Annotated in this window: 56 protein-coding genes, 1 tRNA gene and 7 pseudogenes (1 of these 64 cut by a window edge); 25 read left to right on the forward strand and 39 right to left on the reverse strand. The window is 67.7% G+C overall.

Annotated elements, in window-relative coordinates; all coding sequences use genetic code 11:
• The first annotated feature begins 903 nt into the window (after positions 1-903).
• Positions 904-1,146 (forward strand): hypothetical protein, encoded by a 243-nt coding sequence (locus ACFY10_RS52075; protein WP_390672459.1) that lies wholly within the window; start codon positions 904-906, stop codon positions 1,144-1,146.
• A gap of 253 nt (positions 1,147-1,399) precedes the next feature.
• Here ACFY10_RS52075 and ACFY10_RS52080 read toward each other — a convergent pair whose 3' ends face one another.
• The 4 genes and pseudogenes from ACFY10_RS52080 to ACFY10_RS52095 form a co-directional block, all read right to left on the reverse strand.
• Entirely contained in the window at positions 1,400-1,783 is a 384-nt protein-coding gene (locus tag ACFY10_RS52080; RefSeq protein WP_390672460.1) for a ribosomal protein L7/L12, read from the reverse strand.
• A 410-nt stretch (positions 1,784-2,193) separates the two neighbouring features.
• Positions 2,194-2,766, reverse strand: a complete 573-nt coding sequence (locus tag ACFY10_RS52085) for a transposase (protein WP_390672528.1) — start codon at positions 2,764-2,766, stop codon at positions 2,194-2,196.
• A pseudogene (locus tag ACFY10_RS52090) lies at positions 2,648-2,926 on the reverse strand (hypothetical protein); the annotation flags it as partial. The gene ACFY10_RS52085 and the pseudogene ACFY10_RS52090, both read right to left, overlap by 119 nt.
• Positions 2,927-2,959: 33 nt before the next feature.
• Positions 2,960-3,565, reverse strand: coding sequence for a DUF2637 domain-containing protein (locus tag ACFY10_RS52095; RefSeq protein WP_390672461.1), 606 nt, complete (start codon positions 3,563-3,565; stop codon positions 2,960-2,962).
• Positions 3,566-3,900: 335 nt separating this feature from the next.
• Here ACFY10_RS52095 and ACFY10_RS52100 point away from each other — a divergent pair, with 335 nt between their 5' ends.
• The 8 genes from ACFY10_RS52100 (at position 3,901) to ACFY10_RS52135 (ending at position 14,167) form a co-directional block, all read left to right on the forward strand.
• Positions 3,901-4,758, forward strand: a complete 858-nt coding sequence (locus ACFY10_RS52100) for a hypothetical protein (RefSeq protein WP_390672462.1) — start codon at positions 3,901-3,903, stop codon at positions 4,756-4,758.
• Positions 4,759-4,921: 163 nt separating this feature from the next.
• On the forward strand, positions 4,922-5,242 hold the full coding sequence (locus ACFY10_RS52105) for a pilin (protein WP_390672463.1): 321 nt from the start codon (positions 4,922-4,924) through the stop codon (positions 5,240-5,242).
• The gene (locus tag ACFY10_RS52110) at positions 5,242-6,729 is read left to right on the forward strand and encodes a hypothetical protein (protein ID WP_390672464.1); all 1,488 of its coding nucleotides are present in this window, start codon (positions 5,242-5,244) and stop codon (positions 6,727-6,729) included. The genes ACFY10_RS52105 and ACFY10_RS52110 overlap by 1 nt, the downstream gene beginning before the upstream one ends.
• The gene (locus tag ACFY10_RS52115; protein ID WP_390672465.1) at positions 6,726-7,787 is read left to right on the forward strand and encodes a PrgI family protein; all 1,062 of its coding nucleotides are present in this window, start codon (positions 6,726-6,728) and stop codon (positions 7,785-7,787) included. Before ACFY10_RS52110 ends, ACFY10_RS52115 begins: the two co-directional genes overlap by 4 nt.
• Positions 7,784-9,673, forward strand: coding sequence for a VirB4 family type IV secretion system protein (locus ACFY10_RS52120; RefSeq protein WP_390672466.1), 1,890 nt, complete (start codon positions 7,784-7,786; stop codon positions 9,671-9,673). Before ACFY10_RS52115 ends, ACFY10_RS52120 begins: the two co-directional genes overlap by 4 nt.
• A gap of 258 nt (positions 9,674-9,931) precedes the next feature.
• Positions 9,932-12,211, forward strand: coding sequence for a TraM recognition domain-containing protein (locus ACFY10_RS52125; protein ID WP_390672467.1), 2,280 nt, complete (start codon positions 9,932-9,934; stop codon positions 12,209-12,211).
• On the forward strand, positions 12,208-13,233 hold the full coding sequence (locus ACFY10_RS52130) for a replication-relaxation family protein (RefSeq protein ID WP_390672468.1): 1,026 nt from the start codon (positions 12,208-12,210) through the stop codon (positions 13,231-13,233). Before ACFY10_RS52125 ends, ACFY10_RS52130 begins: the two co-directional genes overlap by 4 nt.
• A gap of 4 nt (positions 13,234-13,237) precedes the next feature.
• Positions 13,238-14,167 (forward strand): NlpC/P60 family protein, encoded by a 930-nt coding sequence (locus ACFY10_RS52135; RefSeq protein WP_390672469.1) that lies wholly within the window; start codon positions 13,238-13,240, stop codon positions 14,165-14,167.
• Positions 14,168-14,170: 3 nt separating this feature from the next.
• Here ACFY10_RS52135 and ACFY10_RS52140 read toward each other — a convergent pair whose 3' ends face one another.
• The 11 genes from ACFY10_RS52140 to ACFY10_RS52190 form a co-directional block, all read right to left on the reverse strand.
• Positions 14,171-14,665: a hypothetical protein gene (locus ACFY10_RS52140; protein WP_390672470.1), complete on the reverse strand. Its 495-nt coding sequence runs from the start codon at positions 14,663-14,665 to the stop codon at positions 14,171-14,173.
• On the reverse strand, positions 14,662-14,901 hold the full coding sequence (locus ACFY10_RS52145; RefSeq protein WP_390672471.1) for a hypothetical protein: 240 nt from the start codon (positions 14,899-14,901) through the stop codon (positions 14,662-14,664). Before ACFY10_RS52145 ends, ACFY10_RS52140 begins: the two co-directional genes overlap by 4 nt.
• A gap of 119 nt (positions 14,902-15,020) precedes the next feature.
• Entirely contained in the window at positions 15,021-15,470 is a 450-nt protein-coding gene (locus tag ACFY10_RS52150; protein ID WP_390672472.1) for a DUF4262 domain-containing protein, read from the reverse strand.
• A gap of 128 nt (positions 15,471-15,598) precedes the next feature.
• A tRNA-Ile gene (locus ACFY10_RS52155) sits at positions 15,599-15,671 on the reverse strand.
• A gap of 91 nt (positions 15,672-15,762) precedes the next feature.
• On the reverse strand, positions 15,763-16,356 hold the full coding sequence (locus tag ACFY10_RS52160; RefSeq protein ID WP_390672473.1) for a hypothetical protein: 594 nt from the start codon (positions 16,354-16,356) through the stop codon (positions 15,763-15,765).
• A gap of 144 nt (positions 16,357-16,500) precedes the next feature.
• Complete coding sequence (locus tag ACFY10_RS52165; protein WP_390672474.1) at positions 16,501-16,908, reverse strand: hypothetical protein; 408 nt, start codon at positions 16,906-16,908, stop codon at positions 16,501-16,503.
• 145 nt (positions 16,909-17,053) lie between these two features.
• A complete protein-coding gene (locus ACFY10_RS52170) occupies positions 17,054-18,019 on the reverse strand; it encodes a hypothetical protein (protein ID WP_390672475.1) in 966 nt (321 codons plus the stop codon).
• Positions 18,020-18,336: 317 nt separating this feature from the next.
• Entirely contained in the window at positions 18,337-19,464 is a 1,128-nt protein-coding gene (locus ACFY10_RS52175) for a methyltransferase domain-containing protein (protein ID WP_390672476.1), read from the reverse strand.
• Positions 19,461-20,348, reverse strand: a complete 888-nt coding sequence (locus tag ACFY10_RS52180; protein WP_390672477.1) for a radical SAM protein — start codon at positions 20,346-20,348, stop codon at positions 19,461-19,463. The genes ACFY10_RS52175 and ACFY10_RS52180 overlap by 4 nt, the downstream gene beginning before the upstream one ends.
• Positions 20,349-20,521: 173 nt before the next feature.
• Positions 20,522-21,214, reverse strand: a complete 693-nt coding sequence (locus ACFY10_RS52185; RefSeq protein WP_390672478.1) for a DUF6415 family natural product biosynthesis protein — start codon at positions 21,212-21,214, stop codon at positions 20,522-20,524.
• Between the two features lie 90 nt (positions 21,215-21,304).
• On the reverse strand, positions 21,305-22,519 hold the full coding sequence (locus ACFY10_RS52190; protein ID WP_390672479.1) for a helix-turn-helix domain-containing protein: 1,215 nt from the start codon (positions 22,517-22,519) through the stop codon (positions 21,305-21,307).
• 129 nt (positions 22,520-22,648) lie between these two features.
• Between ACFY10_RS52190 and ACFY10_RS52195 the strand changes: the two genes are divergently transcribed.
• A complete protein-coding gene (locus ACFY10_RS52195; protein ID WP_390672480.1) occupies positions 22,649-23,335 on the forward strand; it encodes an HAD family hydrolase in 687 nt (228 codons plus the stop codon).
• 257 nt (positions 23,336-23,592) lie between these two features.
• Here ACFY10_RS52195 and ACFY10_RS52200 read toward each other — a convergent pair whose 3' ends face one another.
• From ACFY10_RS52200 to ACFY10_RS52275, 16 genes are all read right to left on the reverse strand, one after another.
• Positions 23,593-25,071, reverse strand: coding sequence for a DUF4429 domain-containing protein (locus ACFY10_RS52200; RefSeq protein ID WP_390672481.1), 1,479 nt, complete (start codon positions 25,069-25,071; stop codon positions 23,593-23,595).
• 471 nt (positions 25,072-25,542) lie between these two features.
• The gene (locus tag ACFY10_RS52205) at positions 25,543-26,952 is read right to left on the reverse strand and encodes a hypothetical protein (RefSeq protein ID WP_390672482.1); all 1,410 of its coding nucleotides are present in this window, start codon (positions 26,950-26,952) and stop codon (positions 25,543-25,545) included.
• A 1,195-nt stretch (positions 26,953-28,147) separates the two neighbouring features.
• The gene (locus ACFY10_RS52210; RefSeq protein WP_390672483.1) at positions 28,148-28,582 is read right to left on the reverse strand and encodes a pilus assembly protein TadG-related protein; all 435 of its coding nucleotides are present in this window, start codon (positions 28,580-28,582) and stop codon (positions 28,148-28,150) included.
• Complete coding sequence (locus tag ACFY10_RS52215; protein ID WP_390672484.1) at positions 28,579-28,989, reverse strand: pilus assembly protein TadE; 411 nt, start codon at positions 28,987-28,989, stop codon at positions 28,579-28,581. Before ACFY10_RS52215 ends, ACFY10_RS52210 begins: the two co-directional genes overlap by 4 nt.
• 80 nt (positions 28,990-29,069) lie before the next feature.
• Positions 29,070-29,426, reverse strand: a complete 357-nt coding sequence (locus tag ACFY10_RS52220) for a TadE/TadG family type IV pilus assembly protein (RefSeq protein ID WP_390672485.1) — start codon at positions 29,424-29,426, stop codon at positions 29,070-29,072.
• A 29-nt stretch (positions 29,427-29,455) separates the two neighbouring features.
• Positions 29,456-29,665, reverse strand: a complete 210-nt coding sequence (locus ACFY10_RS52225; RefSeq protein ID WP_390672486.1) for a hypothetical protein — start codon at positions 29,663-29,665, stop codon at positions 29,456-29,458.
• Between the two features lie 30 nt (positions 29,666-29,695).
• Entirely contained in the window at positions 29,696-30,589 is an 894-nt protein-coding gene (locus ACFY10_RS52230; RefSeq protein WP_390672487.1) for a type II secretion system F family protein, read from the reverse strand.
• The gene (locus tag ACFY10_RS52235) at positions 30,586-31,260 is read right to left on the reverse strand and encodes a type II secretion system F family protein (protein ID WP_390672488.1); all 675 of its coding nucleotides are present in this window, start codon (positions 31,258-31,260) and stop codon (positions 30,586-30,588) included. The genes ACFY10_RS52230 and ACFY10_RS52235 overlap by 4 nt, the downstream gene beginning before the upstream one ends.
• Before the next feature lie 233 nt (positions 31,261-31,493).
• On the reverse strand, positions 31,494-32,939 hold the full coding sequence (locus tag ACFY10_RS52240; RefSeq protein ID WP_390672489.1) for a CpaF family protein: 1,446 nt from the start codon (positions 32,937-32,939) through the stop codon (positions 31,494-31,496).
• Positions 32,936-33,709: a MinD/ParA family protein gene (locus ACFY10_RS52245; protein ID WP_390672490.1), complete on the reverse strand. Its 774-nt coding sequence runs from the start codon at positions 33,707-33,709 to the stop codon at positions 32,936-32,938. The genes ACFY10_RS52240 and ACFY10_RS52245 overlap by 4 nt, the downstream gene beginning before the upstream one ends.
• Positions 33,706-33,846, reverse strand: coding sequence for a hypothetical protein (locus ACFY10_RS52250; RefSeq protein ID WP_390672491.1), 141 nt, complete (start codon positions 33,844-33,846; stop codon positions 33,706-33,708). Before ACFY10_RS52250 ends, ACFY10_RS52245 begins: the two co-directional genes overlap by 4 nt.
• A 1,615-nt stretch (positions 33,847-35,461) precedes the next feature.
• On the reverse strand, positions 35,462-35,824 hold the full coding sequence (locus ACFY10_RS52255) for a hypothetical protein (protein WP_390672492.1): 363 nt from the start codon (positions 35,822-35,824) through the stop codon (positions 35,462-35,464).
• 376 nt (positions 35,825-36,200) lie between these two features.
• The gene (locus ACFY10_RS52260; RefSeq protein ID WP_390672493.1) at positions 36,201-37,382 is read right to left on the reverse strand and encodes an FAD-dependent oxidoreductase; all 1,182 of its coding nucleotides are present in this window, start codon (positions 37,380-37,382) and stop codon (positions 36,201-36,203) included.
• The gene (locus ACFY10_RS52265) at positions 37,382-38,539 is read right to left on the reverse strand and encodes an MAB_1171c family putative transporter (RefSeq protein ID WP_390672494.1); all 1,158 of its coding nucleotides are present in this window, start codon (positions 38,537-38,539) and stop codon (positions 37,382-37,384) included. Before ACFY10_RS52265 ends, ACFY10_RS52260 begins: the two co-directional genes overlap by 1 nt.
• On the reverse strand, positions 38,536-39,048 hold the full coding sequence (locus ACFY10_RS52270) for a hypothetical protein (RefSeq protein WP_390672495.1): 513 nt from the start codon (positions 39,046-39,048) through the stop codon (positions 38,536-38,538). The genes ACFY10_RS52265 and ACFY10_RS52270 overlap by 4 nt, the downstream gene beginning before the upstream one ends.
• 104 nt (positions 39,049-39,152) lie before the next feature.
• Positions 39,153-39,596, reverse strand: a complete 444-nt coding sequence (locus ACFY10_RS52275) for a helix-turn-helix domain-containing protein (RefSeq protein WP_390672496.1) — start codon at positions 39,594-39,596, stop codon at positions 39,153-39,155.
• 298 nt (positions 39,597-39,894) lie between these two features.
• On the opposite strand from ACFY10_RS52275, the gene ACFY10_RS52280 reads away from it, so the two are divergent.
• From ACFY10_RS52280 to ACFY10_RS52290, 3 genes are all read left to right on the forward strand, one after another.
• Positions 39,895-40,752 (forward strand): GGDEF domain-containing protein, encoded by an 858-nt coding sequence (locus tag ACFY10_RS52280; protein WP_390672497.1) that lies wholly within the window; start codon positions 39,895-39,897, stop codon positions 40,750-40,752.
• Entirely contained in the window at positions 40,749-41,156 is a 408-nt protein-coding gene (locus ACFY10_RS52285; RefSeq protein WP_390672498.1) for a hypothetical protein, read from the forward strand. The genes ACFY10_RS52280 and ACFY10_RS52285 overlap by 4 nt, the downstream gene beginning before the upstream one ends.
• 210 nt (positions 41,157-41,366) lie before the next feature.
• On the forward strand, positions 41,367-41,657 hold the full coding sequence (locus ACFY10_RS52290; protein ID WP_390672499.1) for a winged helix-turn-helix transcriptional regulator: 291 nt from the start codon (positions 41,367-41,369) through the stop codon (positions 41,655-41,657).
• Positions 41,658-41,830: 173 nt separating this feature from the next.
• Here the strand turns inward: ACFY10_RS52290 and ACFY10_RS52295 are convergent.
• Positions 41,831-42,108, reverse strand: a pseudogene (locus ACFY10_RS52295) (integrase core domain-containing protein); the annotation flags it as partial.
• 198 nt (positions 42,109-42,306) lie between these two features.
• Between ACFY10_RS52295 and ACFY10_RS52300 the strand changes: the two are divergent.
• Entirely contained in the window at positions 42,307-43,059 is a 753-nt protein-coding gene (locus ACFY10_RS52300; RefSeq protein WP_390672500.1) for a hypothetical protein, read from the forward strand.
• Positions 43,060-43,198: 139 nt separating this feature from the next.
• Here the strand turns inward: ACFY10_RS52300 and ACFY10_RS52305 are convergent.
• A pseudogene (locus ACFY10_RS52305) lies at positions 43,199-43,397 on the reverse strand (transposase); the annotation flags it as partial.
• Between the two features lie 614 nt (positions 43,398-44,011).
• Between ACFY10_RS52305 and ACFY10_RS52310 the strand changes: the two are divergent.
• Entirely contained in the window at positions 44,012-44,455 is a 444-nt protein-coding gene (locus tag ACFY10_RS52310) for a hypothetical protein (RefSeq protein WP_390672501.1), read from the forward strand.
• Positions 44,456-44,568: 113 nt separating this feature from the next.
• On the opposite strand, the gene ACFY10_RS52315 is transcribed toward ACFY10_RS52310, so the two are convergent.
• Complete coding sequence (locus tag ACFY10_RS52315) at positions 44,569-44,937, reverse strand: IclR family transcriptional regulator C-terminal domain-containing protein (RefSeq protein WP_390672502.1); 369 nt, start codon at positions 44,935-44,937, stop codon at positions 44,569-44,571.
• Positions 44,938-45,125: 188 nt separating this feature from the next.
• Here ACFY10_RS52315 and ACFY10_RS52320 point away from each other — a divergent pair, with 188 nt between their 5' ends.
• Both ACFY10_RS52320 and ACFY10_RS52325 read left to right on the forward strand, forming a co-directional pair.
• Positions 45,126-46,346, forward strand: coding sequence for a metallophosphoesterase (locus ACFY10_RS52320; protein WP_390672503.1), 1,221 nt, complete (start codon positions 45,126-45,128; stop codon positions 46,344-46,346).
• Positions 46,347-46,376: 30 nt separating this feature from the next.
• On the forward strand, positions 46,377-46,565 hold the full coding sequence (locus ACFY10_RS52325; RefSeq protein WP_390672504.1) for a hypothetical protein: 189 nt from the start codon (positions 46,377-46,379) through the stop codon (positions 46,563-46,565).
• Positions 46,566-47,107: 542 nt separating this feature from the next.
• On the opposite strand, the gene ACFY10_RS52330 is transcribed toward ACFY10_RS52325, so the two are convergent.
• Positions 47,108-47,596 carry a GNAT family N-acetyltransferase gene (locus ACFY10_RS52330; protein ID WP_390672505.1) on the reverse strand — a complete coding sequence of 163 codons (489 nt, stop codon included), beginning with the start codon at positions 47,594-47,596 and terminating at the stop codon, positions 47,108-47,110.
• On the opposite strand from ACFY10_RS52330, the gene ACFY10_RS52335 reads away from it, so the two are divergent.
• Positions 47,559-47,831: a hypothetical protein gene (locus ACFY10_RS52335; protein ID WP_390672530.1), complete on the forward strand. Its 273-nt coding sequence runs from the start codon at positions 47,559-47,561 to the stop codon at positions 47,829-47,831. The two genes, ACFY10_RS52330 and ACFY10_RS52335, sit on opposite strands and share 38 nt — an antisense overlap.
• Here ACFY10_RS52335 and ACFY10_RS52340 read toward each other — a convergent pair.
• Positions 47,811-47,909 (reverse strand): annotated as a pseudogene (locus ACFY10_RS52340) (3-oxoadipate enol-lactone hydrolase); the annotation flags it as partial. The gene ACFY10_RS52335 and the pseudogene ACFY10_RS52340 overlap by 21 nt on opposite strands.
• Before the next feature lie 24 nt (positions 47,910-47,933).
• Between ACFY10_RS52340 and ACFY10_RS52345 the strand changes: the two are divergent.
• The 4 genes and pseudogenes from ACFY10_RS52345 to ACFY10_RS52360 all read left to right on the forward strand — a co-directional run.
• Positions 47,934-48,365 (forward strand): annotated as a pseudogene (locus tag ACFY10_RS52345) (TraM recognition domain-containing protein); the annotation flags it as partial.
• 21 nt (positions 48,366-48,386) lie between these two features.
• Positions 48,387-49,211: a hypothetical protein gene (locus ACFY10_RS52350; protein ID WP_390672506.1), complete on the forward strand. Its 825-nt coding sequence runs from the start codon at positions 48,387-48,389 to the stop codon at positions 49,209-49,211.
• A 70-nt stretch (positions 49,212-49,281) separates the two neighbouring features.
• Positions 49,282-49,626, forward strand: a complete 345-nt coding sequence (locus ACFY10_RS52355; RefSeq protein ID WP_390672507.1) for a hypothetical protein — start codon at positions 49,282-49,284, stop codon at positions 49,624-49,626.
• Positions 49,627-49,631: 5 nt separating this feature from the next.
• Positions 49,632-50,180: pseudogene (locus ACFY10_RS52360) on the forward strand (DNA cytosine methyltransferase); the annotation flags it as partial.
• 57 nt (positions 50,181-50,237) lie between these two features.
• On the opposite strand, the gene ACFY10_RS52365 reads toward ACFY10_RS52360, so the two are convergent.
• The 3 genes from ACFY10_RS52365 to ACFY10_RS52375 all read right to left on the reverse strand — a co-directional run bounded on the left by ACFY10_RS52365 (position 50,238) and on the right by ACFY10_RS52375 (position 53,930).
• The gene (locus ACFY10_RS52365) at positions 50,238-50,855 is read right to left on the reverse strand and encodes a DUF6000 family protein (RefSeq protein ID WP_390672508.1); all 618 of its coding nucleotides are present in this window, start codon (positions 50,853-50,855) and stop codon (positions 50,238-50,240) included.
• Positions 50,856-50,921: 66 nt separating this feature from the next.
• Positions 50,922-52,703, reverse strand: coding sequence for a tyrosine-type recombinase/integrase (locus ACFY10_RS52370; RefSeq protein ID WP_390672509.1), 1,782 nt, complete (start codon positions 52,701-52,703; stop codon positions 50,922-50,924).
• A 90-nt stretch (positions 52,704-52,793) separates the two neighbouring features.
• Positions 52,794-53,930 carry a tyrosine-type recombinase/integrase gene (locus tag ACFY10_RS52375; protein ID WP_390672510.1) on the reverse strand — a complete coding sequence of 379 codons (1,137 nt, stop codon included), beginning with the start codon at positions 53,928-53,930 and terminating at the stop codon, positions 52,794-52,796.
• A gap of 69 nt (positions 53,931-53,999) precedes the next feature.
• On the opposite strand from ACFY10_RS52375, the pseudogene ACFY10_RS52380 reads away from it, so the two are divergent.
• From ACFY10_RS52380 to ACFY10_RS52390, 3 genes and pseudogenes are all read left to right on the forward strand, one after another.
• Positions 54,000-54,719: pseudogene (locus ACFY10_RS52380) on the forward strand (DNA cytosine methyltransferase); the annotation flags it as partial.
• Positions 54,719-55,849 carry a DnaB-like helicase N-terminal domain-containing protein gene (locus ACFY10_RS52385; RefSeq protein ID WP_390672511.1) on the forward strand — a complete coding sequence of 377 codons (1,131 nt, stop codon included), beginning with the start codon at positions 54,719-54,721 and terminating at the stop codon, positions 55,847-55,849. The pseudogene ACFY10_RS52380 and the gene ACFY10_RS52385, both read left to right, overlap by 1 nt.
• A 60-nt stretch (positions 55,850-55,909) precedes the next feature.
• Positions 55,910-56,221, forward strand: partial view of a hypothetical protein gene (locus ACFY10_RS52390; RefSeq protein ID WP_390672512.1) — the 5' portion only. Its footprint extends 153 nt past the window's final position; the window shows 312 of its 465 coding nt (coding positions 1-312); the start codon lies at positions 55,910-55,912; its stop codon lies off the right edge, out of view.

Here is a 56,221-nt window from a genome sequence, read left to right on the forward strand (position 1 = left end):
ACCCCCCAGGTCATCGGTTCGACAGGGGGGACCAGCCATGCCGAGCCCGGAGGCCAGCGGCCCTCTTGCAGGACCGCGAAGAACATAACGGGGGGCGGCCCGCAGTGGGTCAGGCCGAGCCGTCGACCAGCAGGCTGTCGCGTGAAGATCGAGAAGGCTACGTCCGCCTCAGCCCTGGTCGGCTGAGGCCCTCGTCCGATCTGCACCCCGGCGCCCGGGACGGCTTGGGCCGCCCGGGGCTTCGGCTTGCTGAGGCCCGGTCGTCGCGGCTGGCCAACTGGGAGCTGGCGAGAGCCATGTGCCCCCACAACACATCCGGCGCGCTGACGTCGTCGCCGCGTTCGATGGCGTCGACGATCGGTTCATGCCGAGCGGCGGACATGGGCAGGCGGCGTTGCTCGTTCGGTCGCCAGATGGCGTGGCAGCCGTCCTGCGTCAGCGCGCTGGCGCCCTGTACAGCCCGGCTCCGCGCGGATCTCTGCGGGCTCTGGGCTGGGCCGCCGGAGTGAGCCTCGCGAACTGACCCACGCCGTCTTCTTCCTGACGCCGATCGCAAACGTCCCTCGGTCCGTTCTTCCTGCTCGGGAAGGTGATGGGTGCCGTCGCCACCCGCTTGACGCTCCGTATCCGCCGGATGTGCCCGGCGACGCTGGAAGACCGGGCCAGCGTGCCGGACGCATCGATCGCGGCGGCGGTGGATGTCGGGACGTAGGTCGACAGGATCTGGACGCTGTCATGGCTCCTAGGAGTGAGATGGAGCGGAGCGCGTTGCCGAGACGGGTCGCCGCGCTGGCGCCAGGCCAGCGGGCCCGCCTGGTGTCCATCGGGTGATACGTCCGTCACGGCGCCGTGGCACCGGTCGAGCCGCAGACGGAGCCGCCTCTGCGAGTACGAAACTGTTTCTTGGCCGCCCGGCACCGGGCGGTCCTGCCACGTCACCTCATGGCCTTCCTCACCGACGCGCACCAGGTGCGCGGCGTCCTGAGGCAGGTCGGCCCCATCCACCAGTTCCGCCACATCGACCTGCAACGCCGTCTCGCCCGGCACACCGAAGCCGCCGCCACCGGCCCCGGCGACACGTCCCGACGACGCGGAGGGACGACCGTTGACGTAGCTGGCACCCGCCAGCGGTGCTCACGGTCGTGAACGCCGCAGCGGCATGAGCTGGGCGCTGCCGTCCCTCAGTGCATAAGCGGTGTCAGATCCAACCGAGCAAGCTACGGAAGCCAGGCAAACCTGCCTCGCTGGCACCAGCCACGTCGCGGGGTGGGGAACAAGAGCAGGTCTGGAGAACGAGCCGAGCGCGGGTGGGGAACTTCAAGGCTCTGACCGGAATTCCGTGAAACCCCAGGTCGAAGACCCGCACACAGGATCATTCAGCCCAGGTATGAGCCTGTAGTCACAGGGTCAGGCCGGTCGGCCCGTAGGTGCTGCAGAACGTGCAATCACAGCTGGCGAGAGAGTTCGCCTGGCAATGGGCGGTCGGCCAGAAGCGGGATGCGCAGGGGCCTGGTTCGAGCAGCCTCCCGTCGCGAGGCACTGTCCTGTCGCACCAGGTACAGCGGATTGCTGCAGGGATGCCAGCGTCCTGTAGCCGCCGCGCCGCCGCGGTCGCGCTGTCGAGCGGGGCCTCCTCCAGAACCGTCACAGGGACGCGGTCGAGCAGAAGCTTGCCACGCCACAGGCTCAGTCCGGTCACTGCTCTGACTGCCTGCAAAGCCTCCTGCCCGCCCTTCCCGGGCTCGGTCACAAGCACGGCGAACCCTGGCACCTCCACGAACACATCTCCTTCGGCGACGGGGTACGTAGCCCCAGTATGTCGACGGCCAGAGCCCTCGGACCGTCAATTTTCGGTGACCCTTGAGCCGCCACGCATCGGGCCTTCACGGAACTGCGGCCAGAGCCCAATTTTCTGACCGCTGACAAGCGCCACGACGTAGGGCAGGCCGGCCTCGCGCAGCGCGAGGCCGGCCTCGCCTGCCAGGCCGTGGTCGCCGACTGCGCCTACTCCGTCAGCGACGACTGGTAGGGCCGCGCTGCCTCGACGGGGTGCGGGCCTGACGCTTGAATCGAACACATGAGCAATCTGCCCCAGGATCCTGCGCGACTGCGCGTGTTCCTAGGGCACCTTGAGAGGCAGGTCGCCGACAACGAGACCGTCGGCATCTTCCTGCGGCTGCAGCTCGATACCGTTCACGCAGCCCTCGGTCGGGCCGAGGGCAACCGCCCACCGCGCGGCGAGGCGCGCTCTGCAGCTGCCGGTCGTGTCCGTTTGGCGTGGTCTAGGGGATCAATGGTCGGTGGTGTTGGGAGTGCGGGGGCGCTATCGGGTAGTTCGAGGTAGAGCTTGTCCATGCTGCCTTCGGGTAGGTAGCGCCAAGGGAAGGCGATCCACTCGTCGTGCATTTCGAAGGGCACGGCGGTGACTAGACGCAGCAGGGCGTCGTCGTTGGGGAAGGCCTGGACGACGTCGGTGCGGCGTTTGATCTCGCGGTTGACGCATTCCGGGGGTGGTCGACTGGATCTTCTTCCAGTGCCGTTCGGGGAAGGCCGCGAAGGCGGTGAGGTCCTCCTTGGCGTCGGTGAGCATGACCTTGCGGATCGCCTTGGCCGGGCCGGTGTGGTGGTCGCCGATCGCCAGGCGCACCCCCGACAGACCCTGTCCGAACAGGAATCGCAGGAAGTGGGTCCAGAACAGCTCAGTCTTGCCGGGGCCAGCTGGAACGCGTACCCCGAGGGCGCCTCCGTGCGGTCCGGTGTGTCCAAGCCCGCCGCGGTGATCCGCGAGTTCGACGCGATCCGGTCCAAGATGTTCAACCTGCAGCGGGTGAACAACGACAAGCCCGACGCCTACAACCTGGCCGACCCGCTCCGGCTGGGGCGATTGCCCGAGCCGTGCATCACCGGCCGCTCCCCAACGCGGCAATGCCTCCCCGTGCAGCGCGAGGGCAACAACCAGTTACTGCATGATGTTGCCGTTCTGGCTCGCGCGTACCAGCCTCACCAGCCGCCGCGACCGTTCGGTTCCGATGTGCAACTCCCTGCGCAGCGACTCGGCCGAGACCGGGCGCTGGTGCAACTCACGGTGCCGGGCGTCCACTTGGCACGCCTGATTCAGCAGGGCATCGACGGCGGCCGCCTCGTCGACGCCGGGGTGGTTGCTGGCCGTCGCGTCCCCACGCGTGCCCGGGCCGTGGGCCAGGAGTTCCACCGCCAGCAGCAGCGCCACCGGTGGCCAGCCTGCGACCAGCATCGGTTTCCATGCCAAGGCGGGTGCGGCGGCGATGTTCGCGGTCAGTGAGACCGCGATCCCCAGGAGGAACGCCGGCCACACGGTCCGGCGGAAGCGGCGATGGATCCGGTCCGGCCGTTGGAGCAGGCCTGCGGTCGCGAGGAGGAGCAAGCCGTCCACCGACAGTGGCCAGAGGGTGGCACTCGCCGTGTCTGCACCGCCCTGAAGCGCGAACTCGTACTGATGGATGTAGGAGGCGTAGGCGGCCACTCCCGCCACCGCCAAGGCACCCACGCGTCGCATCCATGCATCCCAGTCGGCGTGACGCGGCATGAGGTCCCCTTCGCTGCCGGAGCCGTGCCGAGGGCGATCCGGCTGCTGCCCGGATCCCCAGCCCTCGTCTATAAAGGCCGGAATACCGGGCCGTTTTGGACACAACGCGGGGCAGTACCTCACGATGCGACCAGCGCCGCGCCACCAAAGGCCTACATCACCGCTAAACACCTATGAGGCGTCTACTAAGCCGGCACTAAAGGTCTCCGCATCAGCGGCATCTCATCGGTTGGGATCGTGGCGGCGCGTCAAAGATCCCGTCTTTAGTCCTTTCTTGTCGGTGTTCTGGCTGTCTGAAGGCATCACTTCTTCGGCTGGTGAAGGAGGCGCCTGACATGAATGCCGCAGGACCAGCTGGCGTCGCACGATCTGCTCAACGCCCAGACGGCCTGCTGCCGTTGCAGGTCGCCACGGAGTGCTTCTCGCGGTTGGTGAACGGTCCGAGGCCGCTGTATCTGGACGGGCGGCCGTTTGCCGGCCTGCCCGACAGGCCGCTGGCGCTGGATGAGGTGCGCCGGCGGATGCTGCAGCGTCGCTGCCCGCCACGGACCCGGGATGCGGTCTGGGGGCACCTGGTGCGGTGCGCGCGCGAGGAGGGGGCGGCCTGGACGATGGCGTGCGTGGGGATGGCCCTGCCGGCGCTGGCGGGGATCTGCCGCTGGCTGGCAGCGCGCTATCCGGGCGATCCGTACGACGTGCACGCCGAGGTGCTGGCCGGCTTCCTTGAGGGGCTGACCACCGTCGATTTGGACCGTCCGCGGGTGCTGGTGCGGCTGCGGTGGGCGGCGTACCGGCGCGGGCTCGCGGCGCTCAGCGAGGCGTTGCGTGCGCCGGTTCCGGTCTCACCCCGGTTCTGTTCGGCGCCGCCGCAACGCCCGTGGGGCCACCCCGACCTCGTCCTGGCCCGGGCGGTCCGGGCAGGAGTCCTCAACCGGACCGAGGCGGACCTGATCGGTGCCACCCGCCTCGACGGGCAGGCCGTGGCCGCCTGGGCGGCCTCCCAAGGGACGACTGCCCAGGCGGCCTACAAGGCCCGGCGGCGGGCCGAGTACCGACTGGTGGCCTTCCTTAAAGGCCGGACCCGGACCGATGGTGAGGCCGGGCGAGTTCGGATGGTCGTGCAGCCGGTTTCATACCGGTCGCGCAATTCTGTCGAGAATCTCAGCGGCCCGGTGTCCAAAAGCGGGGATTAGCGCGGCCTTTCCCTATGCGGGGGTTTCCTGACGACCCGCCATTCATCCGTACCGTGCTCGGAGGTGTGCCCCCATGCGCAGGCCCCATTTCCCGCGAAGCCGCCCTCCCCGTTTCGCCGGATGCGCACCCTTGCGTGGCGGGCGGGCACTTCGCTGGGCGGTCGTGTCCGCGGCGATGCTGGCGTTGTGCCTCGTCGGTGCCACCTCCGCGAGCGCCCTCGACGCCGGCACCGTCCTCGCCCTGGCGACATCCGTGAACGAGGTGCTCAACAACATCCGGAACTGGATCATGGGCGTCCTTGCCGGACTGGCCACCGTGTTCCTGAGCGTCGGAGGCGTCCGCTACCTGATGGCCGGGGGCGATCCGGGCGAGGTGGAGAAGGCCAAGACGGCCTTCAAGAGCGCCGGTTGGGGGTACGGGCTCGCTGCCCTGGCACCGCTCGTCGTGGCGATCCTCAAGGGGATTGTCGGGACGGGGAGCTGATGTTCCCCCTCGACGCCGACCCCGGGGGCGTGGCCGTCTGGATCGCCAAGGGCATCACCGCGGCCCTCAACGCCTTCTTCGAGTCCCTGGTGACCGCGGCGCTCAACCCGTTGCTCAAGCTGCTGAGCGAGACCCTTCTGACGACTCCCTCGCCCTCGTCGCTGCCGCAGGTGGCTCGCCTGTGGTCGAGCTCGTGGGAGATCGTGATCGCCTCCTACTCGCTGCTCGTCATGATGGCGGGGGTGGTGCTGATGGCCCATGGCAGCGTCCAGTCGCAGTATTCGCTGCGTGAGTTGGGGCCGCGCATCCCGCTGGGTTTCCTCGCGGCGAGCATGTCGCTGCTCGTTGCCGCCAAGGCCGTCGATCTCGCCAACGCCCTGTCGCTGGCCGTACTTGGCGGAGGGCTCGACAAGAGGTCGGCCGGCGCCGCGCTGCGGGATTTCGTGCTGGAGAGCTTCCTGCCGGGCACCGGCATCTTCAAGATCGTGTTGTGGGGTGTCGCCGTCGGTGTCCTGGTGGCGCTGCTGGTCACGTACGTCGTACGGGTGGCGCTGACGATCCTGCTGGTGGTCGGGGCTCCGCTGGCGCTGATGTGTCATGCGCTGCCGATGACGGACGGAGTCGCCCGCTGGTGGTGGCGCATTTTCGGCGGCTTGCTGGCGATCCAGGTGGCTCAGTCGGTGGCTCTGATCGTCACCATCCGGGTGTTCTTGACGCCCGGGAATCTGAGTCTGTTCGGCTCGGTGCGCAACAGCCTCGTCAACGTGTTGGTCGTCGTGGCGCTGCTGTACATCCTGTTCAAGATTCCGTTCTGGATCCTGGGCTCGGTGCGGGTCAGCCACCGGCCCTCGTTTGCCGGGCGCGCCGTTCGAGCTGTGTTGGTGTACAAGGCCTTCGGGCTGCTGCGCAATGGCGTGAGGCCGCCGCGTCTCGCCCGGATCGCACGTGCAGGTGCGAGCGCATCCGGCGGCAACACCAAACCGCCGCCGATGGGACCAGGAGGGCCTGCCGCCCCGCCCCGGCGGCGGCCTCGGCCGGGAACTCCGCCACCGAGCGCGGTGTCCCCTGGCGGCCTGCGCCGTCAGCCGCCGGGCTCACCGCTGTTCCTCGCGCCGACCCCGAATCAGTCGGCACCGACCGCGCCACGGCCTCGCACGGCCGCCACCACGGCGCCGCCTCTCCCCCACTTCCGATCACCGCAAAGCCCACCCCCACCCCCACCGTTGCCTCAGACGATGGCCCGGCCGACCGCAGCGCCCGGACCACCTCTCTTCCGGGCGCCATTTCCCGGGCCAGTGGTACAGCCCCTCCCCCGTCCCACGAAACCCGCGGGTCCCGCACGCTTCCAGCAACCGATCCCCCCACCGCCGCCCGTGCTCCCCCGGCGCAGCCTGCAGCCGCCGCCACCCCTCACCTTCCGCGCCCCCGGCCAGCCGGCCCGCACACCCCCGCTCCACGGCCCGAATCGACAGGGTGATCCGCTGTGACGCAGCCCGTGCGCATCCCTGCGGACGTCGACCGCGAGGACACCGTGCTCGCCAACCTCACCGCGCGCCAGGTGCTCATCCTCGCGGTCACCGGCACCGTGCTGTACGGCCTGTGGTCCCTGACCCGCCACACCGTGCCGCTCGTCGCGTTCCTCGTCGTGGCCCTGCCCGTCGCAGCAGCGGCCGTACTCCTCGCCCTGGGCCGTCGCGACGGGCTGTCGCTGGACCGGCTGGCCCTGGCCGCCGTACGACAGCACCTGGCCCCTCGATACCGGATCACCGCCCCCGAGGGTGTGCCGCAACCACCCGCCTGGCTCCAAGCGCGCGTAGTCGGCCGAGAGCCTGGACAACTGCACACACCGTCTGCCCCTGCGCCGCAGTTGCCCGCCCAGGAGGTCACCGAGACAGGCCTCGTCGACCTGGGCACGGACGGACTGGCCGTGCTCGCGGTCTGCGGCACGGTCAACTTCGCGCTGCGCACACCCCCCGAACAAGAGGCTCTGATCAGCGCGTTCGGAAGTTATCTGCACTCCCTCACCGCACCCGTGCAAATCCTTGTCCGCGCAGAACGCCTCGATCTGTCGGGCCAGGTAGCCCAACTACGTACGCACGCCGAACAGTTGCCGCACCCCGCGCTGGAAACAGCCGCGCATGAGCACGCCGACTACCTGGAGCAGTTGGCCCACGAGGCGAACCTGCTGCGTCGGCAGGTGCTCCTGGTACTGCGCGAACCGCTGCGATCCGTATCACCGGAGGACAACCCGTCACCTTTCACCGTCCTCACTCGACGCACGACGAAGCCGCGCGACATGCGGTCGAGACGATCCCTGCAGCGTTCTACGGAAGCGCTGCTGCTGCGGCGCCTCGCAGAGGCCTCGGAGCTACTCGGCCCCATCGGCATCGCTGTCTCACCACTTGACTCCGCCCGGGCCACCACCGTCCTGGCGACTGCCTGCAATCCCGACAGTCTGGTCCCGCCTTCACAGGCCATCGCGGCAGCCCGTGACGTGATTACCAGCCCAAGGCCCCACCGGTGGGAGGAGGTTGACCCGCCGTGAAACGCCGCGCCCCACGATCGGAAAGGGCCGCGCGAACCCACCCCGAACCCGCCGACTGTTTCGCCCCCGACACCCTGATGGTCAGGTCCCGCCAGATCGACATCGGTGCCGAACGAGTCGCCTCCTTCGCCGTCACCGGCTACCCGCGGGAAGTCCACCCCGGCTGGCTCCAGCCGCTGCTCACCTACCCCGGCCGGCTGGACGTCTGTCTGCACATCGACCCGATCGATCCGGTCACCGCCGCCAACCGCCTCAAACGGCAACTCGCCCGTCTCGAATCCGGCCGCCGCTACAACCAGGACAAGGGCCGCCTGCTCGACCCGCACGTCGAAGCCGCAACGGAGGACGCCTACGACCTCTCCGCTCGGCTCGCCCGCGGAGAAGGCAAGTTGTACCGCGTCGGCCTCTACCTCACCGTCCACGCCGGCGGCGACGAAGAGCTGGCGGACGAGACGGCTGCTGTGCGGGCGCTGGCGGCCAGCCTGCTGCTGGACGCCAAGCCGGCCACCTATCGGAGCCTTCAGGGCTGGGTCACCTGCCTGCCGATGGGTCTGGATCTGCTGAGGATGCGCCGCACGTTCGACACCAGCGCGCTCGCGGCCGCCTTCCCGTTTACCAGCCCGGACCTCCCGGCCGCGGAACCCACTGAGATCAGTGCACCCACCGGCGTGCTGTACGGCTACAACATCGGCAGCCAGGGCCTGGTCCACTGGGACCGCTTCGCCCAGGACAACCACAACTCCGTGGTGCTGGGACGATCCGGAGCGGGCAAGTCCTACCTGGTCAAATTGGAGCTGCTGCGCTCGCTGTATCGCGGCGTCGAAGTCCAGGTGATCGACCCGGAGGACGAGTACGCCCGCCTGGCCGCCGCGGTGGGCGGCACCTACGTCCATCTGGGCGCGGACGGCGTACGTCTCAACCCGTTCGACCTGCCGCTGCACACCCGCCCGGACGGGCGCCGAAGTGCCCCCAAAGATGCGCTCGTCCGGCGCTCCCTGTTCCTGCACACCGTCATCGACGTCCTGCTCGGCGGCAGCCTCACGCCAGCCGACCGGGCCATCCTGGACCGGGCGCTCGTGGCCACGTACCAGCAGGCAGGCATCACCGCCGATCCCCGCACCTGGACGCGACCCGCCCCGCTGCTGAGCGACCTCGCCGACGCGCTGGCACACACCGAGCACGGCGAACTGGCCGGGCGCCTGCACCCATTCGTGCACGGCGCCTTCGCGGGACTCTTCTCCGGCCCCACCACCACCCGCCCCGAAGGCCATCTCGTCGTCTTCTCGATGCGGGAGCTGCCCGAGGAGCTCAAGGCCATCGGAACGCTCCTGACGCTGGACACGATCTGGCGCCACGTAGCCAACCCCGCCCTGCGCAGGCCCCGCCTGGTGATCGTCGACGAGGCCTGGCTGCTGATGCGGCAGACAGCCGGCGCCGACTTCCTGTTCCGCATGGCCAAAGCCAGCCGCAAGCACTGGGCCGGACTGACCGTCGCCACCCAGGACACCGGCGACGTCCTGAGCAGCGAGCTGGGCAAGGCGGTCGTCTCCAACGCCGCGACCCAGATCCTGCTCCGCCAGGCGCCCCAGGTCGTCGACGAGATCGCCCGCGCCTTCCACCTGTCCGACGGCGAACGGCAGTTCCTGCTCACCGCGGACCGCGGCCAGGGCCTCCTGATCGCGGGCACGCAACGCGTCGCCTTCCAGACCATCGCCTCGCCGACCGAGAACTACCTCATCACCACGGACCCGGCCGAACTCGCGGCGTACACCCACGACGGCACGGCGCAGGAACCGCTGCCCGTGTCCGGGCTCGCTCCGTCCGACCTTGAGCCGCAGGACCTTGAGGTCGACGCCTATGGCCACATCACGCTGGATTCCGCTTAGTCACGGCCCGCCAACCGTGCACGGCAAAGGGGTCTTCTCATGGTTTCTGCCCTCGGCTGCCCAACGTCGGCGATCGGCACGGGCCAGCCGCTCCTGGTGCGGTTTCTCCGTGATCCTCAAGGCTTCGTGATCGCGACCGTGCAGTGGGGGGCGCATCAGCTCGTCTCCTGGGGTCCTCTGGTACTCCCAGCGTTGGCCCTCTTCCTGAGCACGGTGCTCGCCGCTCGATGGTGGTGGAGTCTGCACTGTCGACGGGCCATGGCCGACGGTGCTCGTGTCGTCGAGATCCTTCCCGCGCCGGTCGCCGATCCCGCTGGCGCTCTCGCCCTGTGGTCACACCTCATCGGCCTCCTCCGTCCGGCCTGGCGTCGGTTCCTGCTGGGGCAACCGCATCTGGCTTGGGAGTACGTCCTGAGCCGTGACACGGCAAAGATCCAACTCTGGGTGCCCGGCGGCATCCCGCCAGGGATGGTGGAACGCGCCGTCGAAGCGGCATGGCCCGGGGCCCGAACGGGCACAGCCCCGGCCACGCCATCAGTGCGTATCGCTTCCCGGCTCGAGTCCGCTACCGGCGAGCTCCGGCTGGCCCGCCATGAGGGCCTGCCGATTCGCACCGACTTCGCCACCGACCCGCTGAGGGCCCTGCTCGGGGCACCGTTCGGCCTCGACCGGTCCGAACAGGTCGTCGTACAGGTCCTCGCCCGCCCCACCAACGGCCGCAGGCTGAGAAAGGCACGCCGATCGGCGCGCCGGGTGCACACGCAACGCTCGGCAACCCTGTCGAGCCGCCTGTTGGACCTGGTTACACCCGGGACGCGCTCCAGTCACCGCCGACCACCATTCCCTGGCGGGCACCAAGCATCCCTCGAGACCTCCGCCCAGGACCGGGCGATCGTGACCAAGCAGCGCGGCAGCGCGTACGAAGGCCGCATCCGCTACGCGGTCACGGACCTCGGCAGCCAAGAACACCGCACCCACGTCCGCGCCCGGCTTCGCGGCCACGCCCACGCCGTTGCCAGCGTCTACTCCATCTACACCGACCACAATTACTTCCGCCGCAGGCGACGGCCACGGATGCTACGGGCGCTGGCCGAACGCCGCCTCGACAAGGGCGACTTGTGGTCGGTAGCGGAGCTGTCGGCACTCGCGCACCTACCGTGGGACACGGCCGTGCCCGGCCTGCAACGCGCCGGCGCCAAAGCCGTTCCGCCACCGCCCGGCATCGCATCGCCGGGACCATCAGCCAAGCCGATCGGACTCTCCGACGTCGCGGGCCGCCGACCGGTCGCCCTGCGGACCGCCGACGCACGCCACCACGTCCATCTCCTCGGCGCCACCGGCTCGGGCAAGTCCCACCTTCTCGCGCACATGATCCTTGCCGACGCCGATGCGGGACGCGGCCAAGTCGTCATCGATCCCAAGGGCGATCTCGTCGTCGACGTCCTGGCCCGCCTGCCGGAACGCCTCGGCGAGAAGGTCATCCTTCTCGACGCCGACAGCCACTCCCACCCGCCGATCCTCAACCCGCTCGACGGCGACAACACCGCGCGGACCGTGGACAACCTGGTCTCGATCTTCTCCCGCGTCTACTCCGCCTCCTGGGGCCCGCGCACCGACGACATCCTGCGCGCCGGCCTCCTTACCCTCCGAGCTCTGCCCGGCACACCGCTCCTCACCGACCTGCCGAAACTCCTGTCCTACGAGGGCTTCCGACAGCGCGCCATGGCTCAGATCGAAGACGACATCCTGCGCGGCTTCTGGTCCTGGTACGACGACCTCTCCACTGCGGCTCGCGCTCATGTCACCGCACCGTTGATGAACAAACTCCGCGGCTTCCTGCTGCGCCCCTTCGTCCGCGAGGCTCTCGCAGGAGGCCCGTCGACCATCGACATGGACCACCTGCTCGACGACGGCGGCCTCTGCCTCGTCCGCATCACGCGCGGCGCCCTCGGGCCGGAGACGGCCCACCTCATCGGCTCGGTCGTCGTCGCCCGCACATGGCAGTCAGCCACCCGTCGCTCCCGCCTCCCCCAAGCCCAGCGCCGCGATGCCTCGCTCTACATCGACGAGGCGCACCACTTCCTCAACCTCCCCTACCCACTGGAGGACATGCTCGCGGAGGCCCGCGGCTACCGCCTCTCGATGGTCCTCGCCCACCAGTACCTCCGCCAACTCCCCAAAGAGCTCGAGGAGGGCATCAGCGCCAACGCCCGCACCAAGATCTTCTTCAATGCCTCGCCCGAAGACGCCCGCATCCTCGCCCGGCACACCGAGCCCCGCCTCACGGCTCACGATCTTTCGAACCTCGATGCGTTCCACGTGGCCGTACGCCCCGTCCTGAACGGCACCGAAGCACCCGCCTTCACCGCGGTCACCATGCCGCTCCCGCCACCCGTACCAGGCCGGGCCCGACACATCCGTGCCGCCGCACGCCACAACGCTCGCCCCACCGCCGCGCGCGCAACCGAGCAGCATCTGCAGGCCCGTTCGTCCGATCCGCGCCGTGCACGGCCTTCACCAGGAGGTGAACTCCCTTGATATACAACTCCGTTCCGCCGCACACCCAGCGCACCTATCGCCCCAAGCGGGTCAGCCTCCGAGCCGCCGCCACCAGCGACTACCTCGCGCGCCTCGCCCCGCGCCTGACCTCGCGTGATCGCTGGCTGATCCGGATGCTGTACGAACACCGGGTCTTCACCTCGAGCCAGATCACAGACCTCGCCTGGCCCTCCGTGCGAGCCGCCAACCATCGCCTCCACCAGCTGTACGTGTGGCGGGTCGTCGACCGCTTCAAGCCGTTCGTCTCCTACGGTTCGGCTCCCATGCACTACGTCCTCGACCTCGCCGGCGCCACCGTGCTCGCCCATGAGGAGTGCCTGGACCTTCGCTCCCTCGGCTACCGCCACGAGCGCGCGATGAGCATCGCCCACTCCCTCCTCCTGGCCCACGCGGTCGGCACCAACGGCTTCTTCACGGACCTGCTCGCCCTGTCCCGCCAAGCAGATACCCCTGGCCATCTGGCCGCGTGGTGGTCCGAGGCCCGCTGCCGACGCCACTTCGGCGACGTCGTGTGTCCCGACGGATACGGCCGCTGGCAGGCGCCCGACGGAGAATTCGAGTGGTTCCTGGAGTACGACCGCGGCACCGAGCGCCCGGCCAAGCGTGTGGGCGACAAGCTGCCCCGGTACGCGAAGCTCGCCGAGAACACCGGCATCATCACACCGGTACTCGTGTGGACCCCGACGCTGCGCCGCGAGACCGCCGTCCGCCACGCACTCGACCAGGCCCTCGCAGCTCTGCCCGATCGGGCGACTGTCCCAGTGGCCGTCACCCATGCCGAACTCACCGCAGACGGCGACGCATTGAGCGCCTGCTGGCTGCCCCTGACCGCCTCTTCCGCGCACCGTCTCCCGCTGTCGGCCTTGAGCTCGGCCTGGCCGCAACTGCCACCCCTGCCAGCCACCCCGGACGAACCCGCGAGCAGGAGCGGAACCACCTCGCTCCTGCCGCCGCCCATCCCGCAGTGCCCGAAGGCGGGGAGCGATCACGGGTGGTGGTGACCCGATGTTCAAGCACGCCCTGCTCGCCGTTGGGGCGGTGCTCCTGGCCGTCGTGGTCACGGCCGCCGGGGCGGGCGGCATGTTCTCGGCCCTGGGCGGGCAGGGCACTGGTCCGAGCGCTCATGCCGTGGCCGACATCCCAACGGACTACCTGCTCCTCTACCAACAGGCTTCAACGACCTGCCCGGGGCTGGACTGGTCCATACCCGCCGCGATCGGCAAGGTGGAGACCGACCACGGCCGCTCCACGCTCCCTGGCGTCCACAGCGGAGCCAACCACGCCGGTGCGCGCGGCCCGATGCAGTTCCTCGGCCCCACCTTCGACCAGGTCATCGCGAAGCACCCGCTGCCGAACTCCGCGTCTCACGTGCCGTCCCCGTACAACCCGCGGGACGCGATCTATGCGGCCGTCGCGCTGCTCTGCGACGCCGGCGCACGCAACAAGGGCGACCTCCGGCACGCGATCTTCGCCTACAACCACGCGAAGTGGTACGTGGCGAAAGTCCTCACCGTGGCCCAGTCCTACCGCCGAAGCATCCCAAGCGTATCGAGCGCAGCAGCGCTCCAGGCCGTCAACTACGCCACAGGCCAACTCGGCCTGCCGTACGTCTGGGGCGGCAACGGCCCCGCCGCCGGAGACGTCGGATTCGACTGCTCCGGCCTGACCAAGGAGGCTTACGCGAGCGCTCACATCGTCCTGCCGCGCTCCGCGCAACAGCAATTCGAAGCAGGGCCGCGGGTGGCCGGACCATCCGCCCTCTCAGCCGGCGACCTAGTCTTCTACGGCCGCTCGCCCAGCGGCATCCACCACGTCGGCCTCTACATCGGCGACGGGCAGATGATCGACGCGCCCGCCCCGGGCAAGACGATCCGCATCGAGCCCTACCGCTACCCAGGCGACGACTACGCAGGTGCTACGCGGCCTGCCGCGTGACTACTAAAGGCCCAGGTCGCCCTGCTGCCCGAAGATCCGGAGAAGGTGACTTCCGGGCATCCGTTCGCTCGGCTGCACCGCGACGGTGAAGACCTCCAGGTCACCGAACACGGGATCCCCGTTCGGGCGTCGGGTGTACGGCTTGAGGCCGTAGTCCACGCCGTCCTGCGCATCACAGGTCATCCAGGTGATGGCCTCTCTTTCCCCTTCTCTCAGGGGCAGATTCGATACCGCGCGCGCTGCTACGGCCCCCTCAATCAGCGCCAACACCTGTGGCACGGCCAATGCCCACCGAACGGCGCGGATCTCCTGTGCTCGCTCGGCGGCCCGTTCCTCGAACGCAACGGCCGTGGCGTCATCGCGGAGGTAGTCGTAGTCGGACAGCACCAGCGATCGCTCCCCTTCGAGCGAGACGATGACCGGACACTGTCCGTCCTCAATCGCTCGCTCCACGCGGGTCACGACATCGCGCAGGAGAGCCTCGGTCTCGGGGTTCACCCGAGGTCCTTGCCTGCCGGCTCGTCGCGTTCCTTGAAGACGTAGTACGCGTCCATGATTTCGACCGACGCACGATCGCCGAGGTGGGCCAGACGCTGGAGCGTGCGGCTCACCTCGGTGCGTTGTGCCCGGCCCGCGCGCGTCGGCGTCTCATCCACGGCGGTGCCGTCGAGTGCTTCCAGCGCCGCGGAAAGCTCCCTTACGGTCGCCCGGGCCTTGCTCAGGTCGATCTCCACGGGCGCTTCCTCCTGGCTCGTCGACTACTCGAGCAGGAGGTTAGCCCGGTGGGCGGCTTGGCGCAGGGCAGCGAAGCGGCTCAGAGACCGTTCGGTGCCTCCGCTTCAGCCAGCGGTGCTCACAGCAGCTCTTGAAGCTCGTCCGCCAGGTCGTACGCGGGGTCGCCCGGGAATCGGTTCGCCAGATCGGGCCACAGGGCCTGCCAGACGGTTGGGGCCGCTCCGTACACGAGGCGGATGACGGCCAACTCGTCCGGACGACTCACCAGTCGCAGTCGCAGGTCGAGCCCAAGCTCAAGGAGGTTGCGGACCTGGAGCCCGGCGGACGGCGGGGTGTCGTTCTCGCTCAGTGCTTCAGCGAGCAAGGCGAGCACACCGGCCGAGGCCTCCGGGCCCAGCCCAGAAACGGCGAGTTCGTAGTCACGGCCACTGCTTCGGTGCAGGCCGATCGTGTAAGCGAACGGGCGGGCACCTGTTTCCGGGTCGCCTCCGACGTACTGCACGGCATGGCCAAACGTGGCGATGATCGCCTTGATATGGCGGAGGTACGTGTCTCCCGACATCATCATGATCCTTCTTAGGGCCGGTCACGGAGGACGGAGGGCCCCTTCCGGGAGCGAATCGGAAAAGGGCCCTCCCCATCCCGGCGAGGGATGGCCGACGGCAGGGAATGCAGCAAAGCTGCCGCCGGGTCCGGTGGTTGCGGCGGGACTCGAACCCGCGACCCAGGACTTATAAGATCCGCGCTCTACCAACTGAGCTACGCAACCGAGCGGTTCGACCACATCCGGTTCAGGGGTTCAGGAACGGTGCGGTCCTTGAGGCGTCCGGAGGAGGGGGAACTGCTCCTCCGGACGCCGCTCATGAGGTGGCGGCCAGCAGGCCCGCGTCCTTGTGGACGACCCAGGTGACCGCCTGCACAGTGCTCGGCAGTTCACCGAGGCGTCGCGCCGCCTCGCGGTAGCAGTCCGCCAGCAGCGAGTACCGCCTGGAGCTGGACAGACCCCGGCCACGGTTGCCGTAGGTCTCGCCCACGGCGATGTCGTGGGCGTGCCGATCGATGACCACCGCTTCCGGGTCTGCGGGATCCGCGATGCACCGGAAGAACATCCCTGTCTTGCGCTCTATCGGGAGCACCTCCAGGGGATCCGCCCCTGCGATGATCTTCGAGGCTTTGTTCAAGGCATCGCTGACATGCCCGGACGGAATGCCTGTCGCCATGGCCCGCTGGGCCAACTGGCAGTTCTGCGCCCAGGACTTGTTCGCCGAAAGCGCGGCGAGTACGCCAGCACCGGAACGTACGTCACCGTTGGCGATGAGCGCGGCCAGTTGGTGAGCGACCCTGTACCAGGTTCGCCCCCGCTCCTCCTGAGCGGGTGACGCGGCATGCCAGACGGCGATGATGTTGCGCACATATCGCTCTCGCGCCTCCTGCGAAGCACGTCCAGAGACCATTGGGTCCCCCTTTCTCTCCCTCACTCAAATACGGCGCGGGAAAGTGCCCAATTACCGATCTCTGAACAAAATGCAGCCCTGGGTCCCGCATTCCCTCACAAGGTCGGTGGGGATGCGGGACGCGCCACGGGCTGTGACCGAATTTCACGCCAGACCGAACTGAAGATCGGCAAGAAGATCCGAGTTCCCCTTGCGGACGGCCCACCGGCGCATGCCATCGACTCGATGCGGGTGGAACGGGGCCCAACCCGTAGGGGCGACACGCAGGAACTCTCGACTTTCGTGTTCCTCAATGGTCGAGATCACCCGCAGCAAAGCCGCATACAGGTCCTCGTCCGTCGATTCCTTCACCACGATCGGGAATTCCGCGTATGCGGTGATCTCCTCCGGGTACCCACCTCGGACCTGATCCCGGTTGCTGTTGCGCGCCGGATAGTTCACCCGAACGACAATGGTTCCTTCGAACCGGTCGACGTGATCGCGGGCTTTGAACGACCAGCCCGGCTTGTAGATCACGCGATGGATGAGCTCAATGGCGCTCACATTTTCCATGATTCCCTCCGATCGATTGACGCTCACATAAATACGCCAACCAAAAGGCCCCGATTACCGATCAGGACGGGACTTCCTCACGACAGAACCGAGGCCGGGTTCCGAATCCTGAGATCCGGAACCCGGCCGTCAGAGCTAGGAGCGGCTAGTCGATTTCCTGCACTCCGGCGCCGCGGTGCACAAGGTTTTCACGCACGTCATCGAGTGACGCCGTGAGTGCGCGCCATTCCTTCAGTGCAGCGTCTTTGACCCGCTGCACCTTCGACGACGAGTTGAGCGGCCCCCCGTACAGCCCTTGGGCGGCCTTGCCCATGACGCCAGCACGCCCTAAATCGGTGGCCTTTTCCGCGACGGCGAGAATACTGCGGAGTGCGGGATACCCGCTACCGTCACCCCAGGCAGTGCGAAAGATGATTTCACTGAGGCCCGACAGATATGGCGCAGTCGCAAGAGTGGAGAGTTTTTCGGCGCGCGCAACACCACGAATCAGCTGCACGCTGGGCACAGCGTCGCCCTCCCTCGCATATGCGTCCAGCCGGTACCCGTTCCGAGCAGCCGCATCCCTCACCGCCCAGTACTGGATCGTCTTACGGGTCACGACGATCGTCTCTCCGTCACGCCGCACGTACTGCCAGGCAGACGGTTCGCGAGTTGCCACCCACACAGCCGCAACCTCGCAGTTCACGATGATCTCCCTGAGCCGTTTCGCAAACATCAAAACGGCGTCCTGCGCGACATCGTCGCTCACATCATCCGTGCCGTACGGCGCACTCCCATTCCGTAAAGCTGTGGCACTGCCATCCATCCGCTTACGAGACCGAGTGGAGTCGACGGCACGGCAATATCCACGCGCCATCTTTTGCAGATCCCTGAAGTCTTCCGGCGTCACGCATTTCATGTCATCTGCTGTGACGTCCGCACCTCGACCAGATTTCGAGGTCTTCCCCGAAATGGATTGGTTCTCCACGATCGTCTCCGATCGCTCCCGGCGCGTGCCCGATGCACTGCGCCTTACCAATTCCATTTTCCCGCAATTATGGAGCAATTCAAGAGCCGAAAGCAAGATTCTTGAGAATTTGACGCCGGCAATCCACCTGTCAAGGTCGAGCACCGAGAGGCGAAATTCCCAATCAAGTCTCCCGATTTACATAATATTTCAGATACGACAAATCAGCTACACCCCGGAAGAGGTTCGGAATTCCGATTAATTCGCCCGCTTTAATACTCATTTTTCAGAGAGCGCCAACCTTACCTTCCTCTCCCCCGCAGCCGCCTACTGAACAGAGACCTGTCTCAGACAAAGTTGCAGGATGCACAGGAAGCCCCTCTGGCACTGCTGACCTGCAACAACAAGCGCTCAAGGGGCTACCTCTCAAGCAGGGGGAGGCGCTGGCAGACCCGGAGGAAGGGGGAACGGTACCCCCAACGTCAGAGCAACACAGACCACTTGCCCCTGGCCAATAGGGTCTTTCCATCCGGGGTGATGAGCACATTGGCGCCACGCAGAGGGAGTTCGCCATGCTGAAGCCAGTAAGCGCGGATCTCGTCCAGGACGCCCCACAATCGCTGCGGGCCGCTCTGGTGCACGGTCGGCCCATCGCTGCCCGGGGCTGTTGCCCTCGCCCAGGACCCGTCCTCGTGTGCCAGCCAGGTCGTACGCCGCTCCCCCGTCTCCTCGTAGCCGTAGAGAATTCTCGGCACGGTGATGTCGAGCATGGAGGCCAGGTCCCAGGCCTGTTCGATGTCGATGACCGGATAGGGGCCGGCGGTGATCTCCTCACCTTCCGCGGTCAGCGCCGTGTCGACCAGGCCGTCCGGTTGCGGCTGGAAGTCCTCGCCCGCTCTCGTGCGCATGAAGCCGGCCCGGTCCCATTCGACGCGCCCGACGGCGCTGCCATCACCGCGTTTGTCCGCCGTCACGATCAGAGAGGTGCCACCGATCGTGGTCACAAGCCGTCCGTTCGGCCTGAGTGCGCCCAGCCAGCCGGCAGGGATGGGCCGGACACCCACGGTGGCGACGATGCGGTCATAGGCTCCGGGCAGCTCGCCGGTGGCGTCAGCGACAACGACGTGAGGACGCAATTGGACGTTCTCCAAGCGCCGTCGTGCAGCGTCGACGAGGTAGGGGTCGACGTCGATGCTGGTGACGCGATGGTCACCGAGCCGACGGGCGGCCAGGGCTGCGCCGTACCCGGACCCCGTGCCGACGTCCAGCAGTTCGCAACTGTCGGCGAGGCACGCATGCTGGAACATCCGCACGAGCAGACTCGGCAGCGTCGCCGAGGACGTGGGCAAGCCCTGTGGGCGGTCGTCCGGTTGCGCGCGGTCCGCATGCAGGGGTCCGACTCGTGTGATCAGCGAGGTGTCTTGATAGCCAGCCGCGAGCCAGGTGCTCGTGTCGTCCGATCCACGCCGGAGTGTCCAGCCGTCCTCGGTGCGTTGCCACCAGTTGGGGACGAACTGGTGGCGCGGCACCGAGGCAATGGCTCCTCGCCACCGGGACGTGTGGTGCGTGACGCTCGTCGCAAGTGCGGCGGCATGCGGCTGCCAGTTCATGCCCAGAAACCGTACGCCGGGTCACAGGCAGTGGTGTTCGCCGGATCGCAGTCGTCGGAGTCATCCGGGGTACAACCGCCTCCGACGGCGATGGGGACCGCACCCCGGGCATCAGCCCAACGGGGCCCAGAGAGAATCGCCTCCAGCGGCTGTTCCTTGACGTTCCCGGTGGGCAGGAAGCGGCTGAGGATGCAGCCGTAGACCTCGCCGTCCGGGGAGATGGCGACGCGGTGGTGGAAGCAGTGCCCGCACAACTGGTCGACGCTCGGGATCACCGACGCGCGCTCAGCAGCGCGACCCACCTTCCTCTCCCCGTCCACTTGGATTCGGGTCACACCCAGCGTCCGCAGCTCGGCCTCGGCCTGCTCGACGCGCTGTCCGTCAAGGACGCGGACGATGCCCACCCGCAGCGGGATCCCGCGCTCCAGCGCCTCGGCGATGTTGGCGCGGATGCGGGCATGAGTCCCTCGGCCGCCGGTGATCTGATCGTGTTCGGCCTCAGCATCGCTGTAGTAGCTGGTGGCCAGGCGTACGCCGTCCCGGGACAGCGTCTCCCACAGGGTGGGCCGGATGTGGACGAGGTTGGAGTACACCTCGACGGCCAGTCCGCGAGAGCGGGCGTAGGTGATCAGTTCGATGAGACGCGGGTAGAGCGTCGGTTCGCCGCCGATGAACTGGATGCCCGGGATGCCGAGTTCCTCAACGGAGTGGATGACCTTCACCCAGTCCTCACGGGTCATGGTGCCTGGGCTGGCTTTCGGACCGGAGTCGGTGCAGCAGTGCCGGCACCGCTGCTGGCAGCGGCCGGTCAGCTCGCACTCGACGGACAGGATGCCGTCGGCAGGGGAATGGATGTCCGCGGACGTGTCTACGACAGTGCTCACGACGGAGCCCTCCTGGTGTGGGAAGTGAAGAACTGGCCCCGCCCCGGCCGGGGAGCCCTGGGCTGACCGGGGCGGGAGTTTGTGGCCCTCTTGGCCAGCCGTGAGGCGAAGGCTCGGCCCTGGAGAAGGCGATTGAATCCGGATGCGTCCCTGTCTCGTCGAGGCGCAGCCGCCTAGCGCGCTTCCAACCTCGCCTTGTGTGCGAGGAGCGCCTCGACAGACCGGGCCAGGCCTTGTGCGTACCTGGTCTCGCTTGTGCCTGTGGGGCCCGCAGCGAGTCCCAGACGCCGCCGCGCTTCTTCCACTCCAGCGATGGCGGGGGCACTGATGGCGTCCAGGACACCCGGTCGGCTCGATTGGTCCTCGATCTCCGGGATCAGCGCCATCAAATAGCCGCGCAGGTCACGCGTCAGGCTCAACACGGTTTGTCTGTCCGGTAGTTCGGCATCGTCGGCGATCAGGCGACGAGCGGCCGCCAGCATCGGAGCCGGGCTCGCGGCAACGTGCAGGGTCTCCTCCAGGGCTCGCCGCAGCGTCGGGGCCGGGGTGAATCCACGCTTGGGAGGAACCAGCCAGTACGGTCCCGGCGGCGAGTCCTTACCTGCCGGCGGCAGTACGAGGTAGCAGTGCGCGCCGAGCGGGCGAGTGTGCGGGACGTGCCAACCTTCCGTACTGCCGACGGGCAGGAGGAAGTAGAGGACCGGCTCCGCGCATGCAGGATCGACGGCAACCGCCCCAGGCTGTGCGATCCGTTCGATGGCCTGTACGCCCAGGTAGCGGCCCACCCGAACGGCGTCCCAGTCGGTTCCGGCCGGCGTCAGCCGCATACCGGTCACCCACGTGATGTCTTCCGCACTGCTGATCATCTGTTCCGTCCTTCATCGCTGTGCGGTGAAGGTAGAGCGATAGCAACGATGCATCCCGAACTGAGAGTTCGGGCGAACCATGGGTTCGGCTCAGATCAGCTGGAGTCGTTGGCTGAGGTCCGTGACCTGGCGGCGGAAGGTGGGGCGAACCCGCTTCTGGAGGTCCAGGACCATGCCACGTGCGAGCGCGCTACGCGCGAGGTCTTCGGGCGCGATCTCCTCGAGGTCGAGCAGGTGGACGAGGACGGCTGCATCTTCCCGACGCAGGTCGTGGCACCGAGCCAGCTCCAGTCCGAACGTGAACTGCCGCTCGCGGCTGGGCAGTCGGCTTGTGTCGATCTGGTCGGCGACTCGGAGCCCTTCGGCGGCTTCGCCGGCGAGCATCTCGATGCTCATGGCGTGCATTTCGACGTTGGTCGGCCCGAAGACTGTCCACTGGACGTTGCCCTCCCCGACCTGACGGGCAAGCGGGGCAGCACGCTTCTCGAGCCGCTGTCGCGCCTCCCACCAGCGATGTCGGCGGGCATCGGATACGACCGCGACGAGTTCGAGCGCGCCTTCAACTGCCTTGCTCCCGGTGGTGACCGGTGCCTGCCTCAATTGTGCGACAGCGGACAGGGCGACGTCCTTGGCCTCGTCGACTGCTCCTGGCTCGTCGTGGGACAGCAGGACATGACCAAGGTTCCATTGCGCGGCGGCAATACGCACCGGGTCATCGGCACTCTCGGCTGCGCGGATCGCCCGATCGGCGACCATCAGCGATAGGTCCAGCCGTCCTGCGCGGCGGCAGTACGAGCGCAGCAGACCGTACAAGTCGGCTGCCACCCGCAGGACTTCGCGCCGTTCCGCAGCATCACTCCCCATCCGGTGAGCCCGCACGGCGAGCTCCACGTCAGTGATCAGATTGGGCAGTATCTCTGCGGCCTCGGTGAACCGGGTCCGGGAGGACTGCCATATCCTCCAGGTCTGATCCACACGCTCTCGCAATTCCGCGGTTTCTGGGGGCCCATCGTTGCGCGGCGTCCCGCACCCCATCAGCGCGCGAGCCACGGCCGGCGCGGCAGTGAGAGGCGCCGAGGGGCGCTCGACGGGTTCCTCGGCGAGCAGCGCGGCGACGGGAACTCCGAGCTCTGCTGCGAGCCGGGAAAGAACACGGGCGGACGGAACCTTCGTCCCGGCTTCGATCTGCTGAAGGTAGCGCTCAGTGATGCCGCACAGGCCGGCCACGGCCGCCTGGGAACGGTTGCCGTTCTTGCGCCGGTAGTACTTGACTCGCGCACCAACCGGCAGTCCTGCCGGGTCCACTCCTCGGCCCCCTTCCGCAATCGCGGCTCCTGGAGTCAGCGTAGAGCGGGAAGGGCGTGCTCGAGCACGATCCGTGCACCCCGACGTGACATCTTGTTACCAGCAGCGGACGGGAAGTTGAGGCTCTCCATGGCATGGCTGGTTCTCTGGGACATCGACCATACGTTGATCGATACCCGCGGTGTCGGCCGGGAGCTGTCGGCCTCGGCGTTCGAGCGCACCACGGGAATGCCGATGCGTGAGCAGGCAAAGATCGACGGCATCACGGAGCCAGTCATCTTCCGTGAAACAGCGAAGCTGCACGGTCTGTCGACGGACCGGACGGACTTCGAGCGCTTCGCCGAGGCACTGGCCGACGAACACCTGAAGCGTGCGGAAGATCTCCGAGTACGGGGCCATGCCCTCCCGGGGGCCGCAGCGGCCCTGCGTGCACTCGACGCCGCCGGTTTCCAACAGACCGTCGTGTCCGGAAACATCAGGGCTGTTGCCGAGATCAAGCTTCGGGTATTCGACCTCGACCGGCACATCCGCTGGGAGCTCGGCGCGTACGGAGAGGATGACGACACGCGTGCCGAACTCGTTCGGTTGTCCCTCGAGCGCGCCGGTGCAGTTGCTGCGGACTCGGTCCTGATTGGTGACACTCCGGCCGACGTTGAAGGCGCGCACGCCAACGGGGTGCGGGTGATCGCGGTGGCGTCGGGGCGCAGCAATGAAGCAACTCTTCAGGCCGAGGGGGCAGAGGCGGTGCTGTCCGATCTGCGCGATGCCGAACTGCTGGTAGGACTCGTGCGTGGCGATGACGGGCGCACGAACTGACAGTCGCGTCGTTCTACGATCCGCGCAGACCAGAGCGCGTTCCTTGAGACGGTGGGACTCGATCCCACGACGGACGGCTTATGAGTCCTTCGAGAATTTTCCGACCGCTTCCCGATCCTGCCTCGTTCTTCCCATATCTTGGCCGGGAATTGGGGAGTTGAACTCTCGCGGAGCGGAGTCGCTTACCGATGCGAGTAAGTCTTGGCCTCTCGGCTTGCCTCTCCAGCGCAGAGGTCACCGCCCAGCCGCGCAGGCGTTCACGGTCGGACCGGTCGTTCCTCTCTGTGCGCGGCGGCCGACGCGGCGCACTCGTCAGCGACTGCCGAGGGCCCACGCTCCAGGATGGCCAGTCCCAGCGCCAGGAACACCTGAAATGCTTCGCTCGACTTACCAAGCAGCAGTCCGGACACTTTCTGCCTGTTGGAGACATGCAGGAGCACGCTGGTGCCGTCTGCGGCGTTGTCCACGCCGAGGAGTTTGTCGAACACCCATTCTCGGCTGGCCTTGGTGCCTTTGAAGACAACGCGCTGGGTGGTCACAATGATCGAGCCTTGATCGACCGGCGTCTGGACCTCTGGACCGGGTATGTAGCTGCGGCTGGATGACCCGATTCGATATGACACGCCTTTCGCGATACGCAGGCGGACTCCAGCGGAGCCTCCGGAGTAGTACCCGGGTTGTCGCCGTGGCTCGACCAGCGATGCCTGGCCGGCCCAGAGGGCTGCCTCGTTCTTCTTGAGGATGATCAAACCACTTGCGATCTTTGTGGAAGCCCCGGCCGCTCCAAGAACGGCCGTGGTGGCCTGGTCGAGCAACGCCTGCTCGCGTTCCCATACGGCCAGGGCCTTGTCGTAGTCCTTGTCGGCTCGCCGGGCAGCACGTCGCTCTTTCCACGAGGGCGCGTGTGGCGCGTCGGTGCTGGCAGTATCCGCTCCGGGCGCGGGGGCGGTGAGTCCGGGATCGGGCTCAGTCCGTGCCGGAACACCGCTGGTTCTGGGGGGCTGCTCGGTGTAGAGGCGGATTCCGGTGCTGCGAATCGCAGCGAGGACGGCGGCACCGAGGACGGCGTACGACTGAGACCGATCAGCGTTGAGTACCAGGGTGTTGACATCGGTTCTCGGATCGCTCGGAGCGGCTTCGGATGTGCCTGCAGGAACGAAGCGCAGCCATCCCGTGAGGCCTGGATGATGCACCCGCACGTCGGCAATGGCGCCCACCGGCAGGTCTCGCTGTCCTAGCCGCTTCTTTTCTGACGCTGCCAGGCGTCCGAACGTCAAGGCGACAGTCTGTCCGTCGAAGGAGACACGTCCGTCTGATCCCGACACCTGCAGGGGCAGGACTCCACTCTCCACGCATGGAGAATCAGCGGCTGCAGTCGTTTTCGGTTCGCTCAGGCGGGCGCGCAACATCTGCGCGAAGGCGTCTGCTTGTGCCGCCTGGGCACTTGAGATGACCAGGGCGTCAGGGTCGCTGCCGGGTCCCGGATCAGGGTCCTTCAGGAGTGGGCGGAGGGGGTCCACGCCGGGCACGAGGAGTAGTCGTAGCGATCCGCGGTGCCAGGACGACGGCGGCTCGTAGTGCACGTCCGCCACCGTCGTGATGGGGTAGCGGCGGATGCGAAGCGCACCCTTGAACGCATCGCCGAACCGACCAACGGAAAATCTCAGCTCCAGAGAATCCCCGGCGAGCGTGAGGGTGCCGTCGTCACCGTGGAGTTGTCCAGTGCCGGACGGCAAGCGCCCAGCTCCCGGGCTCGAGACGGTGACAGAGGTCGCCAGGGGCATCTCTGACGACGGAGCGGCTGCGCGCTCGGTACCGGGCGGCGAACTCGACAGATCATCTACCCAAATCCAGAACGGCCAGTTCTCCGGAGCCGGCGGCCAAGCCGGATCAGGACGCCACCGTGGTGGCGGCGAGAACTCCGGCGGCGGCGAGGGCCACCCGGGCGCTGGGTTGAATCGCCAGGACACTTGCCCGCCCCCCTTCAGGCAGCACGTGCGGGTTTCCCCTTTTCTGACAGTTCTACCCCGACCGGAACCTTTCGGCGTAGAGAATGCACGAGATCACGTGGGCCTAGCTCGCCTGTCCCTCTTGACGTCGGCATCTCGAAGATCGGCCGTTGAGGGTTGTTCCATGCACGCACCAGCCGGTAGCTGGAATCTTCGGGATCACTTCGAACCCGTACAGCGCCGGATCCGGGGAACCCATCAGGCATCGTCGCCGCGTAAGCTGCCACCCCCATGTCCACGCAGCAACGCCTCGCACAGCCCGATCGTGCTCGGGCTGGGTTCCTCGTCTATCTCTGCGAGACTCCTTTTGAGTAGCTCGAATGTCCGGCGCACCGCATCCAAGAGCCCCAACTGCGCCTGCATACGGGCGATATCTCGGTAGATCGCCTCGTTATAGGCGTCCCGCTCTCGCGCACGTTCCAAGAGATGCAATGCCTGTCGGGGATCAGTCCGACTGACATAGCGCACCACGGCCGAGACAGCGTCCAAGAAGTCCCGCCTCAACGCTTCTCGAGGCGTTTCCGCCCACTCGGCGGAGACATCTTCGGCGAAGTCTCCCGTATAGAGGTCGACTGCTCGATGCAGCGCCGCGCTCGCCCTCCCCTCGTCGTCTCCTAGCTGGCGGGATAGCGCAAGAGCGGCCCTGAACTCCCACAGATCCACGACCACATGGTCCTTGTCCAGGGCGTAGCGGCCGTCGCTCTGCACGGTCACATCCGTGAGGCCGCCATGCGTAGCCGCACGGAGAGCCCTGCGCACCTGGCTCAGAGTCGCATGCAGGCTGTTGTACGGGCGGCTGTGAGGGGCCTGGGGCCACAAAGTGGCAGCGACCGTTTCCCGGCGTGCACCCTCTTGGTGCAGAGATAGATATGCCATCAGCTCGCGCTGCTTCTGAGCAAACGCGTCGGTGATTCCCACAGCCACGGGAGAGTCGGGCGAGACGTATCTCAGGCAAACAGCACCAAGGACACTGACCCGGATTACATGCTCGTGGCTCTGGGCCGTTGACCGCGGAACGGCTTCTTCGTCGAGGGGATGTTCGGCAGTCGGAGGAGGATAGCTGGGCTCCGGGATCCGCGCCTCCGAAGTCGCTGCCTCCGCTTCAATCAGCAGCTCAACCAACGCACCTGCGTCATCGGTTGACAGCCTGAACAGCCGGGACCCAGCGAAGGCTCCTTCTGAATCGGCAGGCGCAGCAACCGCGACAGTACCGTCCTCTCGAATGCGCAGAGTGGTTCCCGCCGGCCACTGTCCGACCAAAATGCCCGCCATCCCGAAAGTGGAGCCGTTGTCGAGGACGGCTTGCAGGCGTCGTTCATCCATGGCCTGCGCCGTGGCGACGAGCACGAGTTCGGTCCAACCGGCCTCACTGGCCCCCTCTTGTTCATGCCTTGCGCGCGCACGGGCGAGCAACTCGCCCTCCATCACGTTCAACGCCTCATCTTGGTCGGCGACAACACGAAGACGGCCCATCGGCCTCAGTGCGCTCGCCTCTCGGCCCAGAAGGCGCGATACATCGGGTGCTGCAACAACGAGTTCGGCTCCATCCTGACCTGGAACCCGTTGTTCGCTTAGCAGTTGGACGAGCAGAGCACGTACGGCGTCCATGGCACCCGACCCGACCAGCCCCAACCCTCGAGTCCGCGCAAGGTCCCAAGCGAGTGCACGACCGTCCTTGGCGCCGACGACGTGCGTGGGCTTCCTGGACTCAGACAACACCGTGACGCCGCTTGGTGGTTCACGTCCATTCGGCGCCTTCTCTCGGGCCTGCCGCAGAGCACGGATCACGGGCGCGAACTGGACATCGTCGCGTTTGCCGCTCCCCGGTCGGTAGCGCATCCTCCGGCGCCGTCGTACGGCCACCAGGGCCGCCACGATAGCCGTAGCCAAGCCAAGCCCTACGAAAGTGCCCTCGGGCAGACTGACTCCCGGAGCCGATCCATTGCCCCGCCTATCGGAGTTGGTGGCAGAACTCGACGGCGAGGGCTCCGTCGGTGTTGGCGAACCCGACGATGGCAATGGCGACGCAGTGTTGCGCGAGCCCCCGGGCTTTTCACCAGCGTGGTCGTCGTCTGGAGGCGGGGCGGACGGCAGGGGCAGCCGCAGTACCCAACCCGGCTGGATGAGGTTCGGGTGTGTGAGTGCCCGGCCGTCGGGCTGTGTCCGGTTACGGTTCAGCTCGAAGATCCGCGGCCAGAGCGAACCGTCACCCAGCCGACGCTCGGCGATCCGCCACAGACTGTCGTGGATGCCGTTGCGGGGTGCCCGTACCACGACGGTCGCGTTCGTGTCGTTCGCTCCGCCGTCTGGTCCATGTAGCGGTCGGCCCGATATCCCGGCCTCCCATGGGGAGGTGGTCGATGCACTGTTGGCCAAAGGGTGCTTCTGGACCGCCAACGCCCCATGGAAGTCCCGAGTGGGCGAGAGTGCCAGCACGACGCCTCCCACGAGCGCCGCGGCCAATACCCTCAACGGCCCAGTCCTGGATGCGCGAGGGCTCAAGCGGGGCAACACGCATACGGCCTCGCCGAGCACGTTGAGAACGCTGACGACGAAGGCAACCCAGAGCACCCACAGGGCACACGCGAGCGCATCGAGCAGCACGCCGGTGCTCAACGGCGAAGCCAGGAGCGATACCACTTCCCCGATCCGCGGCAGGTGGCGCGGCAAAGGCCAACCGACGTACCGAGCCAATCCCCAGGGGACCCCTACGACGAGAAGTGCAAGAACGCCGACCGCCAGGATGCCACGCACCAACTCGCCCCCGCGTCGCAAAGTCTGCGCCCCCATCTCAGCCCCATATCTACGGTCCGCGGACCGTGACTCCGCGTACTGGGCGGGCGCTGCCAACGGCGGTGACGGTGAGCTCGTCGACGCCGAAGAGCCGGAGGAGCTCGGTGGATTGGCGGGCCGTGATGGTCACGCTCACGGACGTGGTCGTCGCGGCGACGCTGCCCTCATCGGCTGTGGACGACAGGTATGTTCGCGCGCGCTTGCGTGCCTCGCCGGGGGCCAATGCCCACGTCCCGTCACGGCGATATGCGGCAACGTCGATGGCCTGGGCCCCCGCTCGCGCTGCCTCCTGGGCCTCGCCGAGAGCGCGGCTCTTGGCCGCCAGCGCTAAGCCGCCGTCGAGGACCAGGCCCGCGAACATCACAGTCGCCGCGGTGATGACTACGCCGAAGACCGCGATCTGACCCTTGTCGTCGTACGGCCAACGGCGTGCGAAGCCAGTCACGGAGTCCCGCTTTCCTGAATCGTCGCCTGCGGGTCAGCCCCTCGGTACACATCGACCGGAGAAGCAAATGACTCACGGATGACTGCTCTGCCCGGGACTTGTAGCAGCGCCAAGTCGCTCAGATCGACGAGACACGAGAGCACCGCAATAACGGTGTTCCCGGGCTGCAGACCGCCCGCAATCTCGACATCCAGCGACCGGCAGCCAACGCCCACACCCCCGAGCGCAGCAACAGCCGTCGCGCGGGCCCGGTCCTTCGCTACGTCGACGGAGGAAGCCGTACTCGCCGCTCGGGCCGCTTGATGCGCAGCATCCGCGACGCGCAGACGGGACTCCGTCACGCGTCCGCAGAGAACCATGAAGGCCAGCATCAACAAGGGCACAGCAACGACCAGTACAAGCTCCACTGTCGCCGATCCGCTGTCTGTCCAACTGCACCAACCGCGGCATCCCCTCATGCGCCGCTTCCGCACAGGAGCAGCCCCCGTCATGGCGGCCCTCCCCCCTTTTCGAACGCCTCGATTGGGCCGGCTGCCCGTGCACGCACTGAGACATGAACGAACGGAACGACGCTCGTTGCCTCGCCCGACACACGGACCTCGGCCCGGTCCTCTCCTCGGCGCACCGCAACCTGCGTGTGGTGCAGCGGCCCGCGCCCTATCTGATTGAGGACGTATTGCGCCTCGTTCTCCCCCGCCGCTGCGCTGCCGTTCTCCACCCGCGCGACCGCCAGTGCATGCGAGGCCGCCGCCTGCGCTATGTGGGCCGCGTGGAAGTACAGGGCGGTCTGGGCAAGCAGGAGGACGATGAGGAACATGAGCGGCATGCCGATCACCATCTCCACCGTGGCGCTCCCATCGCCGCGACGCCGCTCTACTTGAACAAGGTTTCCCGGGCCGCTGCCAGGATCTGCGGACCCCAGAGTGACGTGACCGCGAGTGCCAGTGCCGCACCGAAGGCCGTCCAGATCACCATTTCCGGTGTGACGGAGCCGCCGTCGTACGACATCCCTCGAAGAACAGCTCGACGGAGAACCCCGACGATTCGAGCGACAAAACTCCCTCGCGTGGTGAACAGGCACATGACCGAGCTCCTCTCTGCGCCGTGGCGGGGTCATAGCGACGCCGTGATCTGTGTGAAGGCCGGATAGAAGACGAAAATGACGAAGCCGAAGGCCATGAGCATGCAGGGCAACGCCATGCGTTCGGTCGCCGCGTTGGCGCGACCTTCCGCCTCGGCGCCATCCCGATGGCGCATGGCGGCTGCCTTGGCCGACAGCGATGCGCGGATCTTGGACCCCTCGGAGCCGGCCAGGGAGAGGGCAGCGGCGAGTTCGGTCAACCCGTCGATCTCCAGCCTTGTGCCGAGTCCACCCAACGCTGTCCAGGGCGAACTGCGGGTGATCCGCGCCGTGTTGAGGGTTCGACGCAGCTGCTCGAAAGCCCATCCCTGCCCGATGTCGACGGCGTCCTGCAGCGCGGATTCGAGTCCTGCGCCGCCGGCCAGAAGGATGTGAATGAGGTTGAGGTACGCGCCGAGAGCGTGGCGGAAGGCTCCGCGTCGACGTCGTGCCTTGGCCCGTATGGTCACATCAGGGAGCAGAAATCCAGCGGTCGCGAAGGCCACGGCAGCTCCTGCGGATACGGCCCAGGGCTGCGAGTGACCATCGAGTGCGACCAGGGTTTGGCCAGTCGTGGGGAGGAGGAGGCCTATCAGGCCGAGGCTTGCCTTCTCTGCGAGATGGCAGTCGGCCGACTGTTCGGTGAGGGCTAGATCCGCCGCGATGCTTCCGCGAGGCAGCCCGAGTGATCGCAAGGGCCCGATGAACGGCGCCCCCAACCGGACGGCCCAGCCCTCCTGTCGCGCAATCGACCGGATCGCGGGTTTCGCGTCGGGGCGCAGCCGCGCGACGAGGTCGGCCAGGCGCGGTCTCGGTGGGACGAGCCACACGATCAGCCCCCAGAGTCCCAGGCCAACTCCCGCTCCCAGAAGCATGGTCAGCTTCATCGTCCGACCTCCCGGCCCACCGATCGAGCCTTGTCGGAGGCACCGGTTGGACCTTCGAGTCGGCCCAAGAAGCGATCCGGGCCATCGGATCGGGCCAGGCGTCGAAGCCACAGGAATCCGGAGGCGAACAGCCCGCCGATGAACGCAAGGACCAGCTGTCCAGCAACAGTGTTGTACGGATCCAAGAAAGGCCGGTTGAGCAGCACGAGCCCCAGCGCGAAGGACAAGGACGTGATGACGACGACGCGCACGGTCGTCCGCGTACGCGCTCTGGCCGCGTCCACGCGTTGATCTATGGCCACCTGGGCACGCGCCGTTGCGGCGAGTTCGCCCAACAGGGAAGACAACCGCCGGGCCGGGTGCTGTGAAGACAGCACTAGCGCCGCCAGAACCAGGTCGGCCGTCGGCTCTGCCAACTCATCCGCAAGGAGACGTGCCGCACTGGCGAGGCCCTCGCCACGCTCGAGACGCGCGGAAAGCTCCAGGATCTGGGGCCGGATCGACTCAGGCGCAGCACTGGCCGTGGCGACGATCGACTGCTCCAGACCCGCCGCCGCGGCGAGCGTGTCGCGCAGCATCTCGCTCCAGGCCGCCATGCCTTCGATTCGCGCGAGTCGCCGCTGATCAACTGTGGCCAAGCAGAACAACGCCGGCAGGCTCCAGGCAGCCATGGCAGCCAGCAGGCCTCCCGCCACCCAACCCGTAAGAGCCCCGCACATCAGCCCCGCAGCAAACGACACGGTGAGCCGACGGGCGAGGCGGGCTCGCTGTTCCCGAGACATCAGACGTCGTCGGCTGGACACGGCCGGCGCGGTTTCACCAGAACGACGCCACCCTCGTGCAAGTAGAAGCAGCCCCACGGCGAGGCCAAACCCGAGCAGGGCAGCCGAGACCGCATCGGAATTCACGGCAGTCGCCCCCACTCCCCTGGCTCCAATCGAGCGAGGTCGAGCCCGGCCGTCTCCAGCTCGTCCAGCGTCTCGGACCGCAGCGGTACACCGGGCGTCGCTCGTCGGTCAGGTCCCGGTCTGAACACCTCGTTCGAGACGATCTGCGGGCCGTCGGCGTCGACAACCTCCCGTACGGAGGACACCACACGCAGACCGGCCTCCCCGAGCGGTCGGTCCAGGTGCACGACGAAGTCCAGCGCTGAGGCGACCAGAAGATTGGTGGCCTCCAGAGGCAACTGCTCGGCCCCTTGCACCGCGTACGCAGCAAGCCGAGTGAACGCGCCGCGGCTGCTTGATGCGTGCAGCGTAGCCATGGACCCGTCGTTGCCTTGACTCATCGCGTTGCACATGGGGATGACTTCGGGCCCGCGCACCTCACCGACGATGACCCGGTCCGGCGCCATGCGCAGGGCCCAGCGCACCAACTCGGCCTGGCTAATGGCTCCTTCGCCTTCGATGTTCGCTTCACGGGCCTGCATCGCGACGACATCGGGATGAGCTTCGGAGTCGGCGTCCAGGCCGAGTTCAAAGACGTCCTCGATGGTGACGAGGCGCTCCCATGATGGGATCTCTGTCGCGAGCGCGCGGAGAAGCGTGGTTTTGCCGATCGCTGTTCCGCCGGTGATCAGCACGTTCTTCCTGGCCCGGACGATCGCTGCCAGGAATGCTTCGAGTCGACGGTCGAGGGTCCCGTTCCTGCGCAGCTCGGCAAGGGAGACCGCCTTGTAGCGGTGACGCCGGATCGACACCGACGGACGCGGTGTCACTGCCATGACGGCGAACACCCGCTCACCGCCCGGGAGTTGGAAGCTGACTCCGGGGCTTCCTCGGTCGAAGCGCCGCTCCTCCACGCCGGAGCGCGCTGCCAGTTCCCGGATGAGCTGGACCAGTTCGGCATCGGAGCCCAGCGTGGACGGCTGCTCTCCTCGGCGGCCGTCGGAGTAACGCACGAAGGCTCGATCGCCGTTGATGTTGATGTTTTCGATGTCGGGGTTACGGAGCAGCGGTTCGAGGCCGGCCAGGCCAAAGAGTTCGTCGAGCACGGTTGCGATCACTCGCTGCTCGACATCAGGTGGCACGACCCGCCCGCCCCTGGTCATCTGTTCCCGGGCGTACTCCTCGGCTGCATCGGCGAGGATCTCGTCCGCTGCTGCTCTGCGGGCGGTGGCGGTCCAATGGGTCTTGCCCTCGCCCTCCTTCGCATGGATGCGTGCGGCAAGCCCTTCGGAAACCTGGAGGCGAAGTCGCTGTCGGAGCCGTTCCGCGGCGCTGTTCTCGTCCGACCGCATGCCCGGCACCTCGGACGGATCGTGTACGCCGGAGCCCGGCAGCGAATGCGGCATTCCGTTGTGCGCCGGAGAAGCGTAGGTATCGGATTTACGTACCTGTTCCGCCGTCATCGCCCCGCCTCCGCTTCCGAAGCCGCGGCCCTACTCCTGGGTTCTCCGGCCGCCTTGTCGACGAGTCGTACCGCGAGGGCCTCCAGTACTTTGCCGAGCTCCGACCGTACGAGAGCGGAACGCCGACGGCCGACGCCACGCAGCACTGCCGCTCCCCTGGGGTCTTGTGGTAGATGCGCCAACACGTCGAAACCCAGTTCCCGGGACACTTCTTGTGACCGGTAGCCGTCGCCCACAAGCACGAAGGAGAGCCGTTGCGACCACTGGGAAAGCACGTCGACCTTGCTCGCGGCGTGCGCAAGGGCATCGTCCCGAGCACGCATGAGCAGGAGCAGGTCATCGGCGCCTCGGCCGAGCGGCAACACGGGCGAGTGCGGATCCATCCGTCCGCAATCCGCGACGACCACAGCTCCGGCAGGTGTGGCCGCACGCCCGAACGCCGACTTCTCGACACTCACACCCATGAGTTGCGTCAGGGCGGCGTGTGCCTGGTCCGCGCCGGGAGGTCCGGCCACGACGCGCAGCCCTCCGGGCAGCTGTTGCGTGTGCTGCCACAGCAGATCGGACGACTCGGTGCGTCGTGCCGCGGCTGCCAGGCTCACCAGGCCTGGCTCGAGGGCCAAGCGAAAGCGGGCGACCAGGTCGCCGCCTGCCGGATCGCACTCCACGACAACGGGTCGATACCCCTTCGGCCATCGACTCGCGAGCCCCAATGCAAGCGTCGTCGCCCCGGGCGAACCCTTCAGACTGCCTATCGCGATCAGCGTCACGGCCCACCACCTCCGTGGACGACGACGATGCGGATCGTGCCATCGGCTGCTGCAGCCAGCTGCTGGGCGTCGTCTTCGGCGACCAGGAGGGTCACCACCGTCAGCTGCTCGTCCCGGACAGGTCGTACGTCAGCCACCACGGCTGGCCACGACCTGTTGCCAGCGCTTGCAGGCGGGGTATCGCTGGCTGCGTCGTTCCCGGGTACGGCCACCGCCGAGACGTGGCTGCCCGGTCCGATTCCCGCTGGGACCTGACCGGCCTTGAGGCCTACGGCCACCACTGCCTGACCAACGGGCGGGACTCTCGTACGCCCCAGCACGCTCTTGGTCAGCAACGCTCCCGCGGGCAGGCTATAGGCCAAGGAACGCCCTTCTACTGCCGTTCGAGATCCGGCTCGTAGGACGTCGAGACCGCTGTCACGCGCCACCCTCACTTCCCGCAAGTCGGCGCTGCTCAGCTTCTGGCCGACAGTCACTGGCCGAGCAAGCGCGAGCACGGTCTCGCGCTCCCCCAGCCGATCGGTCAGCACCACCGCTCCTGTTACGCACCCGAGGACCAAGAGGACCCCGATCACCAGGTACGGCAACTGGCGCCGACGCGCCACGCCGGAGAGTCGGCTCGGAGCGCGATCTATACGATGCCCGGGCTGGCGAAGATCTGCCCGTGCGACCGGGGGCTTGCCGTGGTCCTTAGCGCGTACTTGCGTCCTCACCTGTCGCCCTCCTCTCCGTATCGCCGCCCGGTGTTCAGCGCCTGGCTCTCGGCGACGCGCACTTGAGCGTTCGACGTCGTAGTGAGATCCGGGAACGCCCCGGACTGCCCAGCGCCTGTCCAAGTGACCGCCCAGTGCACGGTCACCGAGAATGCGTATGCCTCACCGCGATGTCCCGCGGACGAGGTGCGATACGTATGGCCGCAGTCCGGAGATGGACTACTCGCGTGTGCGGCACCTCCGGAGTCGTACGGCGTTCCCGGTCCTGTGCAGGTGACTGTGCCGCCGTCACCCGGCCGCCAGGCTGCCTGCGTGGGCCGCGCCACGGCAGTGACGGAAACCCCGGGTAGCGAGGCCGTCGCAGAGACGTCACGCCAGTCCCTGCGGTCCAGCCAGAACCAAGTCGGCAGATTCACCAACTGCTCGCCGCGCGGGCTCATTTCGATCGCCGGGGGCGGAAGGCGGAGTTGCTTCCAAGCTTGCTGCGCGAGGTTCGCGGGCGTGGGCACCACCGGAGCGCCTCCACCAACCTGAGCGCCATCGCGAATCCATACAGGCGGCCGGTAGAACGCATCCCGTGCCCCGCCCTCAGTGCACTTGTACACGTACCAGGCGCCCTTCTCGCCCGGCTTCGGATCGCCCGCCCGGCCGTCCGCAGATGGCCCGAGCCGGCTGACGAACACCGCCCTCACGGCCCGGGCCCTCTGCCTGTCCGCCGGCCCGTGATAGGCGGCCGTGGCCACTCCCGGCGGAGGCTTGTAGTCGCTGCGTTCGTAGGCACACATCGCAAGATTCGGATCGCGTGCTGAACTCCCGCCGCTCCCATCGTTTTCGCTGCCGCCATCGCGCGACAAAGGCACCCGAGGCTTCGCACGCCGGGGCGCGTCGCTTCCGCCATCCCCGTTGCCCGCGCCGAGTTCGCAGCCCGGATACGGATTCTGCGAGCAGTCCACGGACCCCCAGCCCCCGTCCGCGAGCACTGGGGCGGTGCCGCCGAGTAAGAGCAAGGCAGCCACGCATGACACAACGGATGTACGCCTCAGCATGACCCGATCCCCTCGACGGCGAAGCGGGTGACCTTCCACGTCCCGTCGTCCTGCTTCTTCACCTGCGCGGTGATCTGTTGCCGTCCTCCTGGGGTGTCGTCCGCCAACTGGCCTGTCCTCTTGCGGTACTTCAGCCAGTGGGAGGAGTCGCCGCAGTCGGAGATCATCACAACCGCGGGGTCGGCCGACGGAGCGATCTGTGTGACCGACGGTGAGTTCTTCGGCTCTCCCTTGGTGATGAGGCCGTTGAGATGGTCGGCGTACATGCCCCGAGTGATCGCTCCAAGGGCGTCGCCCATGGCGTGCTGGGCGAGCAGCGGCGACTGCCAGTTCGAGGTTTCCGCCGTCTTGGCCATGTCCTGCCACATGCCCCGGTACGCCTGCGTCGCCTGTTCTTGGGCTGATTCCGCGCGCGACAATGTGCGCGACGCGCTCGGATTCGTCCCGCCCGACTCACGTCGGTCGACAGCGTCTCCGGCGCCCGGCGTGCCGTGGCCCGAGTTTGTGCAACCGGCGACGACCAGAGCCAGTGCGGCGCCGGCACCGGCGTACAGGGCCCGGCACCTCGTTCTTCCGAAACCAGGCACGTTGACACCTCCCGAAGAAGACGAACGCTTCTGCCCACCGCACGCCATGCGTGGGCGCATCCATCCCTACTGCGGGCCGACGGACCTACTTCAAGGTGCGTGGACGTACCGACTTTCGAGTCGGTACGCCCTCATTGCCGACTCTTTACTGTGCGGCGACCTTCTCGTGCCAGTCGATGTGATGGCGAGTGAGCCAGGGAGCCGCGTTGCGCGGGCCGTTCTTCAACAACCTCGGCAGCATGAAGTCGCGCAAGACGCGTTGAAGGGGGGCCGGGATTGCGCGCTTTCTCATCTGGGCGCTCGTGGTGACGAGGCGTTCGATGCGTTCGCGGCGAAGCTGCTCGTACTTCCGGAATGCCTTTGGAATGTCCGGCAGATCGCGAAGGCACATGGCGAGCAGCACGCTGTCCTCCAAGGCCATTGCCGCTCCGTGTCCGGCGTTGGGCGATGCGGCATGGGCCGCATCGCCGATGACAATCATGGAACCCGCATGCCAGATGGGCGTCGACGCCATGTCGTAGACGCGGATTCCTATGACGTCGTCACCAGACGCTTGGATGATCTCAGTGGCCTGGCGCACATCGGAAAACACTCGTTCCAGGGCCAGCCGTTTCCAATCCCTGGAGGGAGCCGTCGCCGAACCGTCCAGGCCGGAGATGTTGGTGAACCACCAGCTGTCTCCCCAGGGTGTGGTCAGGTAGGCGAAGAACGCCCGCTTCCCGTAGATCATGCGGAAAGTCTCCGGCGGTGCCAGCACCGGCGCTTTCCGCGCGTACCCGCAGACGACATCTTCCCCCGTGTACTGAGGGCTGGGGGCATCGGCGTCGATGGTCCGTCGCACGACCGAGTGTATGCCGTCGGCGCCCACGAGGAGGTCGCCGACATCCATGGTGCCGTCCTCGAACGTGGCCACAATGCGGCCGGCGGGAGTACGCCTGGCGGACACCAGACGTTTGCCTCGTTCGACACGGATGCCACGACGCTCGGCCTCACCCTGTAAGGCCCCACAGAGGTCGGCGCGTTTCAGGATGCGTGGCCCGGGCAGGTAGCCGTGCACGTCCCGGTCGAGGCGAGCGCTTGCGAGCTGCTTTCCAGCACTCGTGGTGAACTCAATGCGGCTGCCGGGGAAGGACCGCTCGAGTACTGGCTCGTGTGCGTCGATCGCTTGCAGCGCGTCGATACCGTTGACGAAGAGCGACAGGAAGGCTCCGCGGTCGTCGGCGCCCGCGGGATGGGCCTCGTACACCACTGAGGTTATGTCGGCCTTCTGCAGTGCGATCGCGGTCGCGGAACCCGCGATGCCTCCGCCGATGATCAATGCGCGCATTACGTTTCTCCGTTCGGGCGTTCCGTGCGGAGTGCATCGGACAGTGCTACGAGCTCGCGGACGTCTGCCTCCAGGGAAGCGTCCTCAGGTACGGCGATGGGAACGGCATTCGCAGAAGCAGGCAGTCCCGCGGCGCGGGCTCGCAGCGCCCTCCGCAGCCCGTCCGAGAGTTCCTGGGAAGTGCGGATGCCGGCGTCGTCGGATGCAGTGACGTAGGGGCTGATGCGTACCAGGCCGTCACGGCATTCGATGGCTCTGCGGTAGTAACGGCGATGTACTGCCCGCGGGTTCAACGCGTCTCGCCAGGGCCTCACCGGGATCCGTGACAGCGAGTTCTCCGGAAATTGCTCATGCAAAGCCGTCCACAGAGGTCCCAGCCGACGGTACTGGCGCAGGTGGTGCCACCACAGGCGCAGTGCGATGACGTGCATGACCGCGGCCGGGTAAGTGACGCCGGCCAAGAAGATGACGACGCCCGGCAACAGGAAGAACACCGCTGCGAACCACCCGAGCGTGGTTGCTGCGGCTCCCTGCGTGTGCAGGGACTTCGGCACACCGCTACCTCCTGCCCAGTGCAGGACGACGGCCACCACGAAGAGGACGCTGGCCGCCACGATCGCGATCATGCCGGCAGCGGCCAGCCGGAGTCCGCGTCTCAGCCGGGGCCCGGCGCCGCGGGCATATCGCCGGTTCCATACCCAAGCCCTGCTGAAGCCGAAGACGCAGTACGAGTCCGCGGCCACGAAGAAGACCGCGACGCTCGTCACTCGGTGATCACGGGTTGCGACTCCCCCTGGCGTTAGGAGCGCTGCTGCCATCAGCACCGCAAGCGTCACGGCGAGCGGGATCCCGTACTGCCAAGCCCTTTTCCTCGCCTGACGGCCGTTCAGAGCCGAATAGAGATAGAAGCAGATGAGCCCGTGCACGCCGATCACCACAAGTGAGTGCTCGATCAGGCGTGATTCCATCGGTGTCGTGCCGAGGAGGCCGACTTGGCGGTCGGCGGCTCGGCCAAAGGGGAACGACGCGGTCCAGCCGGTGATGAGTCCGCACAACGACCACAGTGCTCGGTCCTTCGGTGCTCGTATCAGGCGGACGACTGTCCAGGCCAGGACGACGCATGCGGTGATTCCGTAGATCGCGAGGAGATCACTCATAGCCACCCCAGCCGGTCGCTGAGCGCCATACCCATCCGTTCGGCCGCGCCGTCATCCGGGTGCTTGGGAACGACGTGGTCGAGTACGGACGCCCACTCGAGGATGATCGTGGCCACCGTCTCGGCTTCGCGCTCCTGCGCGTCGTCATAGACGGAACGTCCCCTGGCCCATCGAATGGTGCTCTCCTGCAAGAAAGGGAACTCACCTTGCTGCGCCGCCGCTTCGGTGCCCCGCCCCAGAATGCGCAAAAGGCCGGGCGGAGCACAGCTCTGGTGCTGAGCGAATTTGTGGCCGAACTCGTGGAGGATGATGTGCCGCTGATGAGCCCGGCTGGTCTGCCGCTGGTAGACGATGAAGTCGACGTCATCGGTACCGATCCAGAGGCCGAAGGGCCCCGGAAGGGGGATGTCGTAGGCCATCAAGCGGATCGGCTTGCCCTGCTGTTGTGCGAAACGCCGGCACAGTTCCTCTACGTCGAGGGGCGGCCGGATCTCCAGATCGTTGAGCAATCGCCGGCAGCGTCTGCGTAAGTCACGCTCACTCATCGGTCTCGGGTCCCTCCCGTTCACAGCAGGTCATGGGGTTCCGTGCCGGATTGCGGGTGTCGCGCGTGTCAGGTGTCCTGGTCCGTGGAGTTCCGGGTCCAATTCTCGGTGAGGACGTGCTCGACGATCTGGGTCACAATGGCGAGACCCTCAGGGGTGAGTTCCAGGGCACGAAGGGCGAGGTTCCTGACCTCGGGATTGTGGCCGACTCTCGCCAGGGCGACCTCTGCGTCGGTCTGAGTGTCCGAGACGGGCTCAATGAAGTACGACACCGACACCCGGAAAAACTGGGCCAGCACGACAAGCAGATCCATCGACGGATTGCGCTTGGTGCCGTTGCGCAGGGCGGACAGGTAGGCCCCACTCACCCTGAGATCCGGCTCGATCCCCTTCAGCGCTGAGGCGACTTCGTCATTGGTGTACCGCCGCCCCTTCGGTCCCTCCGGACGGATCTCGTCGAAGAGCCGCTCCAGCCGCTCAGCCAGTGTTGAGCGCGCCTCACCACCAGGCACAAGCACATCCCCCTGAACATGAAGCTCATCTGACGCTCTTTCATATCCCTTTACTGGAGCGTCGGTTGACAGGACTGAACGGTTCCACCATAGACTCACTCACCGTCAGATTCAACCAGCAGTTGAGCCACAGAATCTGGCGATCACCCCAGAGTTGTTCAGCCTTGAACCGCTGAGGCACGAACGGCCGCTCAGACGCTCGGGGAAACAACACCTCATTCCAGCTCCCCAGCCCCTGGAGCAGGCCCCAACGGCGCTGCAGCACCACCACGTGCCACACCGCGAGGGGACGATGACCATGGCTCCGCAGACGACTTCGATCCACCGTTCTCGCACGGTGGCCAGTCCGCCCTTTGATTCACCGTTCGACGGACCTACCGACTCGGCGACGGCATACGGACGGGCCGCCCGCTGCACCACGTGCGGAGAGTCCTTCCTCGACACCGTCACCGGCACTCTGTACCGGCATGCCTGGGACCGTTGGGCGGCCTGCACCCTGGCCGACGCCCGACGCGACCGCCGGTCGCTCGCGTTGATCCTCGCTGACGTCGACCGGTTCAAGACGATCAATGACACCTACGGCCACCCGGCAGGGGATGCCGTGCTCCGGGCCATCGCCGATGTGCTCCGCAACGGAAGCGGCGACGCCGGCCTCGTTGGTCGCTACGGCGGCTGTGCCGGGGACGAGTTCCTGATCCTCCTACCCGACCTCGACCTCAACCGCGCGCTCGTCATCGCCCGGAGAATGCGCGACCGGGTCCGCGGCCTCACCGTGAACGTACGCACGCAGCGAGGGGTAAACGTCACGCTGACGGGCCAGACGGTCTCGATGGGCATTGCCGTGGCCGCCGACCTACCGCAGGGCGCACTGGCCGATCTGCTCCTGGACTGCGACGCGGCCCTGCGGCAGGCCAAGAGGAGCGGCGGGGACCAGGTCCGTGTCGCACTCCCCTGCGCCGGCCCCGTCGCCGACGACACCGGAAAACAGACCATCGACACACACGGCGTCGGCCTGCGCCTTCTGCTCGCGCCGGACCACTGCCTCCCCCGCACCACCGAACATGAAATCGCGCTCTCCCCGCTCGGCGTGGAGCACGTCTACACCGTCCTCTCCACGCTCCTCAACCGATGCGCAGCACCCCTGGACACACCATGAAGACAGACGAGCAACAGCAGTCCGTCCACTACTCAGCCTGGGCGCCCGTAGAGGGAGCGTCCGCCGTCCAAGCGGGCGAATGGTGGGACGCCATACGCATCGAGGAGGCCCTCGGAATCGCAGTCGTCCACTACTTCCGCGCGCTGAACCCCTCCCAGCTTGGACCCGTCATCGCCGACCCCGGCATGGCGATTCCCAGCGTCTACTTCCTCGTCCCGCCCGGCACGGCCGCCGACTGGACCATGCCGCACTGTCGATGCCTGGGGCCCAAGTCTTACGTCGTCGTACCGAACGTCTGCCGGACCTACCCTCCCGGGCCGCACTGGATCGTCAGACCCCAGTATGCGGCCCGTCACACCGACCCGGCTTGGTTGCGGTGCTTCCTCGACCTGGCCAATAGGTAACCGAGCTTGCCAACTGACCGCTGGAACAAGGAGATTGCTGTGCAGGATCCGCCAGAGGGCGGCGCTCACCGGCACGCCCGCTTCTCGCACTGGCCGGGTCTACTGCGCCGAAGGGCTCAAGACCGGCAGCGGGAAGACGACCAGCACGGGTGGGGTCAGACAGTCGCTCAACAGTCCAGGTACGCGTTGCGGATTCTGCGCCGTGAGTGGGTGACGGACATTCTGGAAGTGCTGGCAGCCGGCCCGAGCCAGTACGGGGCACTGCTGCAGGCCATCCGGGACAGAACGACAAATCCTCAACAGCCCTCGGAGCGGCGCTATCTCCAGGACTCCGTGCTGAACCGGACACTGAGCAAGCTCCGGGAGGAGGGGTTGGTGTTGCGGGACAGGGAGGAAAGCTTTCCGTATCACACGACGTACCGGATCACGGAGGCTGGACGACAGCTGCTGGATGCGCTCGGGCCGCTGGCCAGTTGGTCGACACGGCACCAGCCGCCATGATCGGGGCAGGGGTCCGCGTGAGCCACGGCATGGGAGTCGACGGTCCCCTCATTCGAGCAGAGTCATTGCTTGCACACTCCGGCCTGGGCGAGCTCGTTTGCGGAACGATAGTGGGGCGCCGTAGACGCACTCGCGCTCGCATCGGGTGAACCGCCCCGGGACCGGTGGAGGCTCTATGCGTTGACTCCAGCCGCCGGTTGGGGCTGGTGTTGAGCGTAGTAGTTGGTTTCGTGTTCGTGGGGCGGGATGTCCCCGGTCGCTGTGTGGAGGCGCTGGTTGTTGAACCAGTCGACCCATTCCGCGGTGCCGAGTTCGACGTCGGAAGGCCGTGCCAGGGCTTGCGGGGCTTGATCAACTCCGTCTTGTAGCAGCCGATCTGGGATTCCATGAGCGCGTTGTCCAGGGCGTCACCAACGGTGCCGATCGAGGCGTCGATGCCGGCCTCGATGAGGTGCGCGTCACGCTCCCTGCCACGAAGCTCTCCCACCCGGTGTCGCACTGCCGGATCGGGCCCTGGAATCCCGGGGCCGAGAGCCGCTTGGGCCTGCCTGCCTGAAGTGTCACGTTCCCTGCAAGGGCGTACGGACCGTGGCCGGGAGCGGGGTGCTGAAGCCTTGCCGCAGTCCGGCGCCCGCTGAATCATGACCGTATGACTGCTGCTCCCTCCGTATTCGGCCGGCCCGTACCGCTGACTCACGATGTAACCGAATGGAATGAAGCTGCTCACGCCGCCGGGCTCAAGGCCTACGAGTGCAAGGCCTCCTACATCTGCGGCGCGATGCGCGAGTTCATGCAGGCCTCCGGACTCAACTTGGAGAACGGGTACCACCTCGGGGCGCTCTTCCTCGCTCTCGACGCCATGGAACTGCTCGGTCGTGTCGTCACTGGTGCACGTCGCACCACCAACCGAAGCCGAAAGAGTCCTGGCGAACTCGGCGCCAACGAGGCACTCCGAAGAGGCGTGAAGTATCTGAACGCCCAAGCGGACCCACAGGCCACGCCCCTGCCGCATTCACCACAGGACTACACCTATCTGCGGAATTTCGCCGCTCACGGCGCCACCCATCTGGAGCCAGGAGTGAATTTCGATCCCGACTCGACTCGCCTCCTGCTCCAGCACCTGGCCCACGCCCTTAACACGATGTGGGGCGACCCCGCCGTGCCCACCAAACTGGCTGCAGTCGAGATCCATCCGGTCTACTCCGCGGACAACGGCCGCTGCCAGCCCGTATACGTACACGAGGTCCAGGAGCACATCAAGGAACACCGACCCGGCGACGAACTACTCCACAACGACTGGCAGAACGATGGGCAGGACGATCACGACGACATCGTGACCCTCGACAACTCCTCTCCCGCCGTAACCGGTACCGGAAGCCGGCTCAACGACACCCAGCGCTGAGCCGGAGAGAATCCCAGAACGGACTGTCCCGTCCAGGTCGACAATGGCAGCGGCTAGTACTCGGTGTGCGACGGCCAAGCGGTGAACTCCCGCCCCCAGATCACCGACGGCCAGGTCCTGCTGCATCCGGGCCCGTTCACAACTCCTGCGGCAGGTACTCCCACTGGATCCCGGTATGCAGCACGTACAGGATCCCGCACAGCACATCCCGGTCCAGCAACGGCCTGCGGCCGGATACCGGACCTGCCCTCACGCCGCGGCAGCAACGGCTCCAGGCGGTCCCACAGCTCATCCGACACGATCCACGGCGACGTCCCTACACCGGACCGAACGCTCAACTCCCGCCCCTGACACGGCCACCAGCGCTGATCCGCTTCTTTGTGTTAGCCGTTGTTACGGCAGGTCTGTGTCTGTCTGCTGAAATGTGCCAGGAACCGGGACGTGGACGCCTGCCACTGCCTGCCAGGTGTTGACGGCATCTGCCTCGGCGGAGTTGAGTCGCTTGGTATCCCAGCCGTACTGAGCGAAGAGGCGCCGGAGAGTCGCCATCACGGCGAGAGGAGCACCGCCGCATCGAAGTGCGGTGTCCCTTGAGCTCGCCTGGAGTGTGACTGCCCTGTCGCCGTGCGCTGGGTTGACGGGCAGATCGAGACGTTCGAAGAACATGCTTATGCCGTGCTGTTGACCGTGTGCAACGGCTGACCCGGTACGCCAGAAGAGAGGCCCCAGGGTCGGAAGCTTTGGTGCGATCATCTCTGCCGCGAGGGTTGCTCGCGGGGCCAGTCAAGACTGACGAAGCCACAGCCCATCCGTCCCGCCCTTCAGCACCTGCTCGACGCGATGCCCGAGGCACCCGCCTTCATCCGCAACGGCCGCCTCGACATCCTCGCCACCAACCGGCTCGCTCGGCCGCGCCCTGTACGACCCGGTCTTCGCCGACCCCGCCCGGCCTGTGAACCTCGCCAGGTACGAGTTCCTCAACCCCGGTGCGGCCGACTTCCTGCCCCAGCTGGAACGTCAGGCGGCCGGAGCGGTGGCCCTGCTGCGCACCGAGGCGGGACGCGACCCCTACAACCGGGACCTGACCGACCTCATCGGCGAACTCTCCACCCGCAGCGAGAAGTTCCGCACCTTGTGGGCCGCCCACGACGTGCGCCTGCACCAGACCGGCATCAAGTACTTCCACCACCCCGCGGTCGGCGAACTCACCCTCCCCTTCGAGGCCATGCCCATCCCGACCGATCCCGGCCTCACCCTCACCGCCCTCAGCGCCAAACCCGGCACCCCCGCCCACGACAGCCTCAAACTGCTGGCCAGCTGGGCGGCCACCCTCGACCGGGACGACGAGGACGAACAGCCGGACACCGCGGCAGCCGGCGGCGAAGAGAGCTCATAGCGGAGTTGCGCAACGCCGCCGGGAGCCCGCGTGCGGCCACAAAGCCCGGACGTAGCCGCCGAGTTCGACGCGGGGCAGCCGAGCAGCCGACGGCGCGGCCGTTGCCCTCCGGGTCAGAGCCCGGGGCTCAGCGGGTGGCTGAACCCTTGATCGGAGATGAGCCGGGCCGCCTCGCCCAGGGCGGTGGCGAAGCGCTCTATGACCTCGTACGAGAAACGCTGGCTGGGGCCGCTGAGTGAGAGGGAGGCAATGACGGCGCCCGAGCGGCCGGTGACGGCGGTGAGCCCCTCGTCCCACTCGCTGCTGCAGACCGCGTAGCCGTGCCGAGCTGCTTCCGCGACCCATTCGCGCAGCCGGTCCATATGGGCCTCGCCCTGCGGCGAGGCGAGGGCAATGCGCCTCAGCTGGGCTTCGGAGGCGTGGCGCAGAAAGGATCTTCGGTTCGGCGGAGCAGCCGGGCGGCCACCGGTGGCGCGGCTCACGGGAACTGCTCCAGCGCCCGCCGTCGCAGCTGCGCCGCCGGTTCCGGCACCGTGGCCGTCAGAAACCACTGGGTTCCCCCCGTGCGGTCCAGCAGCAGATGCGCCTCCAGCTCCAATGGGCACGGTCGAACTGGACAGGCCGGATACAGTGCGCGCGAAGGCAGCCTGGTTGCTCAAGGAGGGGTGGCGTGACCGACACCAGCGAAACCCGACTCGCCGACAGCGAAGTGCAAGCTCCGCGGCAGAGCCGACTGCTCCGCCTGATGCGCTATATCCCCCTGATCGCCCCCGTCCTGCTGTGGGCCGTGCCCTGCTGGGTGCTCCTGCACACCGGCCAGCGCTGGCCGCTGCCCGTCACGCTGGTCGGCACCGCCCTGTTCGCCCTCGGCCTCGTTGGTATGCCGCTCGCGATGGTGCGCGGTCACGGCCGGCGCCAGCAGGACCGGGCGGCGATAGTCGGTGACTCCCTGCTGGGCACCAGCTGGGTTCTGTTCACCTGGTCCATTCTGCTCGGCGTCCAGTTGCGGCTCGCTCTGACCGTGGCCGGCGTCGGCGAGAGTCAGGACCGGGCCCGAATCGTCACTTGGGCCGTCCTCGGCGTCACCGCCGTGCTACTCGCCTGGGGGTATGCCGAGGCCCGCCGCGTGCCACGCGTGCGCCGCCTCGACGTGCAACTCTCACGGCTGGGTGCCGGGTTGGACGGCCTCCGCGTCGTCCTCATCACCGACACCCATTACGGCCCGCTCGACCGCGCCCGCTGGTCGGCGCGGGTCTGCGAAACGGTCAACACGCTGGAAGCCGACCTGGTCTGCCACACCGGCGACATCGCGGACGACACGGCCGAACGCCGCCGCGCCCAGGCCGCCCCACTCGGCACCGTGCAGGCCACCCGGGCCCGGGTCTACGTCACCGGCAACCACGAGTACTACAGCGAGGCCCAGGGCTGGGTCGACCTGATGGACGAGCTGGGCTGGGAGCCGCTGCGCAACCGCCATCTGCTGCTCGAACGCGGTGGCGACACCCTCGTGGTCGCCGGCGTGGATGACGTCACGGCCGAGTCCTCCGGCCTGCCAGGCCACGGCGCCCACCTCGCCGGAGCCCTGCACGGCGCCGACCCCGACCACCCCGTCCTGCTCCTGGCCCACCAGCCCAAGTTCGTCGACCGGGCGGCAGCCGGCGGCGTCGACCTCCAGCTTTCCGGCCACACCCACGGCGGCCAGATCTGGCCCTTCCACCACCTGGTCCGCATCGACCAGCCCGCCCTCGCCGGCCTCAGCCGCCACGGCACCCGCACCCTCCTCTACACCAGCCGCGGCACCGGCTTCTGGGGCCCGCCCTTCCGCGTCTTCGCCCCGAGTGAGATCACCCTGCTCGTACTCCGCGCCCCGCAGCGGCCCCCCACGCCGTAGCGCTGGGCGGGCCGGCGGTACCGCCTGGAGATGCTGCAGTGCGCCGGCACCCCGAAGAAGGGCTACGCATCCTGTAACGCCCTGCGCATCACCAGCGGCACCACCGCCTCCCAGGAAGAGCAGGCGGCGAAGAAGGGCATCGCACCCCAGCCCGTCCGGCGGAACGCCGCCGCGGACTCCCCCACGGGCTACGGGCCCAGCGACCTGCAGTCGGCCTAATGCCGGACCTCCATCGCCTCCGCCGGCGGCTCCGGCAGGACCATCGCCATCGTCGACGCCTGCGACGGCCCGAATGCCGAGTCGGACCTGGCCAACACCCACGACAGTCAGGCTCTGATCCCCCTGTCCGGAGCCTCCTGCCGATCCGCTCCGCCGCGGGCCGCACCGACGCCGATCGGCCAAGCTTCACGGGGCAAGGGCTGTGACCACTTCCACTTGCGCTGATGGCTGCACTTGCAAGGCATCACCCCCTACAGCGCCGACGGTGGGCTGTGGCCACTTCGTCTCACAGATCAGGGTTGTGTGAACTACGTATTTACGCGTCCGACCTCGATCGTGTGTGGAGCGAGCCGAGGTGTACGCGATGTCGACGGCCCTGGGAGTGCCAGAGGCGAGGGAGTCGTCGTGGGAGGCCGCTGGCGCAGGCGATCACCCCACCAGGGCAGAGGCGACGGCACACACGGAGCGCGCGGCGTCCAGCGGCTCCTGCATGCCGGCCACCGTGCAGGCGAAGCCGGTGCCCTGCGAACCGGCACACCGCGTCATTCCGAAGGAATGCGAAACTCGAATTCGGGACGGTCCCACGGCACGGCGGGCGGGTTCGCGAGCGCGGTCCCGGTCCGCACCGCACCAACGCGGTGATAGAAGTCCTCGGCCGGACGATGCGACACGACCTTGACACAGTCGAGCCCGGCGGCACGAGCCTCGGACTGCATGTGCGCGACGAGCAGCCGTCCAATACCGCGTCCTTGCACTTCGTCGGCGACGAACAGCAGGTCGAGCTCCGGTGGAGCGAGGACGAGCGAGTAGAACCCTATGACCCGGCCTCCATGCTCGTCGGCGCCGACGGCTACGAAGGCGCGGTGGGCTTCGATGTAATCAGGACCGACCCGGTAGCCCGCCACTGCGGCTGCGTACTTACCCTCGTAGGCGCCTGAGCCACGCACAAGCCGCGTGAGCCGTTTGGCATCCCGCGCGACTGCCCTCCGTATCGTGATCGGCTGGCTGATCGGAGAAGTGCGTGAACTCATCGGGAGAGTATTTCGCACCGGGGAGTGCCTTCCTGCGGCGGGTCGGCTGCTCGGGCAGGCGTTCCAGTACCGCTCCCGGGAACCGCTCGCCCAGGCCCCGATCGGCCACGTCACTGCCGCCGAATCGGCCGCCCGCCAGCAGCAACTGGACGCCCGAACCGATGCGGAGGAGCTGGAGAACGGCGTGGTCGACGGCAGACACGATCTACAACCTGTGCCATGTGGTACCCAGTGAGGGACCGAGGATCAGGACCGGGGCGTCTTCTGGCCCGTCAAAGCGGTATTGCAAGGTGTTCATCGGTGTCTCACTCACCCGCCTGACCCTCTCATCTGTCACCTGCAGTCCTACCGGCAGGGCCAGAAAGTCTGGGGGGACGCGGGCATGGACGCCATGTGGTCCGCCTCCACCATCAAGGTCATCGGGTCCGGGATCGACGACCCCGACTTCGCCGACAAGCTGTCCCGGCTGATCGGCGACCACGACGTCGAGACGACCTCCACCTCGATCTCGGAGTCCGGCAAGTCCACCTCCGTGTCCATGCGACAAGAACGCATCCTGGCTGCCGACGCCATCCGCGCGCTGCCCAAGGGCACCGCCCTCGCGTTCGCCACCGGCATGCGCGCGGCCATGCTCGACCTGCGCCCCTGGTATCTCGAGCCTGGCGCGGACGAACTCTCCGCCTCCTCCGCCCGCGCCTCCAAGGGCATCACCGCCCGCGCCATCGCCAAGGCCGCCCCGAAGCAGAGCGACTTCGGCCCTGCCGCCTAAGCACCCCCGAGGACGGCGGCCGTGCCCAACCCGACGGGAGGCAAGTCCCATTCACCCCTGCCCGACCGCGCGGCGGCGCTCATGACCGAACCGCCTGCCGAATCCCTGCTCTTCGACGTGGCGCCACCGCCCACGCCCGTCGAACGGCTGCTCCACCTGGCCGACCAGTACACCCAGCACAACGACGCGCTCGACCTCCTCCTTGGCGCCACCAATCCTCCCGCACCGGATGCCCTCGCAGGCTCCGCGCAGCGTCTGGCCACCGACACCCAGGCCGCCATCAAGGCGATCCAGGACGAACGGCTCTATGAGAGCGTCGAGTTGACCGAGACGATCACGCGACTGAAGCAGCTCACCTTCCTCACCAGCGCCTCGGCCGACCTCAGCGCCGGGGTCGCCCGCGAGCTGACCGCGCTGGCCCCGGAAACCGCTGTCGACTGCGCCGTGACGCTGGCCGGCGAGACCCGGCGGCGCCGCTGGGCCACCGCGCCGGCCCCCGACTCACGACTGACCGCCGTGCATCGCACGGCCCTGGCCGAGATCGCCTGCGGACACGTCGTGGCCAGCAGCTCTCTGGGCCGTGAGTTCACCCGCTCCCGCGAGCCCAAGGTTCTGATGAGCACCCTGCGCGCCCTGGAAACGAAGGGCCTGGCCGAGAGAACCGCAGGCTCGGCGCACGCCGCGTACGTCGGCGGCCCGCCCCTGGACCGCGTGCGCCTCACCCCGGCCAGCATCACCGCCCTGGCCTCGGTCATCGACTCGCCACCGGCCGGGCCGGGCACCGCGCCCGCAACCCCGCCCCGTCCCCTGCCTGCCACCGCGCAGGCCACCGCCCGAAGCCGCTGAACCAGCACAGGAGCCATCCATCCCCACGCCTCCACTCGACCTGAACGAACACGTCCTTCAACTACGGCAGTTGGCATACGACTTCGAAGCCCTCAAGGCGCGCGTACGCGACATCTCCTACACGCCCGGCACGGACGCGCTGCACGACGCGGCCATCCGCCAGGGCGACGCCCGCGCCACCGCATCCGGGAACCGGCTGCTCAGCCAGGCATCCCTGCACCGCTCCCGCGTCCCGCTCGACCAGGCACCCATCGACCACGTCACGGCCGCCGAATGGGCAGCGCGTCAGCAGGAGCTCGACGACCCGGCCGCCGCAGCCGAGGAACTGGAGAACAGCGTGGCCGACGGCTGTTCTCCCTGGGCCTGCCGGGGGGAATCCGAGCCCGTGCAGGACGACTTCGGGCTGGTTTCTTGAGGCGGATCATCCTCGACCTGTTCGCCGGTCCCGGCGGCTGGAGCCACGCGCTCACCGTCCTCGGCGCGCGGGATGTCGGCCTGGAATGGGACGAGTGGGCCTGCAAGACCCGTGCCCGGGCAGGTCAGTTGACGATCCGGACCGATGTCGCCGTCTATCCGGCGTGGATCTTCTCCGGCCGGATCCTCGGGCTGATCGCCTCTCCTCCCTGTCAGGCATGGAGCATGGCGGGCAAACGCCTGGGCCTGGTCGACCAGCCCCTCGTCCACCAGGCCGTCGCCGACCTCGCCGCCGGACGCGACACCCGCGAGCAGTTGCTCGGCGCGTGCGCGGACCAACGCTCCCTACTCGCCGCCGAGCCCATGCGCTACCTGCATGCCCTCAATACGGTGGGCGAGCCGGAGTGGGTGCTCATGGAGGAGGTCCCCGATGTCCTGCCCCTGTGGCGGCAGTACGCGGCGATCCTGCGGGCCTGGGGATTCTCTGTATGGACCGGCATCCTCAACGCCGCCGACTACGGCGTCCCCCAGACGAGGAAGCGGGCGATCCTGCTTTATCTGGACAGTTTCGTGTCAGACGACTGGCAAGTTCGCCCGATCGAGTGTGCTCGGTCAGGGGTGCCTGGGAGGGGCATCGTGCTGCGCATACTCGTCGGCGAGGGCGCACATTTCCCCGATGTACTGCCTCGACCTTTCATGGGGCGTGTTACGGTCGTTGGCCCATTGGCTCCAGAGCCCGTCCGGTTCCAGGAACCCGGCGGCGTGCTTGGTGCCGAGTGTTCCGTCGAGGTGCAGGAGCGCGCCCAGCGCCCACTCCTGGTCGTATCGGCACTCGGGCCGCCGGAGGTAGCGGTCCAGGTAGGTAGTAAGCAGGGCCGCGTCCTCGGTGGTGCCGAGCAGGGCGAGTGCGATGCAGTAGCCCTGGCCTGCGTAGGTGAGTTCGCTGGCGAGCAGGAGGTCACCAATGCGCTCGCGGAACTGCTCACGGCGGTCCAGCCCGATCATCCATGCCGCGGTGATGCGGGATCGCCAGTTGGGCTGCAGCATGAATTCGAGTTGGGCGTCAGTGACGCTCCGCGCGTCGAGGCCGAGGGTCTGGAGGAACCGTATGCGTTCCTCGGCGGGCAGCCTGACGAAGTTGCCGTGGAGCAGGTCCAGGTAGCGGCCGGCCTTGGGGCTCGGAGTGGCCATCACGTAGCGGCGGAGGGTGTCGGTTCCCGGGTCGGGCATCGGCTCAGGGAAGGGCATGGACGCATCCTGGCTGCGGCGGACGGGCCGGTCCAGTGGGTTCCCAGGTCACGGATTCTCGTAGGCATCACCCGAGGGCTCACCGAGGTCGTCGAGAAGTCTGGAGATGCGGTCAGCGATCCGCTGATGTCGTTCGATCTCGCGTGCCCAGCCACGGGCTTCGGCGTCCGCGATCAAGTCCCGTTCGGTGCACAGGCGTTCGCGCAGGCGAGGAGCGTATTGCGGGGTGGTGACGAACTTCGCGCAGGTCAGGTAGAGGTCGCATTCGCAGGGGCCTTCCTGCAGCAGGCGCAGGCAATGGCCCAGCTCAAGTTCGGTCTTGTAGAAGTTGGTCTTCAGCCAGTCCAGCGCGTCCTGATCGAGCTGGCCGGCGCGCAGGGTTTCGGCGAGCGGTCCCGCGATGATGGCGCCGGGTTGAAGGACGGACTGGTAGTCGGCCAGGACGCTGGGGTCCGAGATGTGGGTGTAGGTCATCGACATGCCAGGGCTTTTGTGCCCGAGGACCTTCATGATGGTCTGCATGCGGGCGCCCTTCTCGGCGAGCTGGGTGCCCAGGGTGTGCCGGAAGCGGTGCGCGTGGATGGCGGGTTTGCCTTCGCCGTTGAGGATCCCCAGCTCTGTGCAGATCTGGCCAAGGGGGTCGGCGAACAGGTAGTCGGGGTGGGCGAGGCAGCCGTTGCGCAGGAACAGGTAGCGCACTGGTTGTCCGAGGTCGGGATCGTAGATACCGCGGTCGTGCTGGTCGTGCCGCAGCTGGGCAAGGGCGCGGATGGCTTCTGCCGCCTCCTCGTGGACGGGGACGGTGCGTTCCTTGAGGGCCTTGCCGGCTGCAAGCCGCAGCCGGGGGGTGCCGTCGGGGTAGGCATCCAGACAGTCCAGATGGAGCTTGCGGATCTCGGTGCGGCGGGCGCCGCTCCAGCGGGCCACCAGCAGCGCGCATCGCTGCAGCGGGCAGGACAGGGCTCGGATTCGTTCCATGACCGGTTCGAGTTGGTGTTCGGGGATGAAGCGGGGAACCTTCTCGATGCGGCGGGGCATGTCCGCGGCGGTGATCAGCGGTCGGGTCGGGACGTCGTCCCATTCGCCAAGTGCGGCATGGCGGAAGAACACCGCGAGGGTGGAGATGATGCCGGCCCGGTAGGCCGGGCTCAGCGGCTCGTCCGGGTGCTTCATCTTCCGCAGCCGGTTGACCTTCTCCATGAAGGCGACCGCGTCGGCCCGGTTCAGCTGGTCGAGACGGTCGATGTGCGGTCGCTCGGTGTCCAGCCACAGCCCGAAGCGCCGCAGACCGCCGCGGGCGCTGCTCATACTCTCCAGCCGCAGCACCAAGGCTCGTTCGGCCAGGAAGCGTTCCATCACCGCGTTGATACGCGGCTTGCAGCTCAACAGCAGCCGCGGAGCGGCGGGCATCCGTGGAGGCGGATGCCCGATGAGGCCCGTGTGGAACAGCGCCAGCCCGGCTCGGTAGGCGTTGGTGCCCCACGCCGCCTGAACGGTGAGCAACCGTTGGGGAGCGATGACCTGGTCCATGCCCGGGACGCGCTGAAGGTGCCGGACGGCCTGGCGCATCTCCTCGATGTCGTCGGCGGTGATCGCGGAGATGTCCGGATCGCCGCGGTGCAGGACCAGCCGGATCAAAGCCCAGGGCAGGCGCCAGTCTTCTCGGGAGTCGGCGTGTCCCAGAGCGATCAACCGTTCCTGCAGGTCGTTGACGTGTTCCCGGAAGGGCAGTCCCATCTGATCGGCGACCTGGAACGGCTTGAGCACACCGATGCCCAGCAACCATCCCCAGTCCAGCCGCAGGCGGCCGGTCAATCCCAGGTAGATCACGTAGTGGCGGGCCTGTCTCCCGCATCGGGTAATGACGCGGCGCGCGCGGATCGGGGGCCGACGATGAGGCCCGCAGCGGGACGATCGCGCTCACGGCGTCACCTCTCCGATCACCTGGCGGTAGTCCTTGATGACCTCGGGATCGCTGACCCGGGTGTAGATCTTCATGGAGTCCGGCGTCGCATGGCCCAGCCGTGTCATCAGCGTCAACTCGCGCATCCCGCCCTCGAACATCCGGGTGGCATGGGTGTGGCGCAGGCGGCTGTGCGGAGTCAGCCAGGCGTCACGGACATCGGCCCGCGTCGCCGCCCGGGCGAACATCCGCACCAGCCCGTCATAGCTGAGCGGTTCGCCCCGGCGCTTGCCCCGCCCGCCCACCAGAAAGACCCACGGGCAGTCGACATCGGCAGGACGCTCGTGCATCACGTACGCGTTCAACGCCGGCAGAGCACGCCCTTCAAGCAGGTCCACGACCCGGTCCCGCCGGGACTTCTGCTGCACTCCCCGCGGGTGATCGGGACGCTTGCGCACCGTGACTCGGCGCCGGCCGTAGGAGATGTCCTCCAACTGCAGCCCCAGCACCTCACCGGGGCGAAGACCTCCTTCCCACATCACCTCCAGCAAGGCCCGGTCACGGCGGGTACGCAGCTCACCCAGCAGCACGGCATAGACCTCGGCAGACATCGGCCGCGGCATCGCCTCGACGGTCTTGACCCGCAGCACCCGGCGGACCGGCTGCTGCCGAGCGGCATTGTCCAGCGCAGGCCGATGCCGTCCCGGCACCCGGGCAGCCGCCTGATCGACGACCTTCACGATCGGGTTGTCCCGCCCGGAGTAGCACTCGCTGGCGATCAGGAACTCGTAGAACGAGGACACCGCCGCCATGACCCGGTTGCACGTCTTCGCCGACAGCACCCGGCCCTCGGCATTGGCGACGCCCAGCTCCAGGCGCTGAGCCCGCCGCGCGGAGGAGACCAGCCGCAGCCACTGCAGGAAGTCCATCGCCCGAGACGGCGTGAACTCCTGCGCACTCAGCCCCGCTTCGGTCAAGAACAGGAACAGCTTCTGCAGGTCATAGGCGTAGGCCCGCACCGTGTGCGGCGAGTACGCACGAACAGCCAGCAGCCGCAGGAACTCATCCACCTCGCGCACCGGCTCGCCGGACGCGTCGACCAGACGTACCTGCGGCTTGCCAGGTCCCGAATCCACCACCTTCACGACACGCACGGCCGGAACCATATGCCCAACTACCCACACGCACAGTCACCGAGAAGAGGGAACCGTCCAGATAACACCGTCGCCTCCCGTACCCGCACCGCCGAACCCCCGCCGCCCACCCACGCGCAGTCCGCCGAACCGGAATCGCTGTTCGGGCCGGGCCGCGAACGGTGGGTGTCCATGGCCGAAGCCCTGGGCTGGGGCGCAACCGACCGTCCCGTGCCCACCGTGTGTGCGGGCGGCGGGCCGGGAGGCGGCCCCGAGCCCTTCCCCTCCGGCTCACGCAAGACCCTGACCGACGCCCGCGAGCGCGGCACCTGGACACCACACCCCGACGCGGAACCCGTCCTGGCCTCCCGCGGGGAAGGCTCCGGCTGGGCCTCCCGGCCCGGCGAGAACCACCCACCAGACGCTCCGGCCCCCACGTTCACCGCCGAGGCGCACTGCTGGTCGTGGTCGCTGCGCAGCAACAACCAGACCAACGCCACCGTGCGCCGGGCCGACGAGCCCGCCGGAACCCTGTTCTTCGGCCACCGGGCCCACGAGTGCACCTGGGTCGCCGACACCGCCTCCGGCCTTCCGGACGGCGGGCAGCGAGCGGCACCGGCCCCGATCAGGATCACCGCCCGGGAAGCGGGCGTGCTGCAGAGCTTCCCCGCCGACTACCCCTGGCAGGGCAACAAAGGCCAGACCTTCTCGCAGATCGGCAACGCCGTCCCCCCGCGCCTGGCAGCCCACCTGCTCGCCCCGCACCTGGGCAAGCCCTTCAACCCCGACGACTTCACCCTCGCCGCCTGATGCCCCACACCCCCGAACCCGACGAGGACGACGACCTCGACCGCGTGCCGGCGCCGAAGCCGGTCCACTACGCCGAGCAGGCCCTGCTCGGCGCCCTCCTCCTGGAACCGGCGCGTCTGGCCGACACCGAGCCCCTGATCGCCCAGCACTTCGACAGCCACACCCATGCCGCGCTGTTCACCGCGATCCGCACACTCCCGCCGCCCGACCCCGCCGACCACGCCAAGGACACCGCCTGGCTCAACTCGGTGCTGGAGCACGCACGTCCGCACGCTCCCGGCCTGAACGCCTCCTACCTTCACGCCCTCATCCAGTTCTGCCCGCTGCCGAAGCACACGGCGGCGTACGCCCGGATGATCCGCGCCGACAACGCCCGCCGGGTCCTGCGCGCCCACGCCGAGCGCCTCGCTTCCACCGCGAGCGATCCGGGCCTGCCCAACCCGGTCGCATCGGTGCTCGGCATGGCCGACGACATCAGCCGCGTACTGGACGCCCTCGCCGCACAGTTCGCCCCACACCCCGGCTCCTTCCCCCGCACCCCACTCCCCCCGGATGTCCCACGGCCGGCCAGCAAGGAGGAAGACCTCGCCGAAGAGCGCCTCCTCCTCGCGACCGCCACCGCCTACCCGGCGGAGGTCCGCCAGATGCGGTGGCTGACCGAGGCGGACTTCCTGCTGCCGCTGCACGCCGCGCTCTGGCAGTCCATCACCACGCTGGTCCACCGCGGCGACATGGTCGACCCAATCACCGTCCTCGGCGAGGCCCAGCACCGCGGCCTACTCACCGGCACCCTCACCCCCAAGGACCTGATGGACCTGGTCTCCACGCCCGCCGGCTCCCCCGAGTACTGGGGCGAGAAGATCCTTGGGCGCGCCCTCCTCGCCCACGCCCAGACGGTCGCCGCCCGGTTCACCGCCTACACCGACGACCTGGCCAACACCCCCCACCAGCTCGTCACCGGCAGCCGCCGCGCCCTGGCCGACCTCAACTCCCTGCGTACCCGCTGGATGCGCGCCACGGCACCCGCGCCCGCTCCCGCCGAAAGCCAGCCGGCACGCCGCGGGCAACCGCCCCGCGCGACCCGCCCTCCGCCCCAGTCCGCACTACTCAGCCCGCGCGCCCACCGATGACCCCACTATCGGGCCTGGCCATCTGCCGGCCAGGCCCGGACCGAAACGAGCCCGCCTGCCATGCCCGGCATTCCTCCCGACGCCTCCGTCCGCCTCGACGCCCAGGTCTTCCTCGACGTCCATCCCGCCCACCCCACCGCAGTCGTCGCACGCCTGACTGGCAGCCACTACCGCACCGCCCGGGCCCTCCTGGCCGCCCACGGATTCGACTCCCTCGACGAACGCACCATGGTCCTCGCCCGGATCAACCGCGAGGAGCCGTGCTGGGCCGAGAAGGCCACCCACGCCCTGCACGCCGAAGGCATCACCACCGAGATCACCCCCGACCTGCGGCAAGCCATCGACCAGGAATGGATAGGGGTCAACTACCCC

The sequence above is a fragment of the Streptomyces sp. NPDC001401 genome (assembly GCF_042895385.1).
Taxonomy (GTDB): Bacteria; Actinomycetota; Actinomycetes; order Streptomycetales; family Streptomycetaceae; genus Streptomyces.

Coding starts and splice junctions, on each gene's coding strand:
- ACFY10_RS52195 (WP_390672480.1), top strand. CDS start 22,649: ATGGCATGGCTGGTTCTCTGGGACATCGACCATACGTTGATCGATACC.
- ACFY10_RS52255 (WP_390672492.1), bottom strand. CDS start 35,824: ATGGCCAAGACGGCGGAAACCTCGAACTGGCAGTCGCCGCTGCTCGCC.
- ACFY10_RS52330 (WP_390672505.1), bottom strand. CDS start 47,596: ATGAGTTCACGCACTTCTCCGATCAGCCAGCCGATCACGATACGGAGG.
- ACFY10_RS52165 (WP_390672474.1), bottom strand. CDS start 16,908: ATGGAAAATGTGAGCGCCATTGAGCTCATCCATCGCGTGATCTACAAG.
- ACFY10_RS52230 (WP_390672487.1), bottom strand. CDS start 30,589: ATGAAGCTGACCATGCTTCTGGGAGCGGGAGTTGGCCTGGGACTCTGG.
- ACFY10_RS52095 (WP_390672461.1), bottom strand. CDS start 3,565: ATGCCGCGTCACGCCGACTGGGATGCATGGATGCGACGCGTGGGTGCC.
- ACFY10_RS52100 (WP_390672462.1), top strand. CDS start 3,901: ATGAATGCCGCAGGACCAGCTGGCGTCGCACGATCTGCTCAACGCCCA.
- ACFY10_RS52150 (WP_390672472.1), bottom strand. CDS start 15,470: ATGATGATGTCGGGAGACACGTACCTCCGCCATATCAAGGCGATCATC.
- ACFY10_RS52135 (WP_390672469.1), top strand. CDS start 13,238: ATGTTCAAGCACGCCCTGCTCGCCGTTGGGGCGGTGCTCCTGGCCGTC.
- ACFY10_RS52125 (WP_390672467.1), top strand. CDS start 9,932: ATGGCCGACGGTGCTCGTGTCGTCGAGATCCTTCCCGCGCCGGTCGCC.
- ACFY10_RS52365 (WP_390672508.1), bottom strand. CDS start 50,855: ATGCCCGACCCGGGAACCGACACCCTCCGCCGCTACGTGATGGCCACT.
- ACFY10_RS52280 (WP_390672497.1), top strand. CDS start 39,895: ATGGCTCCGCAGACGACTTCGATCCACCGTTCTCGCACGGTGGCCAGT.
- ACFY10_RS52205 (WP_390672482.1), bottom strand. CDS start 26,952: ATGGACGCCGTACGTGCTCTGCTCGTCCAACTGCTAAGCGAACAACGG.
- ACFY10_RS52175 (WP_390672476.1), bottom strand. CDS start 19,464: ATGAACTGGCAGCCGCATGCCGCCGCACTTGCGACGAGCGTCACGCAC.
- ACFY10_RS52265 (WP_390672494.1), bottom strand. CDS start 38,539: ATGAGTGATCTCCTCGCGATCTACGGAATCACCGCATGCGTCGTCCTG.
- ACFY10_RS52385 (WP_390672511.1), top strand. CDS start 54,719: ATGCCCCACACCCCCGAACCCGACGAGGACGACGACCTCGACCGCGTG.
- ACFY10_RS52110 (WP_390672464.1), top strand. CDS start 5,242: ATGTTCCCCCTCGACGCCGACCCCGGGGGCGTGGCCGTCTGGATCGCC.
- ACFY10_RS52235 (WP_390672488.1), bottom strand. CDS start 31,260: ATGGCTGCCTGGAGCCTGCCGGCGTTGTTCTGCTTGGCCACAGTTGAT.
- ACFY10_RS52240 (WP_390672489.1), bottom strand. CDS start 32,939: ATGACGGCGGAACAGGTACGTAAATCCGATACCTACGCTTCTCCGGCG.
- ACFY10_RS52160 (WP_390672473.1), bottom strand. CDS start 16,356: ATGGTCTCTGGACGTGCTTCGCAGGAGGCGCGAGAGCGATATGTGCGC.
- ACFY10_RS52300 (WP_390672500.1), top strand. CDS start 42,307: ATGACTGCTGCTCCCTCCGTATTCGGCCGGCCCGTACCGCTGACTCAC.
- ACFY10_RS52285 (WP_390672498.1), top strand. CDS start 40,749: ATGAAGACAGACGAGCAACAGCAGTCCGTCCACTACTCAGCCTGGGCG.
- ACFY10_RS52325 (WP_390672504.1), top strand. CDS start 46,377: ATGCTGCAGTGCGCCGGCACCCCGAAGAAGGGCTACGCATCCTGTAAC.
- ACFY10_RS52260 (WP_390672493.1), bottom strand. CDS start 37,382: ATGCGCGCATTGATCATCGGCGGAGGCATCGCGGGTTCCGCGACCGCG.
- ACFY10_RS52185 (WP_390672478.1), bottom strand. CDS start 21,214: ATGATCAGCAGTGCGGAAGACATCACGTGGGTGACCGGTATGCGGCTG.
- ACFY10_RS52225 (WP_390672486.1), bottom strand. CDS start 29,665: ATGTGCCTGTTCACCACGCGAGGGAGTTTTGTCGCTCGAATCGTCGGG.